A 57671-nucleotide genomic window follows, 5' to 3' on the forward strand; every position below is an offset into this window, starting at 1 on the left:
ATGATTAGCTAATAAGTCTTTATGAATCGTTGACTTTGGTGGCAATAACTCATCTATGTGCATTTGAAAATTCATTTTTTGCGTAGCCTGATTATGGTCGTTTTCTACGCAGCGATCAATGATTTCAGTTATTGAAATATTATTATGACTACAAGCTTCTAGCAAATTCTCAAATTCATCAATAGTTATGTAATAAATTCTATCTTCATGTATTGGTAAATCTCCAAGGTCACTTATTATTTTGTTAAATATATCTTTATTGATAAATGAAGAAATGAACTTACCTGTAGAAACGTAATGATCTTGCTGCAAAATTATGATTAATGAATCACGAGGGTTAGGTTTTCTTTTCTCAATGCCATTAATGATGCTGGCGCAAAACTGACCTTTTTCCAAACCTTCAAGAAGATTGTCCTTAAGTTTGTTTTTTAACTGATTAGCTATAATTGAATCTCTTAAATGTCTGTGGGGCATAACAGCCTTAGAATCGATAAAAACCTTTGCATCATCCTCTTGAATTAAATAATCAACAACTTTACCCGTTCTCTTTTTATCTCGATAAATTTTGTTCAACTCTTTTTCAGTCACTACAGTGCTAAATGTATCAATTAAGAGCTTTTCAAGATATCTCTCTACAATCTTTCCAAATTTCTCACCATACTTTCCTTTCAGATTTTCATTGAATAATTCAGGAACTATCGCACTAAATCCTGCATTCATAACTGTTTTAGATAACACAACAAGACCTTGTTTTTCAAGGATTAAAGGCTTATATAAAAAAGGTGTCCGCTCAAAGTATTCCTCTACGTTCCAGCCTTCTCGTGCGTGCAGGAGTACGAAATCTTTGATTTCATTGCGCCGAATAGAAACTAATTTTAAAAAAGCATGCACTTCATCGACGCCAAAAAGAGGAACAAGAAATATGATAATCCTGTCGATGTTCACTAGGCTCGACTCACTATTTTTATCAAGCTGAAAGTAGAATGTGAGGAAAAAAGCTATTTTATAATAATTATCAAGTTCTAAACCTGTTAGTGACTTAAAGTTGTCTCTAAAAAACGGGGTGTCACTTTTACAGTACCAGCTATATTGACGGGAAAGCGCCAGCGCAAATGTTTGCAATCTTGTCTGATAGAATGTTTGGTTTATTATCATTCTCCTCATTTCCAGTATTACTCCCGCTTCACTTTCAAATTTAACTGCATCTTCTGTAAGTTGATATATTTTATTAATTATTTTCGTGAAGTCTTTTTGAGACATGTCGGAGGCGTAGGTCTTCTGTTCCGCAGAAAACTTCCATTTCAAAGCCAAAAAACAGCACCACGGAAAATTCATGGTTATATTATTATGCTTTCTGTAAGTTTGGAAGTGTGAAAATAAACAGTTGAGAAAAGAATCGTTCGTATATTTTCTCATTTTTTCACTTATAGCTTCAGCCCGTTCAGCGTAACGGCTATTAGTCTTTATTAATGGGTACATTTTTGTCCTGCACTGTGAATTGGAGTTATAAGAGTCACTGAAAATCTGTGATTCTGTAATGTTTTCGGCTTTGTTGAATAAATCGAACTTTTGCTGAGTTGAAGGATCAGATCACGCATCCTCCCGACAACACAGACCATTCCGTGGCAAAGCAAAAGTTCAGAATCACCAACTGGTCCACCTACAACAAAGCTCTCATCAACCGTGGCTCCCTCACTTTCTGGCTGGATGATGAGGCGATTCAGGCCTGGTATGAGTCGGCAACGCCTTCATCACGAGGAAGGCCCCAGCGCTATTCTGATCTCGCCATCACCACCGTTCTGGTGATTAAACGCGTATTCCGGCTGACCCTGCGGGCTGCGCAGGGTTTTATTGATTCCATTTTTGCCCTGATGAACGTTCCGTTGCGCTGCCCGGATTACACCAGTGTCAGTAAGCGGGCAAAGTCGGTTAATGTCAGTTTCAAAACGTCCACCCGGGGTGAAATCGCACACCTGGTGATTGATTCCACCGGGCTGAAGGTCTTTGGTGAAGGCGAATGGAAAGTCAGAAAGCACGGCAAAGAGCGCCGTCGTATCTGGCGAAAGTTGCATCTTGCTGTTGACAGCAACACACATGAAGTTGTCTGTGCAGACCTGTCGCTGAATAACGTCACGGACTCAGAAGCCTTCCCGGGCCTTATCCGGCAGACTCACAGAAAAATCAGGGCAGCCGCGGCAGACGGGGCTTACGATACCCGGCTCTGTCACGATGAACTGCGCCGCAAAAAAATCAGCGCGCTTATTCCTCCCCGAAAAGGAGCAGGTTACTGGCCCGGTGAGTACGCAGACCGCAACCGTGCCGTTGCTAATCAGCGGCTGAGCGGAAGCAATGCACGGTGGAAATGGACAACGGAATATAACCGTCGCTCGATAGCGGAAACGGCAATGTACAGAATGAAGCAGTTGTTGGGAGATTCACTGACGCTGCGTGACTACGATGGTCAGGTAGCGGAAGCTATGGCCATGGTGCGTGCGTTGAACAGGATGACAAAGGCTGGGATGCCAGAAAGCGTGCGTATTGCCTGAAAATCCAGCCAGCTACAGGGTCGTTCGCAAGAAATCTTATTTATTCAACAAAGCCAATGTTTTCATGAAAAAAAGAACAAGAGGATCTCTTAACGCTTAGCCCTTAACAGGAAACGCTGGAATTTCATTTAAAGCGTCAGTTTTATGTGCGTCCCAGCTCCACCAGTTCCCTTGGCCATACTCATCCTGATAGTGTTTCAATTTCTTCGCTTTACGCGCGAGATAGTCTGGCGTGGTCATACCGAATACTTCCAGCGGTACGGCGTCTGAACCAGGTACATCCAGAAGCAAAAAGTCAGGAAACACATCCGCTTCGCCGTCATAGCGCAGAGGTTTAATGAACTGACGCTTTTCCTGCCAGAGTTTCTCCTCAATGATGCTTTCCAGGGATGAATCGAGAGGAATAAATCTGGGGCTGACTGTCATCAGTGCCGCATCAATGACGGTACAGGTGTTATACGGTACAGGTTTGCCGTCTCGCTGCCTGAATTTTTTTACCGGTGGTTCGGTTTCAGCTATCAGCATAACTTTTTGCCCCCGACGCCAGTCACCCAGCTCGCGAGTAAAGCTTCGGTTGAGTCGGCCAATAAGATCTACAGGTACATCAAGAGACGGAAAGCCAGCGGCCTGAGTGAGCGGCAGTGTGCCGCTCAGGCTGCCTCCCTCCCCGTTGGGGCAGGGTTTGAGATAAGTGATCATGATTAGCCGCTTATTCGATGAAGCGGCGGCATCAATCGTTGCCCAGTTATTTTTAATCTCCTGCGTGCCGGGTCGCGCCATTATGAGCAGGACCGATTTCAGAGACGTTTTACCCACGCTGATTTTTTCTGCTATCTGCTTCAGGCGCCATGCGGCCCAAGCGTCGTCGCGGGTACGCTTGTCAAAATTAGGATGCCAGTGATTGATTTCTGCCTGTTCCCACAAGAAATGAAGGAGTCCGAGGAGTCGCATGGCGGGCTGACGCCTGCGTTTTCCTCCGCTTTTAGGGCCTGATGGCTCAACCGCATCGCGCTCCGTAAGCTCTTTTTTTTGTAACCCGGTAGGTAGCTTGATACGGAAATAGCCCGGAGAGAGTGCCTTAACCACGTCAGAGGTGTAAATAGCACCCTGCTTTTCGTCTGCCCATACCGAATAAAAACGGCAGTCAGGTGTGTGCTCTGAACCACTGTAAGACCAGCGGGCCAGCCAATAGTTGTCATGCGTTGATGAATAGCAGGCTTTCAGACGGCGGCGCTTTTCACCTTCATCGTTCTTGATGCACTGACAGGTAATAAGGGTGGTTGCTTTGTTTTGTCGGGCAAACCGGATGTAGTGTTTGAACGTGTCCGCTTGATCCTTTTGAAATACAGCATCACACACCACTGTTTTTACCTGACCAGTAAAGCAGACAGGATATGTTTTAATTTCTGACATCATCGCGTCCTCTCTGAATCATGGCGCGGCTAATAATGTTCCCAGAGTATGGTTGCCTGCCATTTCTGTATTGAATACTGTTTTACATCCCTTCCTCGCATGGGCGCGCTGCTTTAACCCTGAGTATGGTCTGCCGGGTCGTCTCAAACTCACGAGCAATAGCACTGATGCTGGCTCCTTCATCAATCCGTAAGAGCACAGCCTGCTTTTGTTCCTCATCAAGCGCAGGAGGACGGCCAAAACGTTTGCCGGAGGCCTTTGCCCTGGCAATACCGGCATGAGTCCGCTCAATCAGCAAATCACGTTCAAACTCTGCGACAGCTGAGATGACCTGCATCGTCATTTTACCTGCCGGGCTGGTCAGATCCACACCGCCAAGTGCGAGGCAATGTACGCGTATTTCCGATGCTGCAAGTAGCTCGACTGTTTGCCTTATATCCATTGCGTTACGGCCGAGACGATCGAGCTTTGTGACAATCAGGACGTCACCATTTTCCATCCTGTCGAGAAGTCGCATAAACCCGGGACGTTCTGCAGCTGCAACCGAACCGCTGATGTATTCCTCAATCAGCCGCCGTGGCTGAATAGCAAAACCGGCAGCCTCGATTTCGCGGCGCTGGTTTTCTGTATTCTGTTCCAGGGTTGAAACCCTGCAGTAGGCAAAAACTCGTGACATGGCGTTACTACATGTACTAAAAGGGTGTACTAATTATAACGTATGTACTAAACCAAAAACACTTACTTTCGTACAGTCGTCGCAGCATGTGTCCGAAACCGACCGTTTTGGGACATGCTATATGTAATAAGCATTCGTAGAATTATTAGGAGGTAAATAAAATAAAATGTTATAGTTTCATTGGTTATTATTTTTACTCTTAGTATTTTTAAGGTATCACATCAAAATCAGAAGTTGAGCATAAGCCTTGTTAAGATTATGATGATGTCAAATTAAGAAATATCTTAATAAGTGTGTTTAATTTTCAAGGTTATTAAAAGTATGTAATTTACTTCTTAAGGAAAAAGGAAAAAATTATGACTGCACCTGTAATAAGTTTTATTAACATGAAAGGTGGCGTTGGAAAAACTACGCTGTGTGTAGGTATGGGAGAATACCTTGCTAACTTCTTAGATAAAAAAGTTCTAGTTATAGATATTGACCCCCAATTTAACGCGACTCAATCCCTAATGGGACATTACGGCCGCGTCGATGAATATCTTGAAGAAATACGTCCTGCCAATAAAACTATAAGGAAGATTTTTGAACTTCCTAATTCAGTCATGGATGATGAAAAAAAAGTGGCTCCTGAAGATGTCATAGTTACCCTTTCTGATAATTTAGATATTATTCTTGGTGACATAAATATCATATTTGATACTAATCATGAAGGTAAGAGAATAAAGATGCTTAAGAGGTTTATTCATGATAATAACCTTAAGGAATCTTATGATTTTATATTCATAGATAGTCCGCCAACAATATCATTATTTACTGACACTGCACTATTAGCATCAGACTATTACTTAACTCCAGTTAGAATAGACCACTATTCTGTATTAGGGGCCAATAGTCTTCATAGTGTCATTAGGAATATGAAGATTCATCATGAAAAGGATATCAAACATGTAGGTTTTGTTTATACAAACACAGATGCAGTGCCAACAGATAAAACCGCTGTTTTGAAAGAAACGTTTGAATCTACACCTTTCTTTGCATCCTCCTACTTTTTTGAAAGCCGTTCAACTTACGTGCGTGATCTAATGGTTGGGTATCAAGGGAACATCCCTTCATGTTACTCAAAATCAAAAGCCGATATTGAAAAAATTTGCGAGGAATTTATTTCAAGAATGGATTTCTTAGAAGGTGAGGAATTATAATGGACAAGTATTTGAAAAAAATAATTTCCAGAGCTGCTCATGTGGCTTTAACAAAGGATAATATTTTAGGCATGACTATTATGCTAGTTTTATCAAAGGAATTTTTACCTACAAACAAACATGTATCTGAATTCATCAAACAGATTTTTGGTATTACTTTTTTAGATTATGCAGTCCGATCGCGCACTCTTATGGTTGCAAAATTAGCTAGAAAAATCAATGGCATGGATGAGGATGAGTTAAGAGCTGTTGTTCCATTGTTAGTAGGGATGGCAAGAGAATCTTTAATTTCAGAAGAAGAAGAAGAGTTAAATATTAGAAGTAATAAAAAGAAAAATGCAATTAAAAACTTAAATAAATGGATTGGTGCTAAAAAGGAGAGTGAGTAAATATGTTAGAACGCGATCCTTTCGGGGTTAATAGAGATACAGAGTTATTTAAAACTGAAATGACTAAGCATAACCTCTCTATTGATGAAGAAAATAAATTGGTGAGTGTCTTTAGGCAAGTTAGCTTATGTAATTTGCTTATAAACAATATTCCAGAACTGAATCACTCAAACTACATCAAAGGTTTTATTTATGATATTTTGAATAGTATAATATCAGCCCTTGAGCGAAGGGAGCGATACTTACAGCTTAACTTCAGGTCAATGGTCGAGCATGTTGCTAGAATATCTTTAAATAAAACTTACAAAGGTGGAGAGTTTGATCAGACTGTTCGAACAAAGGATTTTGAATTTCTTAAGAAAACGATAGTAGATGAGGGTTGGGCATATTTACATAATGTGTATGTCAATGCATGTCATTATGTTCATTCATCACCTCAGGCTAAATTGAAAGTTTCTTCAAGGTTCAATTCATTAGTTCAGGGGGACTCTAACTCTACAAGGCATAATATGATAAATAATCTCTTCAAGGTTGTCTCTGCCTTAATGAAGGTTATAGTTAAATACTATCATGAAAAACTTGCTGATATATTTTTTAGAAACCCCAAAGACCTGACAAAACTTATGGGGAAAAGTTTATATTCATATTATTCCTCGTTTTTCCCTATTGAGTAAGCGAAGGCTTTAAAATAATGCACAACTTATTATATTGATGATTTTTGACCAATTTGTAATAGGTTAACGTACCGATAAATCTAATGCTATATGATATTGCAGAACGTAGCGGGCTAACAGATTGACCATTATGGACTGGTTATTGCAAGAAATTAGCCGCTGCGAACCGGAAGCTGACAACTGTTCACGTGAAGTCAGAAATGAGATTTTTACAGGATCAAGCAGCGCATGCTTCATCAGGAGCTGAGGCGGCACCGCATGGAGCTGCGGCGCGTACTTGATGAAAAGAAGTGACGGCTTCAATGGTGGTGTCACTGACGTCAGGCAGCTCTTATGTGCAAATGGTTACTGATGGCTTCGATATCTGCATCAGTGTAGCTTTCAGTTAGCTCTATGAATGCTATTCCTGCACTGCTGCATGCTTCACGCTTGACCGCGTCACGCAAAATCGCGTCGTCCTGATAATGGCCGCTGCCGTGATATTCAACTACGGCTATTGGCTGCCCTGACCAGTCTATGATCACGAAATCTGCCCGCTTGCTGTTAATCGCTAAATAAGCCTGTTTGTCATCTGAGCCCAGAATCTCACCGAGTGATACCTGAGAGAATACGCGATAGCCACGGTGTGACGCTGAGAGCAACTTTTCGAGCTTGCAGAATACACGGTACTCACTTTTATTCATCAGAGGTCGCTTGCGAAAATCGCTGCTTCTGACGGCATTCAGTTGTCGTTCAGCTGTAGTTTCTTCCCGCTTATATTCAGGCGCTGGTCTGTGATCCCGCCACTCCGGTTTCTGAGTCGGTGCTGGCCGGTATGGCCCTTTCTTACGTTTCTGCTTACCTCGTACCGCCAGAAAAATCACGACCGCAATGGCAATCATAAACCAGCTAAAAAGATCCATGAGCGATATCGCCTCCTTAAACGTAGTGCCGGGTATCATGACAAGACCGTAAGCGTCCAGCGAGGGCCGTCTGGTCATAATCTGATTCATCCGACAAAGTGGTGTCCACCAAATAAGTAGTGGGAACCAAAGTGTCAGATATGCAGAAAAATGTGACTCCCGGCAGGCGTAAGGGCTGCCCTAATTATTCTCCTGAGTTTAAGCAGCAGCTTGTTGCGGCCTCATGCGAACCCGGTATCTCCATCTCAAAACTGGCGCTTGAAAACGGTATCAACGCCAATCTGTTATTTAAATGGCGCCAGCAGTGGCGTGAGGGAAAGCTGCTATTACCTTCCTCAGAGAGTCCTCAGCTACTCCCTGTGACTCTCGATGCCACCGCCGTACAGCCAGAGCAGTACGCAGAGGATCCTGAGCCCCTCAGTATCAGCTGTGAGGTAACGTTCCGGCACGGAACGCTTCGCCTCAACGGCACTGTCAGCGAAAAGCTCCTGACTCTGCTGGTACAGGAACTTAAGCGATGATCCCGCTACCTTCCGGCACTAAAATCTGGCTGGTTGCCGGCATCACCGACATGCGCAACGGCTTCAACGGGCTGGCTGCAAAAGTGCAGACGGCGCTGAAAGACGATCCGATGTCCGGCCACGTCTTCATCTTCCGGGGCCGCAGCGGCAGTCAGGTGAAACTCCTCTGGTCTACCGGCGACGGGCTGTGTCTGCTGACCAAACGGCTGGAGCGCGGCCGCTTCGCCTGGCCGTCAGCCCGCGATGGCAAAGTGTTCCTGACGCCCGCGCAGCTGGCGATGCTGATGGAAGGTATCGACTGGAGGCAGCCTAAACGGTTGCTGACCTCCCTGACCATGCTGTAGGCCTGTTTATCCTGGTTGTCGCAGAATAAGCCTGGTAAAATGCGGGCTTATGAACGACACCTCTTCTGACGACATCCCTCTGCTGAAACAGCGCCTGGCTGAACAGGAAGCGTTGATCCACGCCCTGCAGGAAAAGCTGAGCAACCGGGAGCGCGAAATAGACTATCTGCAGGCGCAACTGGATAAGCTTCGCCGGATGAACTTCGGCAGTCGTTCCGAAAAGGTCTCCCGCCGTATCACACAGATGGAAGCCGACCTGAACCGGCTGCAGAAGGAAAGTGATACGCTGGCCGGTCGGGTGGATGACCCGGCAGTGCAGCGCTCTCTGCGGCAGACCCGCACCCGTAAACCGTTCCCCGAATCACTCCCCCGCGATGAAAAACGGTTGCTGCCGGCAGAGGCATGCTGCCCGGACTGCGGCGGTGCGCTGAGCTATCTGGGCGAAGATACCGCCGAACAGCTGGAGCTGATGCGCAGCGCCTTCCGGGTTATCCGGACCGTACGGGAAAAACATGCCTGCACAAAATGCGACGCCATCGTGCAGGCCCCCGCCCCTTCACGCCCCATCGAGCGGGGTATCGCCGGGCCGGGGCTGCTGGCCCGTGTGCTGACCTCAAAGTATGCAGAGCATACCCCGCTGTACCGCCAGTCAGAAATATACAGCCGCCAGGGTGTGGAACTGAGCCGTTCACTGCTGTCGGGCTGGGTGGATGCATGCTGCCGGCTGCTGTCACCGCTGGAAGAGGCGCTTCAGGACTATGTGTTGACCGACGGCAAACTCCATGCCGATGATACCCCAGTGCAGGTGCTGTTGCCGGGTAATAAGAAGACGAAGACCGGGCGGTTGTGGACATACGTTCGTGATGACCGCAACGCCGGATCAGCGCTGGCACCGGCCGTGTGGTTCGCTTACAGCCCGGACAGAAAAGGGCTCCACCCGCAGACCCATCTCGCGGGCTTCAGCGGAGTGCTTCAGGCGGATGCATACGCCGGGTTCAACGAGCTGTACCGCGATGGCCGGATAACGGAAGCCGCGTGCTGGGCTCACGCCCGCCGTAAAATCCACGATGTGCACGTCCGCACCCCGTCAGCCCTGACAGAGGAAGCCCTGAAACGTATCAGCGAGTTGTATGCCATCGAGGCGGATATAAGGGGAATACCGGCAGAGCAGCGCCTTGCTGAACGTCAGCTGAAAACGAAGCCGCTACTGAAAACACTGGAAAGCTGGCTGCGTGAAAAGATGAAAACGCTGTCGCGACACTCGGAGCTGGCGAAGGCGTTCGCATACACCCTGAACCAGTGGCCGGCACTCATGTACTATGCGGAGGACGGCTGGGCGGAAGCCGATAACAACATCGCTGAAAATGCCCTGCGGATGGTCAGTCTGGGTCGTAAAAACTGGTTGTTCTTCGGCTCAGACCACGGTGGTGAGCGTGGCGCGTTGCTGTACAGTCTGATCGGGACGTGCAGACTGAACGGCGTGGATCCAGAAACCTACCTTCGCCATGTGCTTGACGTCATAGCTGACTGGCCGGTCAATCGGGTGCGTGAACTGCTCCCCTGGCACGTAGCACTGCCAACTGAATAACACATCCCCGTCAATACGGTTCTCGCTGGACGCTTACACAAGACCTGCTATTTTTACAAACTAAACTTGCCTGTCCCCTGCCCTTCTCTTCTAAAGCCACTAAATCTATGCCCCACTGCTAAGCAGTTAAGAGTAACTAATACATTAAGTTAACAATACATGTGTATATACATAAGTATATGCTTTATTGATTTTTTGGGAGGTAACGTGTCGTACCGGGCAATGACTTATAAGTATTTATGTATATGCTTATGTATATACATTGACATGGCGCAGGATACATGTAGTATGCATATACCTTTGTATATACATGGCGGTGTGAAATGAAGAAGCCTTACATTATTTCTTTTGCGAACAGCAAAGGCGGTGTTGCCAAAACGACAAGCTGTATTGCGGTTGGATGCGCGCTGGCTTCAGCTGGCTATAAGACCCTACTAGTTGATCTGGACCATCAGGGAAACCTGAGCGACGACGTGGGACGTGGTGACGAAGATTATACAATCACCGACCTTTTTGAAGACCCTAAGTTCGATACCAATAAACTCGTTTATACCGCCCTCGATGGAGAAACCGTCATTCCTAACCTGGATGTTATCCCCGCCGATATAACCCTCGCAGTTGAGGCGCGCAGCGCCGAACGTTTCCGTCACCGGCTCAATATTCTGGATGAAGGTCTGGCAAGGCTCAAAACCGTTTACGACTTTATCCTGATTGACCTGCGGCCAGCCATCGATCTCAGCATCGAAAACGCGCTGCTGATAACAGATAAAATTGTTGTGCCGGTAGACATGGATCGTAGGGCGGTAAAGGGCATTGATGACCTTTTCCAAGTTGTCCGTGAAGTAAGGCGAAATGACGATTTTGTATATACACTTGTAAAGACAAAAGTTAACGAATCTCACTCTAAAATGAAGAAAGCCATTGATGGGTACATCAGTGAGGCAGGCTACAAAGTTGCGAATACTGAAATACGCCAGAGTGAGCTTTTCAAACAGGCTACTGAAGTGCATCGTCCCGTTATGATGTTCGCTAGAAATGAACGCCCTTACCGGGATTACAAAGCCTTCACGCAGGAGTTGCTGCAGCAGATTGAGGAGGCCGCAAGTGGCAAGAAGTGATCGTATAGCAAAAGGGGTTACCCGCGTTACCGAGCGCAGAAATATCACAACCGGGAAGCAGATGAACCTTCGCCTTACTGGTCTGGATGACGATGCGCTATCCATTCTTGTAGAAAAAATACAGGAAAGGCTGCCTAACAAAAACATAACGCGGTCGCGTGTAGTCCGGGCCGCCTGCTATATAGAAGATGATAAGTTAATCGATAAGCTGGCTCAGCTTCTCGTTGAGAACACCTGATTTGTATATACATAATACAACCTTAATGCATATACGTATGAATATGCTTTTGTATATACATAATTAGAGCGTAATGCCTATACATTTGTATAGGCATTATTGTATTGATGAGTTATGAAGATGCTGATTGCTTTCAGGCTTTGTATATATATTTGTATATACAATGTCGCTTTGTAAGCAGCCCTGCAGCTTGATGTCAGATTAATTTTGCGACCGGTAATTCTTTCCAGTTCGTCGTCCATGCTTTACTCAGCATTTCCCGTTTCATCTTCCAGTCAGGGTCGATACCTTTACCCGCAAAGCCTATGCTGTAGCGCCCGGAGCGGTTCATCGAATCCATCAGGTTCATCAAAGCTTCACTGCCGGCGCGCGGCGCTTCATCGTCAAACAGGTTGAGCTGCGCCACGCCGTTTGGCCGCAGCTCACTCAGCATGATGCCGGCTTTCGCATAGCGAAAACCCGGGCGCCAGATCGTGTCTAAGGATTTCACCGCCGCCTCGATGATGTTGCGCGTGTCCTGCGTACCTACGCGCAGTTTCACAAACGCTGTGTTGCCGTAGCCGGGCTGTCCAGTGTCGAAAGGGGAGGTGCGGATAAAAACGGAGATGTGGTGGCAGAATTGCCGATCCTCACGAAGCTTTTCCGCCACGCGTTCGGCATACGCGCAGACGGATTGTCGCATCGCGTCATATTCCGTGATGCGCTCGCCGAAGCTGCGGCTCACGACTATCTGCTGTTTGGGCGGGGGCGCATCCTCCATCGGGATGCAGGATTCGCCGTTAAGCTCGCGTACCGTGCGCTCAAGAACCACACCGAAATTCTTACGGATGAAAGAAGGGGAGGTGCGTGCCAGATCGAGCGCCGTTGTCACGCCGAGCAGCTGCAGGCGTTTTTCAAGCCGGGACCCCACGCCCCAGAGTTCACCCACAGGCTGACGCGACAGCAGCGTTTCGGTCCGCCTCGGATTCCCCGGCGTGAGCGCCAGCACCCCGCGAAACTGCGGCCACTCCTTTCCGGCCCACTGTGCTGACTTCGCCAGCGTCTTCGTCGGCGCCAGGCCGACGCCGACAGTCAGGCCGGTGCAGGTTTTGACATGGTTGCGGATCATGCGGCCAAAATCCTCATAGGGCATGGCCATTTCCATGCCGCGGCAGTCGCAGAACCCCTCATCGACTGAATATACCTCCAGACGCGGCACAACTTCCTCGATGCAGGACATTACGGTGCGTTCCAGTACCACGGAAAAGTTATCGCGAATGAACTTTGGACGCGCGCGTGACAGCTGCAGGGCGGTTTCGATGCCCATCAGGCTGAGTCGCTTACCGATACGCCGTCCCACACCCCATATTTCCTCAACGGGCTGGTTAGCTAGCAGAGTTTCGGTACGTTTCAGATTACCCGGCGTCAGCGCCAGCACGCCGCGAAACTGCTTCCACTCCTTACTCGCCCACTGGGCCGATTTTGCCAGCGTTTTAGTGGGCCCCATGCCGACACCGACGGTAAGACCCGTTGTGGTAAATACATGCGCGCGCAGGCGACGACCAAAAGCTTCGAAGTCCTCACAGCCGTTAATACCGGTAATATCCAGGAACATTTCATCAATGCTGTACTGCTCGACGCGTGGCGTTATCTCCTCAAGCGCGGTCATTACTCTCTGGCTCAGGCTGTGATACAGCGCATAGTTTGAGCTGAACACGTGTATCTTTTCCGGATAGTCCTGCGTTTTTATCTGGAACCACGGTGCACCCATTTTTATACCCAGAGCTTTTGCGCCAGCAGAGCGCGCAATAACGCAGCCATCGTTGTTACTGAGCACGACTACCGGCCTGCCACGCAGGTCCGGGCGGAAAAGCGTCTCACAGCTGGCATAGAAAGAGTTGACGTCAGCCAGTCCGAACATGGGCATAATTATCTCCGACGGGCCCGGGTACTGTTAAAGAACCAGGTGACAACGCCGAGCAGCTGCAGCTCTTCCGGATAGATGGCGGCGTAAGCAGGGTTCATGGGCAGCAGTGCCACCCTCGGGAGCAGCTGCAGGCGCTTAACTGTGAACTCACCGCCAACCTCGGCAATGACGATGTCGCCGTGCGTGGGTGGCTCCGCGCGATCGACCACCATAACATCACCGTCATAAAGCCCCAGCTCCTGCATGCTGTTGCCACTGGCCCGTACGAAGAATGTGGACGCCCGTCTGCGAATACAAAGCTCATTCAGGTCCAGCTCTTTCTCTACATAATCCTGAGCAGGGGAGGGAAAGCCAGCTGAGCAGGGATCTGCGTACAGCGGCACCTTTACCGTTGGGGTAAAAATCGGCGGCCATAACAGCGTCAGGCCCTGAGCGTAACTGACCGCTTTCATAACGCGGCGTCCCGGACGTGCTGCTGTGTACGGATTAGGGAAAAAAATGTAAAGCGCATAAAAATCCTCCTTTAAATTATACTGGTTATATGAACAGTATTATTGAGCCTGGAATTTCTGGCAAGAGGAAGCGAAACGGTTATGGCTAAAGCTGTTGTCAGAGTGCTGGAATTTTACCGAAATGCTGAGCCATGGCCTTTTTATATGCTCTGCCACTGCAGCCGGATCAACAGGGTATAAAAGGCTTTCTTTTTGAGCGCAGCACTTTTATGGCGGGAAGAGGCTTGACCATTCCGTCCGCTTTAAATTATATTTCCATTATTCTGGAAATGTAGATTTGGTGATGATGTGGACATACAAAATGCTGCGGCTGCTCTCAGGGAACTGGGACACGTGACGCGACTGGGAATTTACCGTGAACTGGTGAAAGTCGGGCCTGAAGGACTGCCTGTGGGTGACATCCAGAAAAGACTGGCTATTCCGGCCTCCACGCTAAGTCATCACCTTTCTGCGCTGATGTCAGCTGGCCTCATAAGCCAGGAACGGCAGAGCCGTACCCTGTTCTGCAGGCCCTGCTATGCGCAGCTTGAGCAGCTGATGGCCTTTCTGACGGAAGAGTGCTGCGCCGCTGGCTGCTGCTGCAGCCTGTCGGCTACGATTACTCATAAAGAGACTCTATTGTGAATAACTTCAATGATGCCCTGAACAATATCGATCCGACGCACCTGGATGCACCGCTGACGGAAGAAAAATTAAAAGTCGAAGAGGTGGCGCATCCGCCCCGCATACTGATGCTCTACGGCTCGCTGCGGGAGCGCTCTTACAGCCGACTCACCACGGAAGAGGCCGCCCGGCTGCTGACGGCCATGGGCGCGGAGGTGAAGATATTCAATCCGTCTGGCCTGCCGCTGCCGGATGATGCACCTGAGACGCATCCGAAGGTCGCAGAGCTGCGCGAGCTGGTACTCTGGTCAGAAGGGATGGTCTGGTGCTCCCCTGAGCGTCACGGTGCCATGACCGGCATCATGAAGACGCAGATTGACTGGATTCCGCTGACGTCCGGGGCGGTCCGGCCCTCGCAGGGGAAAACCCTTGCGGTAATGCAGGTCAGCGGCGGCTCACAGTCGTTCAACGCCGTAAATCAGATGCGTATTCTCGGGCGCTGGATGCGGATGATCACTATCCCGAACCAGTCATCCGTGGCAAAAGCTTGGGCCGAGTTTGATGAGGCCGGCCGCATGAAGCCTTCTCCGTATTATGACCGCATAGTGGACGTCATGGAGGAACTGATGAAGTTCACTCTGCTGACGCGCGGTCGCAGTGGTTATCTCACCGACCGCTACAGCGAAAGGAAAGAGAGTGCCGCGCAGCTCTCTGAGCGTGTAAACCAGCGCAGCATATAAAAAAGCCGGCATCTGCCGGCTTTTTCACATTTGCTATGCCCGCAGCCTGGTGAAACATCAGTGGCTGACGCGGTTTCCGTGCTCATCAATGACGGCTTCGCCGTCCTCTTTGGTAAACGCTCCCTTCTGCGGGTCCGGCAGTATGTCCAGAACCATTTCTGAGGGGCGACACAGCTTCGTTCCGAGCGGCGTAACCACAACCGGTCGATTAATGAGGATCGGATGAGCCAGCATGGCATCGAGCAGTTCGTTATCGCTGAACCGGTCCTCTGCCAGGCCGAGCTGCTCGTAAGGTTCGGTATTTTTACGCAGCAGGGCGCGCACGCTGATCTCCATATCCGCAATAAGCTTTTTCAGCTCATCACGCGCCGGCGGAGTTTCCAGATACAGAATCACCGTGGGCTCGGTGCCGCTGTTGCGGATAAGTGCCAGGGTATTGCGGGACGTCCCGCAGGCCGGATTGTGGTAAATGGTAATGTCAGTCATAAGCGGTACTCCGTAAAGGCGCTGCACAGGCGCAGCGCCGGGGTTTAGGTTAAACAGACAGGCGCAGGGCCAGTGCGGCCAGCGTCACAAACAGCACCGGCAGGGTCATCACGATGCCCACACGGAAGTAGTAGCCCCAGCTGACGGTAATGTTTTTCTGTGCCAAGACGTGCAGCCACAGCAGGGTAGCAAGGCTGCCGATGGGGGTGATTTTCGGACCGAGGTCGCAGCCGATGATGTTGGCGTAAATCATCGCCTCCTTCACCACGCCCTGCGCGGTGCTGCCGTCAATGGAGAGCGCGCCAACCAGCACGGTAGGCATGTTGTTCATGACAGAAGAGAGCGCCGCCGTCAGAAAGCCGGTGCCGAGCGTTGCGCCCCAGACGCCATGCTCTGCAAACCGGTTCAGGGCGGCAGAAAGGTAATCAGTCAGCCCGGCATTGCGTAGTCCGTATACCACCAGGTACATGCCCAGCGAGAAGATAACGATCTGCCAGGGCGCACCTTTCAGTACCTTTCCGGTATCAATCACATTGCCTTTCCGGGCTACCAGCCAGAGAATAAACGCCGCCACCGCGGCCACAAGGCTGACCGGCACGCCGAGTGGTTCGAGGGCAAAGAAGCCGATCAGCAGCAGGATGAGAACAATCCAGCCGGTTTTAAAGGTACGCGCATCGCGAATGGCCTCACGCGGCGCCTTCAGCTTCGCCAGGTCGTAAGTGGCCGGGATGTCCCTGCGGAAAAACAGGTGCAGCATCACCAGCGTGGCGGCCACGGACGCGATATTCACCGGCACCATCACCGAGGCATACTCGCTGAAACCCAGTTTAAAGAAGTCTGCCGTGACAATGTTCACCAGGTTCGACACGATGAGCGGCAGGCTGGAGGTATCAGCGATGAAGCCTGCCGCCATCACAAACGCCAGCGTGGCGCCCGGGCTGAAGCCCAGCGCCAGCAGCATGGCGATAACGATCGGCGTCAGAATAAGCGCTGCCCCGTCATTGGCGAACAGGGCGGCTACCGCCGCACCCAGCAGAACGATATACGTGAACAGCAACCGGCCCCTGCCGCCGCCCCAGCGTGAAACGTGCAGCGCGGCCCACTCAAAAAAGCCGGACTCATCAAGCAGCAGGCTGATAATGATGACCGCAATAAACGTGGCCGTGGCGTTCCAGACAATCTGCCAGACTACAGGAATGTCCCCGATGTGTACCACGCCGGTCAGCAGCGCCAGTGCGGCGCCGATAACGGCACTCCAGCCAATGCTGAGCCCTTTCGGCTGCCAGATCACCAGTATCAGGGTCAGGATAAAAATCGCACCCGCCAGAAACATACTCTCTCCTTCTTAATTATACCTGCCCGTTAAAGCGGGCTGCTAAGTGTACCCTGTAAATATATTCGTTTAATCGAATGTGTTTAGATAAAATTTTTACATGCAGACAGCTTTGCCGTTGGTGGTTGCGTTATCACGCTCAGCCTGCTGACTGAGATGAAGAATTTCATCCCGCTGACACAGATATGCCTGCTCAATGACCGCTGCTGCCCACGCAGGCATGTGTGGCGATAACCGGTAATGGATCCACTTGCCGTCGCGCCTGTCGATAAGCAGTCCACTCTCTCTGAGCAGGGCCAGGTGCCGCGATATTTTTGGCTGTGTTTCTTTCAGGATAGATACAAGCTCGCAGACGCAGAGCTCCCCTTTTTCGCGCAACAACAGCACCAGGCTGAGCCGGGTTTCGTCAGAAAGATTCTTAAAAAGTTGCAGGGGCAGAAGTGACGGCATAATTTCTCCTTCGTGGCGGACAGCAACAAGTCTCGTCTTCTGCAGACGAAAGGTCAATTTTAGATTGATAAATTCATATATGTTGTGACGTGCTTACAGGCTTTTCTGTACAGCTTAATGAGGGAATAGCGGTTAAACGATGTCACACAGATTTTAACGGCAGCATACTTTCAGCAACCTGAATGGCCGGGCATGACGAAGTAACATCACAAAAAAAGCCTGTTGCTTTAGTGAACCGTTCTACTTACAGCAGAAAGCAGCATCAGCAAGAGTGGCTTCCGGCCAGATGACCTGCAGTGATAACCGGCACGATATCCTCAGGCTCTTCTGCCTGCTCCAGTTCGCGCAGAATACCGCAGTCCCGTGTTGCCCGGTTGGCATTGCAGTGGCTTTGGAGCTCAAAAAGTTGCTTTTCCAGCATATTCAGTTCACGAATACGGGCCTGAACGTGGTTCAGATGTTCATTTATCAGGGCATTAACCTTACCGCAGTCTGCGTCAGGCTGGCTTCGCGCCTGCAGCAGCACCCGGATTTCTTCATGGGTCATATCCAGCGCCCGACAGCGCCGGATAAACATAAGCCTTTCGAGATGTGCGCTGTCGTAATGGCGGTAGTTATTAGTCTGGTCCCGCAATGCGGCCTGCAAAAGCCCCTCTCGCTCATAATAACGTACCGTCTCTACAGGACATCCCGCCTGGCGGGCCAGTTCACCAATTTTCATATCACACCTCTTCTGAGCTTGACCCTGTAGTTACATCAGGGTCTTTAATGCCAGTATACGTTATGAACGGGATAAAAAAATGAGTGACTGCTGCAGTAATAAAAAATGTGGATCAGCCGCAACCGTAGAGGAGGCGTCTGTTAAAAATACCGCAACTGCCCCGACTGAGGCTTCCGGGAAGATGCCACCAAAAACGACTGAGACCACACCGGCTTGTTGCAGCACCGGGAGCTGCTGCTCAACGGACGGCCTGAGCCAGGTGTCCGAACTGGTTGCAGAGCATCCCCGCAACGATGACGTTCAGACGCGTCTGCGCATCATGCAGATGGACTGTCCGACGGAGGAGGCGCTCCTCCGAAAAAAACTGGCAAAACTACCTGCCGTCAGCAATCTTGAATTCAATCTGATTCAGAGGGTGCTCACCGTGACCCATACGCCGCAGGCGCTGGAACCGGTTCTGCAGGCGGTGCGCTCGCTGGGTTTTGACCCGGAACCGATTGATAAAGCAATGCAGCCTGAAGGCAACTGCTGTTCAGCCCGTGAGGCGGAAAGTACCGGCGGTTCCTGCTGCGCGCCTGCCCCTATCACATTCGGTGAGCTGCAGACCCAGCTGGTGACCGCTGAAGGGGTGCGTACCAGTATCAGGATCATGCAGATGGACTGCCCGGTTGAAGAGGGCATGATTCGCAAAAAGCTGGACGGCATGTCAGTCGTCAAGGAACTGGATTTCAATCTTATGCAGCGCGTACTGACGGTAGTTCACGCACCGAATGCGCTGGAGCCTGTTCTGGCCGCCATTCGTTCGCTGGGCTTTGAACCTGAACTTCCTGACAGCAATGGCCGTCACGCGGTTACTGAGGAAAAGAAAAAACCCTGGTGGCCGCTCGCGTTTGCCGGTGTGGCGGCAATCGCCGCCGAAGCCATGCATTGGGCGGGCATGCCGGAATGGCTGGAAGCGGCTCTTGCTCTTGCTGCCGTTGCGGCCTGTGGCCTGTCCACGTACAAAAAAGGCTGGATTGCTCTTCGCAACGGCAACCTGAACATCAACGCCCTGATGAGTATTGCCGTCACCGGGGCGCTGGCGCTCGGACAGTGGCCTGAAGCCGCCATGGTAATGGTCCTGTTCACGGTTGCGGAACTGATTGAAGCGAAGTCTCTTGATCGCGCCCGCAATGCCATTGGCTCTCTGATGAAGCTGACGCCTGAAACCGCCACGGTTCAGCAACCAGACGGCTCCTGGAAAGAAACTGAGGCCAGGTCTGTATCCCTTAACAGCGTGGTCAGGGTAAAACCGGGCGAGCGTATCGCCCTCGACGGCACGGTGGTTCGGGGAAGGACCGCCATTAATCAGGCACCTATTACCGGCGAAAGCCTGCCGGTGGATAAAGGGGAAGGCGACCCGGTCTTCGCCGGGACGGTCAACGGATCCGGTGGCTTTGAGTACCGGGTAACGGCCGCTGCCGGAAATACCACGCTTGCGCGTATCATTCATGCCGTGGAGGAAGCGCAGGGGGCAAAAGCCCCTACGCAGCGCTTTGTTGATCGCTTTGCGCAAATTTATACCCCTGTGGTGTTTGCTATTGCCGTCGCAGTTGCCGTTCTCCCGCCGCTGATTGCAGGTGAAAGCTGGCAGGCGTGGATATACAAGGCGCTGGTGATGCTGGTTATCGCCTGTCCCTGTGCGCTGGTCATTTCCACGCCAGTGACCCTTGTCAGCGGCCTGACGGCAGCAGCCCGCCGGGGGATATTGATCAAGGGCGGCGTTTATCTTGAAGAGGGTCGAAAGCTGAAGTGGCTGGCGCTCGACAAGACCGGCACCCTGACGCACGGTAAGCCGGTACAGACGGATGCGATTATCTATACCGGGGTGGCAGAAGACGAGGGGCGCAGGCTGGCTGTGAGCCTGGCAGGTTACTCCGATCATCCGGTTTCGCAGGCTGTATCGGCGGCATCAGATAGCATTCAGCGTTATGAAGTGGAAAACTTTGAGGCTCTGCCAGGCCGCGGCGTGCGTGGCGTCATCAACGGTCAAACCTACAGTCTGGGCAATCTGAGGCTGGCTGAAGAAACGGTGCGCTGCCCGGAAGCGGTCAGGGCTGCACTAACGGAACTGGAGACCGGGGGTAAAACGGTCATCATGCTCTGTGACACTCATCAGGTGCTTGGGCTGTTTGCGGTGGCTGATACGGTGAAGGAAAGCAGCCGCGAGGCGATAAGTCAGTTGCATAGTCTGGGTGTCAAAACGCTCATGCTGACCGGAGACAATGCGCACACTGCGCAGGCCATTGCCGGTCAGGTTGGTATCGATGAGGCGCGGGGGGATCAGCTGCCGGAAGATAAACTGCGTGCTGTAGAAACGTTTACGGCGCAGGGCACGACCGGCATGGTAGGCGACGGCATCAATGATGCACCGGCGCTGGCCCGCGCCGATATCGGCTTTGCCATGGGCGCAATGGGCACGGATACCGCCATCGAGACTGCCGATGTGGCCCTCATGGATGACGATTTGCGTAAAATCCCGGCTTTTGTCCGACTCTCCCGCCAGACGTATAACGTTCTGGTTCAGAATATCGTTATGGCTATTGGGATCAAGGCAGTATTCCTGGCCCTGACCATTGCCGGGATGGGGACCATGTGGATGGCCGTATTCGCGGATGTGGGGGCAAGCCTGCTTGTCGTGGCAAACGGTCTGCGCCTGTTGCGTAATTAGCAGGGCTGCTGCCTATCGGATTAGGGCGGGCAGTTACAGGAGATGTAGTTGGCTTATATTGTCTGCGTTATGCTACCAAGGTAGGCTCTGAAAAAGAGAGGGACAGCATCACTGACACCGCTCTTTTCATAATGGCTATAGTGCAGTTTTGATACCTATCCTGATATAAAGGCCCTCTCTGACAGAGGGCCTTTTGATATCATAATATCCTTGCTTTATGCCTACGCAGCCAGATTAATTTGTAGGCAGCAGGAATAATGAACAGTGATAGAAGCGGAGCTGTGATCATCCCCCCAATCATGGGTGCTGCAATCCGACTCATGACTTCTGAGCCTGCTCCCGTTCCCCAGAGAATGGGTAGCAGACCCGCAATGATCACTGCCACGGTCATGGCTTTTGGCCGGACACGCAGAACTGCACCATGGTAGAGGGCTTCATCAAGACTTTCAGATGTGAATGTCTCGCGGTGGGACAATTCCGGGTGTGCTTCAATGGCATGACGCAGATACATCAGCATGACCACTCCAAATTCTGCCGCCACCCCAGCCAGGGCGATAAATCCGGTTCCGGTCGCCACAGACATGTGGAAGTCCTGCCAGTAGAGGAACCATATTCCCCCGACCAGGGCAAACGGAAGACTCATCAGGATCAGCAGGGCTTCATCAGCCCGGCGGAAGGCGAGGTATAACAGAATGAAAATGATCATCACCGTCATCGGTACCATCAGTTTCAGTTTCTTGTTGGCGTGCTCAAGTAACTCAAATTGACCGGAGAATGACACACTGGTACCCGGTCTAAGTTTCACTTTCTTGCTGATGGCCGTCTTAATATCGTTTACCACCGAAACCATATCCCTGCCGCGCGCATCAATATAAATCCAGCTGGCAGGCCGGGCATTTTCTGTTTTCAGCATGGTTGGTCCGGAAACGACCCTAACGTCAGTTACATCCCCCAGCGTGATTTGCTGCTTCATCGGTGTCAGAATCGGCATCTGTTTCAGCGCCTGCGGACTGTTCCGGTAATCCTGCGGGTAACGGATATTAATCGGATACCGGGCCACGCCCTCAACCGTTTCCCCCACCGTCGCGCCGCCGATGGCTGAGGAGACGAACAGCTGGACATCACCCACCGTCATCCCGTAGCGGGAGGCTTTTTCACGGTTAATATCGATGCCAATGTAGCGCCCACCCTCCAGTCGCTCAGCCAGAGCAGATACCACGCCCGGCACGGTTTTGGCTACCGCCTCAATGCTCTGCGCCGTTGCATCGATATCGGACAGAACAGTACCTGACACCTTGATACCTATCGGACTTTTGATCCCGGTTGAGAGCATATCAATACGGTTACGGATGGGGGGCACCCAGAGGTTAGCCAGTCCGGGTAAACGGACCGTTTTATCGAGTTCGTCAATAATCTTGTCAATCGTCATGCCGGGCCGCCACTGATCCTCTGGTTTGAGCTGGATCGTGGTTTCCATCATTTCGAGCGGCGCGGAATCCGTCGCGGTCTCGGCCTTCCCGGTCTTGCCAAAAACAGAAGCTACTTCAGGTACGGTTTTGATGAGCTTATCCGTGGTCTGTAAGATCGCAGCGGCCTCTGCCGGCGATACGCCCGGCAATGTTGAGGGCATATACAACAGGTCGCCCTCGTTTATCTTCGGCAGAAACTCGCCGCCCACCTGACTCAGGGGCCAGATAACCGTGAAGATGGATAAGGTCGCAACCAGCAGGGTTGTTTTTGGCCAGTGAAGTACCCGCAGCAGCAAAGGATGATACGCTTTAATCAGCAGCCGGTTCAGAGGATTGCTGGTCTCGGCAGGAATCTTCCCCCGGATCCAGAATCCCATCAGAATCGGGATGACGATGATGGCCAGCGCGGCCGCGCCCGCCATGGAGTAGGTTTTCGTAAAGGCCAGTGGACCAAAGAGACGACCTTCCTGTCCTTCCAGGGTAAAAATAGGAATAAAGGACAGGGTAATGATCAGCAGACTGATAAACAGCGCAGGCCCCACTTCAACGGAGGCATCGGTGATAACCTTCCAGCGGGTTGCGTTGTCAATCTGCTCATCCGGATGCTGATGATCCCACTCTTCCAGCCGTTTATGCGCATTTTCAATCATCACGATGGCGGCATCCACCATCGCCCCTACCGCAATGGCGATCCCTCCCAGCGACATTATATTGGCGTTCAGCCCCTGGAAATGCATGACAATAAAGGCGATACACAGACCAAGGGGCAGAGAAATAATCGCCACCAGGGCAGAACGAACATGCCACAGAAACAGGGCGCAGACGATGGCTACCACGATAAACTCTTCCAGGAGTTTGTAGCTGAGGTTGTCAATGGCCCGGTCAATTAACTGGCTGCGATCGTAGGTAGTCACAATATCAACGCCCTCAGGCAAACTTGCCTTCAGGGTCTCCAGTTTATCTTTCACTGCAGTGATAACGTCGCGCGCATTTTTACCCGACCGCAGGATCACGACGCCGCCGGCGACTTCTCCCTGACCGTTAAGCTCTGCTATACCACGCCGCATTTCAGGCCCGGTCTGCACGCGGGCCACGTCCCGCAGATAAATCGGTACACCGTTTTCTCCGGTTTTCAGGACGATGTTATTGAAATCGTCTATGGACTGGAGGTAACCGCTGGCCCGGACCATGTACTCCGCTTCGGCGATTTCAACGGATGAGCCACCGGCTTCCTGATTAGATGACTCAAGGGCCTGTTTTACTTCTGGCAGGCTGATGCCGTACTGGGCCAGTTTCTCCGGGTTAACCTGGATTTGGTACTGCTTGACCACGCCGCCTACTGATGCAACTTCCGCGACGTTAGGGATAGTTTTCAGTTCAAATTTCAGGAACCAGTCCTGCAGAGAGCGCAGTTCGGAAAGGTCGTGTTTTCCGCTGTGATCAACCAGAGCATATTCAAATATCCAGCCCACACCTGTGGCATCAGGCCCGATTTCCGAGCTTACACCGGAAGGCAGTTTTCCCTGAACCTGATTAAGGTATTCGAGCACACGCGAGCGGGCCCAGTACAGATCGGTCCCGTCCTCAAAAATGACATACACGTAGGAATCGCCGAACTGGGAAAAACCGCGCACGGTCTTGGCACCGGGTACCGACAGCATGGTGGTCGTGAGCGGATATGTAACCTGGTTTTCAACAATCTGCGGAGCCTGACCAGGATAGCTGGTCTTGATAATTACCTGTACATCGGACAGATCGGGTAGCGCATCCACAGGGGTGTTGATGATAGTCCAGGTGCCCCAGACACTAAGAAACAGAGCGGCCATCATAACGAGGAAACGGTTGGCAACCGATCGCCGTATAATCCATTCAATCATCATCGTCTCCTCAATGACCGGAATGTGTATTTGCAGACGGAGCGGACATTGGCGACATTGTGCCGTCCGTTGTTTCCGGATGACGCATACGTTCCAGTGCGCCCGTAATGTTGGCTTCGGAGTCAATCAGGAACATGCCGCTGACTACCACCATATCGCCTTCATTGAGGCCGGTGCCGATACCGGACTGTTGCTGAGATTCGTGGAGAACGTGGACCCTTTTTGGCACAAACCGACCTTCTGCATCGACAGTGATCACGCGCTGTTCTTTACCGGTGTCAATAACGGCCTGCGACGGGATCAGCAACATTTCCTGGCTCCGGGTATTCAGTTTCAGATAGGCATTCATGCCCGGTTTAAGACGTTCGTCCTTGTTTGATACCTGCAGACGTACCTGCAGGGTCCGGGTGGTTTGATCGACGCTGGGAAGAATGTTCCATTTTTCTACATGGAACAATTTATCCGGATAGGCCGGTACTGAAATTTCAAATTGAGAGGTGTCTTTCAGGAGATAGGCGATGGATTCGGGTACTGCCGCACTGATCCAGACCGGATCCATCCCCTGAATCTGTGCCACCACTTTATCTTTTGAGATATTCATACCAGTGCGCAGGTCAAACGCCGTAATGACACCATCTATCGGTGCCTTAATGGTAAACCGGGTCTGAATACTCCGGGTTGACCGCAGTTTCTGGATATCCTTTTCCGGCATTCCGGCCAGACGAAGTCGTTCAAGCACACCTTTAATTTGCGTTGGTGTCCCTCCGGTGCCAGATAACAGTAGAAACTCACTTTGTGCTTCCACCCATTCCGGAATGGTAATATCGATAAGCGGTGTACCTTCCTTCACATGATCGCCAATCGTCAGGGGATACACTTTTTCGACGAAACCGTCAGAGCGCGCCTGCACAATGACAAACTGATACTCGTTGTAACTAACATTGGCCGGTATTGTCTGAGAATAATTCAGCATTCCGCGTGTGACTTTTTGCGTTTTTAATCCCAGGTTCTGAACCAGCGTTGGATCAATACGGATCCCATCGCTGATTTTCTCGCCGCTTTCATCTGCATATTTTGGCACCAGGTCCATGTCCATAAAGGGTGATTTTCCGGGTTTATCAAATTTCGTATCCGGTTTCATCGGGTCATACCAGAAAAGTATCTTTCGCTCCGGTGTCTTTAGTTCCGTTTGTACTGTTTTTTGTTCCGGGTTTACATACTGCAAGGCAGTAACCGATATCAGCCCCCCTGCTATCAGGCTGCTGATAATTATTGCAGCATATTTTATCTTTAAAGAAGCCATACAATTTCTCGCTGAAAAATCAAAACACCTGGCATATGCGCCTGATCATTAATTCACAGAAATATCTTTATAAGTGTTCAGGCCCACTGGATATATTCGCTCCGGGCTGTCAGTCAGGATTGGGTAACGTTAATGCTTTTGAGTAAGGCGATATTGCCCTGCTGAATAAACGAGAAATCAACGTGGTTACCGGTTTTCAGGGCATTAATGGTGTCGTCTGCATTCACAAAGGTGAAGCGCATGGTCATTGCAGGCCAGCCCACCGCAGGGATAGCTCCGTGCGAAATGGTAATTTTTTTACTTTTTATATCAATGTCTTTAACGACACCGTTGCCATAAATAATTTGCTGTGTCGAAGCATCACTGGCAGCATTCATATCACCATGGTGATGTGTTTCAGCATGAAGACCGGCAGAAATCATGACAGAGAAGGTGCCCAATAAAACGGCTTTAAGTGAATTACGCATTTTTTATTTCCTGATTAATGAATTAAATTTACTCTACCCAACCGCCACCCAGTGCGGTGAACAGATTGATTTCGTTAACCTGATGGGAATATGTAAGATCGAGAATGGTTTGCTGTGTCGTGAACAGGGAGCGTTCTGCATCCAGCACTTCAATGTAGCTGACAGCACCACTTGAATATAATCCTCTGGCACGCTGGAGGGTTATCTGCAGTGAATTGAGATAACGCTGCTGTGCCTCAAGTTGCTGGCTAAGGCTGTCCCGCAGCGCAAGCGTATCGGATACATCCTTAAAGGCGGACTGAATTTTTTGTTCGTAGTTAACCACCGACTGTTGCTGGCGAATTTCAGCCAGTTTCAGATTGGCTTTGTTCCTGCCGGCATTAAAAACAGGAATTTCAATTTTGGGAATAAAATTCCACATTCCGCTTCCTGACGTAAAGAGGCTGGACAGCTCTGTACTGCTTGCGGAAAGACTACTGGTCAGGCTAATGGATGGGAAAAAGGCCGCTCGCGCTGCGCCAATATTGGCATCAGCCGCTTTGAGCTGGTATTCCGCTTCCATGATATCCGGGCGCTGCAGCAAAATTTGTGACGACAGGTTTGGTGGCAGTTTTACTGGTGCGATCTCACCACCTTTCATCGTTTTTTCTGACGGAAGTGCGTGGTAGGCTCCCAGCAGCAGTTGCAGGGCATTGTTTGCCTGCGCCAGATCGCCTTCTCGTTTGGCTATCTCAGCGCGGGTACTTTCGATTTGTCCCCTGGCCTGTTCAAGCGCCAGAACGTTCGCACTCCCGGTCACCAGCTGTTGTTCAACGAAAGCATAAGACTGTTGATAATTTTTCAGCGTTTCCCGCGCAATACGGAGTTGTTCGGACGCCAGTTGCTGGCTGAAATAGCTCTGTGAAACGTTCGATACCAGCAGGATGTGTACGGCACGACGGGCTTCTTCGCTGGCAAAATAGTTCTGGCGGTCAGCTTCACTCATGTTCTTAAGCTTGCCGAAAAAATCGAGCTCATAGCTGAGCTCCAGACCCGCGTCGTACTCCTGTGCGGTCGGCTTGTCACCTTTCAGACTACCGCGGTAGGTGATCCCGGATGAGGCATTCAACTGGGGATTACGATCTGCATCCGTGACGTTGAACTGGGCCCGGGCCTCTTCAACCTTCAGGGCGGCCATTCTCAAATCACGGTTGTTTGTCAGGGCTTCACCGATCAGCAGGGTAACATGGGGATCGACAAAAAAATTACGCCAGCCCGTATCCTGATAGCCATTTACCGCTGGCGTCAGGCTGTTGCGTGACAGAGAAAACTGCTGTGGTACTGGCGCTGCCGGCCGCTGATACTCAGGTGCCAGTGAAACGCAGCCTGTCAGTATAAAAATCATGCTGATGCTTAATAGTTTTAATTTGAACATAACGCTTCTCTTCCAGGCAGGCCTGGTAAATGGTTCAAATGAAGTCCAGAGTATTGATAGGGGGATTTTACAGAATGCTCTCTGTTTGCCAGGTGACTGAATAATGACAATGCTGTCATTTTTAACGTAAGTCGTTGATTACATGCTTAGGCTAAATAGAATGAATGGCATGAGTAGTCAGCCAGGGGAGCAAGATGAAAATACTGATCGTTGAAGATGAAGTAAAAACTGGAGAGTACCTCAGTAAAGGGCTTACTGAGGCGGGATTTGTAGTTGATCTCGCTGATAATGGTCTGACCGGATATCATCTCGCCATAACAGCCGAATATGATTTACTGATTCTGGATATCATGCTCCCGGATGTAAACGGCTGGGATATTATTCGTATGCTTCGTGCCGCAGGTAAAGGTATGCCTGTTTTGCTGCTTACGGCTCTCGGCACCATTGAGCACCGGGTTAAAGGACTTGAGCTGGGCGCGGACGATTACCTGATCAAACCATTTGCGTTTGCTGAGCTTCTTGCCCGGGTCAGGACACTTTTACGACGGGGTAACACAGTCATCACGGAAAGCCAGTTTAAGGTGGCTGATCTGATGGTAGACCTCGTTTCAAGGAAGGTTAGCCGCGCAGGGAAACGTATTTTGCTGACGAGTAAGGAGTTCTCCCTGCTGGAATTCTTCATTCGTCATCAGGGAGAGGTGCTGCCCCGTTCGCTGATTGCATCGCAGGTCTGGGATATGAACTTTGACAGCGATACTAATGCTATAGATGTGGCAGTAAAACGCCTCAGGGCAAAGGTAGACAACGATTATGAGCCTAAGCTGATCCAGACGGTCCGCGGCGTGGGATATATCCTGGAGGTTCCGGATGCGTTTTAATTTCTCAGGGCGCCCTTACTCTCTCGCACTGAGACTGACCTTCTTTATCAGCCTGTCCACCATAATTGCGTTTTTTGCTTTTACCTGGTTTATGCTGCATTCCGTTGAAAAACACTTTGCAGAGCAGGATGTCCGGGATCTGAAACAAATCAGTCTCACGATGAACAGAATACTGCAGACACCTGTAGCTCCGGACCAAAAAAAAATAAGTAAAATCAAAGAATCCATCTCAGATTACCGCAACGTCGCTGTTCTTATTTTGACTGATGGGGGCGACGTGTTGTTCAGCTCACCACAAGGGGCGACGTTACGCTCTGCGGTCAATGCATCAAACTTTACCGCGCATAGTCGGGCCAGGGAAATATTCCTCTGGACAGTGAAAGAGCCAGCTTTACTTATGCGCAACGGCTCTGACATGAAAATGCAGACTTACAGAATCGTTGCATCTTCAGGCAAAGCAACGCTTAACGGAAAACCACAGACGTATCAGATGATAATTGGGCTCTCGATTGATTTTCATCTTCATTACCTGGAAGCACTAAAAAAGAATTTAATTGCCATTGCCTTTGTAATCAGCCTGTTGATTATTTGCATTATCCGCATAGCGGTTCGCCAGGGACATCTTCCTCTCCGCAACGTCAGCAAGGCCATTAAAAATATTACCTCGGAGAACCTGGATGTGAGACTGGAACCGTCCAAAGTTCCCATCGAGCTGGAGCAACTGGTGATATCGTTTAACCATATGATTGAAAAGATTGAGGATGTATTTACGCGACAGGCAAATTTCTCTGCTGATATCGCCCATGAAATCAGAACGCCCATAACCAATCTGGTTACACAGACTGAAATCGCGCTAAGTCAGCACAGAACGCAGAAAGAGCTGGAGGATGTGTTGTATTCCAGCCTTGAAGAGTATAACAGAATGACAAAAATGGTCAGCGATATGCTTTTTCTGGCACAGGCTGATAATAATCAATTGATCCCCGAACGGATAATGTTTGATCTCCGCACAGAAGTGGTCAAGGTGTTTGATTTTTTCGAAGCCTGGGCAGAAGAACTCAATGTTTCTCTGCAGTTAAACGGGTCGTGCTGCCTTATTAAAGGAGACCCACTTATGTACCGAAGGGCATTAAATAATCTTCTGTCTAACGCTCTGCGTTATACGCAGTCAGGGAAGACAGTGACTGTAACCATTGCGGGGAATGAGAATAGTGTTCAGCTTATAGTTGAAAATCCAGGGAAACCGATACCTGCAGAACACCTGCCACGTTTGTTTGATCGGTTTTATCGCGTCGATCCATCGCGGCAAAGAAAGGGAGAAGGCAGTGGGATTGGTCTGGCGATTGTAAAGTCAATCGTAAACGCTCATCACGGGAAACTGTGGGTCGAATCAGATACAGTTTCGACACGATTCATATTGCTATTACCCAGAATGGCTGCATAGTGTCCCGAATGTCTCCAGTTTTTTCGATGAATAATAAATATATTACAGAGATGTCATTAAGCTGTCATGCCTTCAACAGAATTAAGCAGGTAGAATCGTCCTCACTAAGCAGGCGGAACAGTCTTTATGGATCAATATCAACGGAATACAGGCACTGAGTTACGTATATTATCTTTTTTAAGATGAAACCAGTCTGGCTTGTGAGCTCTTTAGTTGATGACATCGTTGACAGTCCGTTATTTATTTCATTATCAATGGGGACCTTATTATGAAAAGTTTAATTTTCGCTTCCTTTGTCGGACTTAGCTTAATTCCTTCAGCTTGGGCGGATGGAAAAATTAACATTCATGAGCATGTTAATAATGCCCAGGCGGCAGCGCACCAACAACCGTCTTCATCCGTTCCTGAATCTGTCAGGGGAGAAGTATCACAAATGAAGAGTATGGATCAGCATGAACAGGCCCTTATCGTTCATAATTCCATGAAAAATAGTGCTTCTGATGCCCATCAGAAAATGGCGAAGAACCATCAGAAGATGTCTGATGAGATGGCCGGCATGAAATCAAGTACCGCGCCATCTTTTGCAGAAATGGATGAACATGAAAGGGCCGCCGTTGTCCACGAAAATATGAGTAACGGCCAGTCAGAAGCACACCAGTCAATGGCTGCAATACATCGCGGCATGAAGTAAAACTGACGGAAGCGGGTTGCTATATCAGTCCTTAATGTTTTATTCAGACGCAGAAATTCTTACCTTACAGATACGAACCATTTATTCAAATCAGCCCCTGCTTGGGGCTTTTTTGCAACGCTTATAAACACCCAGCATTTTTATGATATTTATTTTTTTGTTTCCTGCTGCAACTGGAGGCTTTATCGCTTTGAACTAATGCTGAGGAATTCTGTTGAAGCTATTTCAACCAGCTTACTATTTTTATATGACGCAATGTGCTATTTCTCAATAAATTACTTGCTTAATGCTGCTTATTTTTTTGAGTGCTACAAAAGCACATTAATCAATTTCTCTGTTAATAATTTTAAATATTTACGGGCGAAGCAAGAGCACGCTTTCCTTGACGGTTAGAATTTTTCATTATGCATAAGAGCGGCGTATACGACATGAAACGTAAAAAACTGACCTTCAAAGTTTATTGGTTCTGATGGCATTCTGTAAGCGGCTGTATATTCATTTCGATGCTTTTATCGTTTCAGTATGAGGCATTTCAGGCATAACCGGAAGATAAATCGCAGATTGCAGTGCAGGTTCAGGGCGGTCAGCTGGCAGATAAGACCTGAACCGGGTAAAAAAGGTAAATACAGTTACACCTTACTGCACGTTGAGTAAACCGGGGTCTGCGGTAAACAGAATGTTTAAAATATAAAAAAGTAGCCCGCCACAGTCAGCGGGCCGGCTGAAATCAGCCTGAAAGAAGATTTACCGGAAATACATTAATGATGAGGGTAATGCACAATACATCCCGGATGCAGTGGCAAAGGAGAACAGAAAACTCCGGGCGAATTTTCTGTCCACATACTATCCGTTATTTCTCTTCCAGCATCATTTTACGGTGCGTATCGATAATGCTCTGATGCGCAGCTGAGTTTGCATTATCCATGCTCTCATGCGCAAGAATGGCTCGTTCATGCTCATTCATCGAAGAGACAGAAACACGGTTATCAGTGTTATCTGATGCTGTTTCAGGATGCAGCTGTGCCCATGCGGACGAAGCGGAAATCAGGATCACAAGAGGGATAAGCATTACTTTTTTCATGGTGGCAGTCCTTAACGTTGAATGTAAAATAAGAATAAACAATTACCGGCCGGGTTTACCTGTGGCCTTAGTGATGTTCATCGTACAGAAGAAAAAACGTTACGGCGAAAAATGACAGAAATGTAATTTATAAACAGTGCGTTCCAACATTACATAATTGTAATCACACAAAGTCTGTAGCTGTGGTAGCTTTCCGGTAACAAAAAATTTTACATCCTGAACGGTAAGCACGGCTTGTGCTTCCGGTGCGGAGAGAGCCATTCTCCCGGGATAACAGGAAATTGCCGGAGTTCAGTCATGCAGCTTAAAAGTTCACGACGTAATTTCATTAAAGGGATCACTGCCACTGGCATTGTGGGCGGACTGGGCCTGCGAACATTCGATGCATTCTCGGCGGTAAGCCTGATGCAGTCCCGCACACTTACCGGCACAGACTTTGATCTGTTTATTGGCGAGACGCCGCTTAATATCACCGGTAAAACCCGGTATGCAAAAACCATTAATGCCGGCCTGCCAGGCCCTCTGTTGCGCTGGAAAGAAGGCGATACCGTTACATTAAGAGTTAAAAATCGCCTTTCTGAACCGACATCAATTCACTGGCATGGCATTCTTCTGCCGGCGAATATGGATGGCGTACCGGGACTGAGTTTTCATGGTATTGAGCCGGACGATACCTATGTTTACTCCTTTAAGCTAAAGCAGAACGGTACATACTGGTATCACAGCCATTCCGGCCTGCAGGAGCAGGAAGGTGTTTATGGCCCGATTATTATTGATGCTGCTGAACCAGAACCGTTTGTCTGGGATAGCGAACACATAGTCATGCTTACCGACTGGTCTGATGAAAAAGCATCAGACATTCTCGCCAAACTGAAAAAGCAGTCCGATTATTACAACTTTGCGAAACCTACCGTTTCTGACTTTTTCCGTGACGCCAGGGAAAAAGGTCTCGGCAGTACCTTGTCCGATCGGAAAATGTGGGCAGAAATGAAGATGAATCCGACGGATTTGGCAGACGTCAGTGGTGCCACATATACCTATCTCATGAACGGGCAGGGGCCTGGAAAAAACTGGACAGGGCTGTTCCGTAAAGGCGAGAAGGTACGCCTGCGTTTCATTAACGGTTCCGCCATGACCTACTTTGATGTGCGCATTCCAGGTCTGAAAATGACGGTCGTGGCGGCTGATGGCCAGTATGTCTCGCCTGTTGCTGTTGACGAGTTTCGCATCGCTGTGGCCGAAACTTACGATGTAATCGTGGAGCCGGCTGAAGATGCCTACACTATTTTCGCGCAGTCTATGGACAGAAGCGGCTACGCTCGCGGCACGCTGGCTGTCCGTGAAGGGCTTTATGCTCCGGTACCGGCTCCCGATCCACGCCCCTGGCTGACTATGGACGATATGGGGATGGGCGGGATGGATCACGGCAGCATGGGAGGTATGGATCACAGCCAGATGCAGAGCATGAATAACGACACCATGACAGGTATGGATGGTAATGCTATGCAGGCTATGGATGGCTCAGCTGTATCCGGAGCAGCAGAAAGTATGCCGGAAATGGACCATAGCGCCATGGCAGGGATGGATCACGGCAGCATGAGTGGCATGGGGGACATGCAGAAACATCCTGCATCTGAAACAGACAATCCACTGGTTGATATGCAGGCCATGATGCCGGCGCCTAAATTAAGTGACCCGGGCATTGGTTTGCGTAATAACGGCAGAAAAGTCCTTACGTATGCCGATTTGAAAAGCACATTCGAAGATCCGGACGGGCGTGAGCCGTCGCGTACCATCGAGCTACATCTCACCGGACATATGGAAAAATTCGCCTGGTCATTCAACGGTATTAAATTCTCCGATTCAGAACCGGTTACGCTGCGATATGGCGAACGCGTGCGTGTGGTGCTGGTTAACGACACGATGATGACGCACCCCATTCACCTGCATGGTATGTGGAGCGATCTGGAGGATGAGGACGGTAATTTCCTGGTACGCAAACACACTATCGATATGCCTCCGGGCACCCGCCGAAGCTATCGGGTGACTGCCGATGCACTCGGGCGGTGGGCTTATCACTGTCATCTTCTTTTCCATATGGAAACCGGCATGTTTCGTGAAGTCCGGGTTACAGAGTGAGGTAGCGATAATGTCAGTTTCAGGATGGAATGGTATGACAAAGTATTTTTCACGTTCCGCTGCAGGATTGCTGGCCTGCACTGCGTTTGCCGGAACGATAGTGATGCCCGCGTATGCAGCACCTACGGGATCATCTGACAATACACAACAGCATGATATGTCAGGCATGGACCATTCTGCTATGCAGGGAATGGATCATGCGTCAATGGAAGGAATGACGCCTGGGGCATCCGGTATGGAGGGTATGGAATCCATGCAGCCCGCGGCGCCAGCAGAAAGCCGTACACCCATTCCGCCGGTTACGGAGGCGGACCGTAAGGCAGCATTCCCGGACGTACATGGGCATAAGGTTCATGACAACAGCATAAATTACTTTGTGCTTGCCGATCAGCTGGAATGGCAAAAAAACAGTGATCCGGGTGGCTTCAGCTGGGATGTGAGCGGCTGGGCTGGCGGGGATATCAATCGACTCTGGTTACGTAGCGAAGGTGAAACCACCCGAGGTAAAGCCGAATCCGCAGAAGTTCAGGCTTTATGGGGACATGCTCTGACACCCTGGTGGGACGTGGTTGCCGGTGCCCGGCAGGATTTCAGGCCCGGAAAACCGCAAACCTGGCTGGCTGCTGGTTTTCAGGGCATGGCGTTGTACAACTTTGAAAGCGAGCTGACTGCGTTTGCCGGCGAGCAGGGACGGACAGCGCTCAGGCTGGAAGCCGAATACGATGTGCTGCTGACCAATCGCCTGATCCTGCAGCCTTCCTTTGAGGCAAATATTTACGGGAAAGATGATGAAGCACGGGAAACCGGTAAAGGCCTTTCCAGTACCGAACTTTCTCTTCGCCTTCGCTATGAAGTGAAAAGAGAATTTGCACCTTACGTGGGGATTTCGTGGAGCCAGCTCTATGGCAATACTGCTGATATGGCTGCCCGTGAAGATAAAAAAGATAATGAAGTGCGCTTCCTCCTCGGGGCTCGCATGTGGTTCTGATGCAGTTAATTCAAACAAAACAGGTATTATTATGAAACATTCATCTGCCAAATATTTCTTTGCTTTAGTTACTTCTGTCGCAACTTTCGCTGCACAGGCGCATCCGGAACTGGCGTCTGCTGTCCCTGCTGATAAGTCTCAGATAACGGCACCGTCTAAACTGGAACTGCATTTCACCGAAAATCTGGTAACGAAATTTTCCGGCGCACGTCTTGTAATGACCGCCATGCCGGGCATGTCTTCTCATGCGCCAATGCCCGTTGCGGCTAAAGTCTCAGCGGGCAGCGATCCGAAAACAATGATTATCACACCGGCAAAAACTCTGCCTGCAGGAACCTATAAAGTGGAATGGCGGGCGGTATCTTCTGATACTCACCCACGCACCGGCAACTACAGTTTTAGCGTGAAGTAATACCATGAACGATCAGACTTTTATTATCATCCGTTTTTTTCTTTACCTGGATCTTATGCTTCTTTTTGGCCTGCCTTTATTCGAAATTTATGGGGTAAAGGGTGTATTGAAAAAATCGGTATCGTTGTTCAGCGTCTGGTCGTTCTTTTTTACGCTCATCTCTGCTGGCATGGTTTTGTCCCTTGTAAATATGCTGCTTGTCGCTCAGGCCATGAGTGGCGTCAGTGATCCCGGCGAACTGACGCTGCATATTATGGAGATGGTTGTCGGGGAAACTGCAGTGGGCATGAGCTGGGTTATCCGCTTCGCTGCGCTGGTCATGGCGTTTATCGGGCTTGGTCTGCGGCTCAGGCATGTCGGGCTGTCACGTTATGTGCTTACCCTGTCCGGCGGTATAGCACTTGCTACACTGGCATGGGGCGGGCATGCGGCAATGAATGACGGGATCAGCTACTATCTTCATCTTCTGAGCGATATCATTCATCTGACAGCGGCCGGGGCCTGGATCGGTGCACTGGCGGCTTTTACTCTGCTCTTATGCATTAAAAAGGCTGAAAAGGCTGTCTATGCCAGCCAGCTGGCCGCAGCGCTGTCGGGTTTTGCCCGTGCCGGCACGATCATTGTGCTAAGCATTGTCATCACCGCCGTGGTTAACTTCGTATTTATCGTTGAAAAGCCTCTGAGTACCCTGCCAGGCAGCGACTATGGTCTGCTGCTGCTGATAAAAACTGTTCTGTTTTTTCTGATGCTGCTGCTGGCCGCCGCCAATCGCTTCCGGCTTACACCGCGACTGGAAACGGCCCTGCGTCAGGGCCAATATAAGATGGGTATTTACCTGATGCGTAAAAGCATTATCACGGAATTTACTGTTTCGGTACTGATACTGGCAACCGTCGCCTGGCTGGGCACGCTGTCGCCGGGTACCGGTATGGAATAACGACTAACCGTAGCCTGCAGGAAAGCTGCCCATGACCACTATGCTGATCGTTGAGGATGAACTGAAAACCGGTACCTACCTGAGACAGGGGCTTCTGGAAGCGGGATATGATGTAACCCTTGTAAACGACGGGCGTCAGGGACTGGAGCATATCCTGCGACAGCATTATGATCTCATTATTCTGGATGTAATGCTGCCCTCAATGGACGGCTGGGATATTCTTCAGCAGATGCGTATGGCCCGGCACGAAGAGCCCGTGCTGTTTCTGACTGCCCGGGATAACGTCAGTGAAAAGATTAAAGGTCTCGATCTTGGCGCGGATGACTATCTGCTCAAACCCTTTGATTTTGCCGAGCTACTGGCGCGTATCCGCACCCTGCTCAGACGCAACCGTACGCAAACGTCCGGTACGCACCGCATTGCTGATTTGGTTATGGATGTCACCCGCCGGAGTGTGAGCCGTTCCGGCAAAAAGATACATTTGTCTGCTAAAGAATTTGTGCTGCTTGAGCTGCTGTTACAGCGGACCGGAGAGGTGCTGCCAAGGAGCCTGCTTTCATCTCTGGTCTGGAATATCAATTTTGAAAGCGATACCAATGTGATTGATGTGGCCGTCAGACGACTTCGCAGTAAGGTGGATGATGACTTTACACCAAAGCTTATTCACACGGTACGGGGTATCGGATATGTGCTGGAGATACGGGAAGAGTGAAGCGTAACTGGTCTCTGACATCACGACTGAGCATAATTTTTGCCGGCGTGATGATGTCCGTCTGGCTTCTTTCGAGTGTGCTGCTTGTAGCCGCCCTCAGCAGTTATTTTCGTCATCAGGATGCCACATTGCTGACCGGAAAGCTTGAGCTTGCCACAGAGCTTCTTGAGGGTGAGGTGCACGCCGGAAAGCTCGACAGCGCATCGCTTGCACGAAAGCTTTCGGATGCCATGGTTGGTCACAGCGGACTTTATCTTTCCGTTAAAACAACTGATAACCAGATGCTGGCCGACTATTCATCTCCCGGTTTTTTGGTGCCTTATGAGCGGTTTAGCGGCGAAGCTACCCGTCCGGGTATTATGCAGACGGTGGAGGAAGACAGCAGGCGTTATAACGTTATGGCCAGAAAAATTAATGCGAAGAGCGCAGGTAAACTAAACGATGTACTGATTACGGCAGCCTATGATACCAGCCTTCATGATGAGTTTATCGGTCAGCTTAAAAGATGGCTGGTCTGGTTTAATGTCGCTCTGATATTTATCTCCGTTTTTCTGGGATGGCTCGTCACCCGGATGGGACTCAGGCCTCTGAATGAAATAAACCGGCTTGCCTCGGCGATTACGATTAACAGCCTGAGCAAACGTCTCCCTGGCCATAATCTGCCAGCCGAACTGAAGGTAACAGTAGCTGAATTTAACAGCATGCTTGAACGGCTGGAAGATTCATTTAGTCGTCTGTCTGAGTTCTCTTCGGATATCGCGCATGAACTGCGTACCCCTGTCAGTAATCTAATGATGCAGACTCAGGTTGCGCTGTCACGTGAACGTGATGCCGAAAGTTACCGTGAGGTGCTTTTTTCAAATCTGGAAGAGCTGAGCCGGCTCGCCAGAATGAGCAGTGATATGCTTTTCCTGGCTAAATCTGAAAACGGGCTGATGCCTCTGGAGAAACAGGACGTTTCGTTAAACGCAGAGCTGGAAGAGCTCCTCGATTTTTTTGAACCGCTTGCCGGTGACAGCGGCAAAACGCTTTCTCTGCAGGGGGAGGCAGTTGTCAGAGGCGATCGCCTGATGCTGCGTCGTGCAATGAGTAATCTGATAACTAACGCCATAAAATATTCATTACCCGGATCAGCCATTAATGTGCTGGCTGAACACCACGCCGGCAGGGTTTTTATACATGTCTCTAACCCCACAGAAAATATCAACCGGGATAGTCTGAACCGGCTTTTTGACCGCTTTTACCGGGGCGACGCTTCCCGTCAGCATAATACGGACGGTGCCGGGCTGGGGTTGTCCATCACCCGTTCTGTTTTACTGGCTCATGAGGGCGATCTGCAGGTTTCCATGAACAATAATGTAATTACGTTCACGGCCATGATACCGGCTCCCCGGGAGGTGTCTTAACGTTTTACCAGCAGGTCGGCAATTTTCATTGTCTTGTACTGCCTTAGTATCAGTAATAGGTTTCCCGGCACATTAAAGGATATCGGGAAAATCTGAAGTCTGAATCCAATACATGAAGGAGTGACGTTATGAAAAAAACGCATTTTGTTTTTGCTTCACTGATTTTTGCCCTGCCGGCTGCCGTTATAGCTCAGCAGCCGGACTCAAAGATGTCCCAGGATATGAATATGTCTCCGGCTTCAAAAGAGTACATGTCTGGTATGCAAAAGATGCACAGCGGCATGATGAATGCCATGAAGGAGCAGGACGCTGACAGAGCGTTTGCCTCGGGCATGATTGAGCACCACAAAGGGGCTATTGCCATGGCCGAAACGGAACTGAAATACGGGAAAGATCCGGAAATGAAGAAGATGGCAGAGGACATTATCAAAGCGCAAAAAGGTGAAATTGAGCATATGGAAACGTGGCTGAAAAAATAATCCTCTTCCGCTTTGGGATCTGTTAACGTAAAGCAGGTTTCTGGCGGAGGACCTCTGGGAATCTTTCATGAGAAAGTAATATAACCTGTCTGAACCTTCGCCCCGGGTCCAGCATTCATTTTTCAGGCGAAATGGTTCTCCGGGGCGAAACAGGGTGCTTTACTGTTTTTTCAATGCATAATCCAGTTTTTCCATATCGTTAACGACAATTTCTTGCTCGTCAGCTGTCAGCGGAACTTCCTCCAGATAACGCTTCACTGAAGCCTTACTTTCCAGCAACAGGCCTCTGGCGCTTTCTTTAGGAAGGTTAAAATCGCACCCGATACAGGCCATACGGTGAGGGCAACTGCTCCAGAATGGGTTCGTACAGAAAGAATCCCCTAAATCGTAATAGGTTGCCGGTCCGGTCAGGCTGACAGCTTCCGGATCATGATCGATTAGCACGCTCATCATATGCGCCACCCGGTCCGCCTTCACAAAAGACACAGCCAGCTGGGTAGGACGTATACGAATATAATGCATGGTGGACTGAGGCGTAGAATGACCTGACCACTGCATCAGCTCATACAAAGACATGCCCTGCGGAACACTGGCCAGGGCTGTAACTGCTGAAGCGCCCCCGATGGCTGGTAATTGGGCCCCGGCTGTCTTCCACAGGCACACCCGCTCTGGCACAGAGAACCGGGATGACAGTCCGGTTTATGACATCCCTGCCGACAGGTTTGCCCCGAAACTGAAACAGGAAGCGGACTTTTTCACCGGTACGCTCATCCGTAAGAGCTGCCTGTTCCTGTGGACGTTCGCTGAGCCAGATATCAACGTACTTTTTCACGACGGCAGAGATAGGTTTTACAAAGGCTTTAGACGTTTTTCCTGCCGGTACGCTGAGGTAGCAAAGCGTTCCTGCCAAAATGATGTTACCATCCTCCCGCCTGATATCATCCGCCTGCAGAGTGATGCAGCCAGCAGTAAGACGCATTAACTCGTTCTGGCGCAGCCCGGCATGTGTCCAGATAACGGCCATCGCCTGCAGCATGGACAGAGGATAGTGAATGTCACTCAGGAGATCTTCATGGCGCAGATTGAGGCTTGCCCAGATCAGCTTCAGCCAGACCGGATCATCAATGACGCGGGGATTTACACTCTGACGGAACAGTGGAGTGCCAGGCGTAGAGAGATGTCGTGCCGGACTGAATTTCAGTCGCCCCCAGCCCCAGTTTTCATAATCGATCATGAAACGGCGAACCGCATACACAAATCCGCTACGGGAATTCGGCAGCAAGGGCTCACCTATCCGGGCAGATTGCCGGGCACCTCCTCCGGTGCCCAGTGACAGCTCGCCCACCTTCATTCGTCCAACTGCCGCAATAAAGCTGGCACAGGTTTCCATTGTCCAGTCGGCCGGTTCGTGAATATCCGGATATTGCCGGGCAAGCCACAGCCCACAGCGGAGAATAAAACTGTACTGGTTCTCCCGTGATCGGGGGCGAAGCACTGACGTATCCCTCCATTTCCGGCACCACCTGACCCAGTCTGCCGCGATACCTTGCGTGGATTTTTCATGCCATTCTTTATAATTCCGCATACGCACAGAATTTTTTATGATGCCCATTGCGGCAAGTGCGTGTGAAACCCTGCCAGCTGTTTTTGCTATTCCCCGGTCGTGATAATTCTGCGCCCGCCACAGCAGATCGATCGTAAAGCTTTCAAGTTGAGGATTGTTATTCATCAGCATCAGTACGCCGAGTATGGCTGACAGAGCATTTTTCTGGTTCTGACTTTTATACCCAAGAGAAACCCGCGAGCCGTAACTGCCGGAAATGATTTGCCAGCACCTGTGTTACGGCGGGACTGTAGCAGACTATCCTTTCCCGCCTGTTTTTCGTCGTTTCGGCGCGGACACGAATCAGACGATGAGCAGGGTCGATATCCTCAAGCGCCAGGGCTGTCACCTCTGCACGGCGGAGTGCACCAAAATAGGCAAGCGCGAGCATCAGCCGATCACGCAGGGAGGCAGTTGAAACATGTTTAAGAAATCTCAGCCATTGCTCATCATCAGGAATAACGGGCAGACGTGTGATACGGGGAACCAGACCACGTCCCGTATAAGCACTCCCCGGCAAACCCGCACGGGGTAATGGATTGAGACTGCATATATCCTGATAAACCAGAAAGTCATACCAGAGACGGATCGCAGAAAGGCGCAGCTGGAGCGTGGCGCTGGCCGCGGGAAAAGGCATGCCGGGTAACTGAGGGCGGATGTAGACGGCCAGGTCTTCAAACCGGGCCTTTTCAGGTTCAATGCTGTTATGGCTGCAGAACGCAAAATAATGGCTGAGGGCACTGCGGTAGGCGGAGAGTGTGGCCTGAGCCCGGCCCAGGTCGGACAGCAGTTTCAGCCAGCGCTCCGCCAGTACCAGAACGTCCTCATTTGGTGGAATCATCATGGTGTTTACCTCTGATAGCAGCATTGCTGCTCAAAGATTAGCCAGTCGATGTTGCATTCCAATTAACTTACTAGAGCGCGTAATTACTTGAAAAACAATGAACCTTACTTGAAAATCCTCTTTCACGCAGTTTGAACCAGGGCTCTCCCATTTTTATACCCAGCGCCTTAGCCTCTTTGTTTCTGGCGATAACACAACCATCGTTATTTGAAGCAACTACCACAGGCTGCCCTTTAAGATCCGGGCGGAAAACCTGTTCGCAGGAGGCATAGAAGCTGTTCACGTCAGCCAGGGCAAACATCATTTTCCCCGGGTGCTATGAATGAAATGGGTGACTACGCCAAAGACATCAAGCTCGTCCGGGTTAACATAAATGGCCTGATGGGGAGGATTGAGCGATCGCAGCGCAAGGCGGGGCCGCAGTTGCAGCTGCCGGACAATAAACTCACCATCAGCTGTGGCCACAATGATGTCACCATGGTCAGGCGTGACTGCACGATCGATTACCAGCAGGTCGCCATCCTTCATGCCGGCGCTGGCCATACTGCTTCCGGAGGCCCGGAGAAAAAATGTTGCTGCAGGATGTCTTACGCAGTACTGGTGCAGGTTGAGTTCTGATTCAACATAGTCCTGAGCAGGGGAAGGGAAACCAGCCGGGACCCGCTCAAGAAAGAGTGGTAGTGACATTTCCTGCGGCTCATCAGCCGCTAACTGTATTGTGAAAGAAGCGCTCATAGGTATGCCTGAAAATTATAACTGTTTTTATATACAGTAATCTGGCTGCGGCAATTTTACCAGTCGCCCGCTGTAAAGATGCGGGCGGGAGAACCTGCAGCATCAAATAAGCCTGCCCGGAGTGGCCATCAGGGGCTAAATGCCGGGAGTGGAGTGAACGCAGATCATGTTGGCTACCGATGCCATTACGCTTCCTCGTCACGGCTGTTCGTTCCTCGCTACGCTGCGGTACGCCTCAGCCGCGTCTGCGGCGAGCGTTACGGTTGCACGTTCAGGGCAGAAGGATGTGTGGCGTGGCCTGTTTCACTCCGGGCAGTGCCGCAACTGGTCATGAGCATGACGGTCGTGCGACAGTTTTGTGCTCCTGACGGTAACAAAAGAGGAATAAAAAGGAGCTTAAAGTGTGACTTAGTGTCACTCTGTGATAAAGTATGTGTAACTAAGTGACACTTCGGAGGATCTATGGCTTCAACAAGACTTCGTCAGCAGGGCGGGGCAGTCGTGCTGACTATCCCGAGCGAGATTGCAGTAAGGGCTGGCTGGACGGTCGGCATCGAACTGGACGTGACTGCAGAGGGCGAAACCGTAAACATAGCCCCTGTCGCGCGCGTGCCTCGCGGCCGCCGGACCGTTTCGCAGTTGCTGGCCGGTATCGTGCAGGAGGAAATCCAGAGTTACAACGAAGAAACAGCTGACGGCCTGAGAGATGCGCCGCAGGGCAGGGAGCTTATCTGATGGTTTCAAGAAGGGTGCCGCAGAAGGGCGAAATCTGGCATGTTAATGGTGATCCGGTGGAAGGTCGCGAGTTTAAGGGACCGCATTACTACCTCGTTATTTCGCAGCGGGAGCTGGTCGCGGCACTCGGAACGGCTGTCTGCGTGCCGGTGACAAGTGGCGGCGGCGCATCACGCTCGCAGGGTGTAACCGTCTACCTGGACGGCAACAGCACGGACACCGGCAAGGTTACCGGGGTGGCATTGTGCTATCAGCTGCGCTCACTTGACCTGGCGGCGCGCAGGGCGAGCTATGCCGCCACGGTTGAGCCACACATTATGGACGAGATACTGTCCATGGTGGTTGACCTTATCGACCCGCGTTAATTTGTTTCCCGGGCGGGCTCCAGGACCTTCCCGGGCTGGGTACTGAAAGCACTCAACTGTATTCCGAAGACAAAAAAGGAAATTTATGAATCAGGCTGCAACTATGTTTGAAAATATCCGCATAGCAGTCCCGATAATAATCGCTGTGATTTTCTGGATTTATTTACTTTTTATTAAAAGCGATATAAGGCATACGAAAGAACAGTTGCGGGACAGACTGTGGATTGATCATCCATCTCTATCGCCAAAAGTGGATATGGAAACCAGTCTGAAAGCCAGCATCACTGCTAAAGAACAACAGGCACGTATGGCTATTAAAATAGCACTTATGTTTTCAGGATTAGCCATATTCTTTGCGGTACTGGCTTAAGGCATATTTATAAGTTCATTAAATGCCGCGCTGCGTCGTACAAATCGCAAAAAGCCGCTTGCAAGGGCGGTTTTACGTTGTGACGTACCTGAAAAGTGACGGCTCGCCAATGACCGTCAGGTTTATAGATGAGATGTTTGAAACCGAATTTCCCGGACAGGCATTCTTTATGCCACCGGCTCCCCACATGAAAACCGGCTAGCCCTCATTCATGCCAGAAGCTGACAAACCCCAAGAGGAACGCGGCACACATTGTCTTTAGTCTGTTCTTCACGACAAACCCCAGGAAGAATGCCGGATGGCTTTTCGGTCACACTTCCGCCTGGCAACCCGCACGAAGAAACAGGTGCCGCCTGCGGATAGGCCGATCTGCGAAAACTGTCTGGGTATGCGAGGCGTCGTGACGCAACAATTTTGGTGCACATCCAATATGAGGCTTTGGCAATGAAAAATTTATACCGGATTTACCAGACAACTCTGTGCGGCCCGCGCCAGTTCCTGGGAGATGTACTCATGCTGATGGAACTGTGGGAAAAGGTACAGCACCTCTTTTCCAGCGGTATTTTGCACTGATTCGGTAAAGCCCTAATACTGCCGAACCGTGCAACAGTGCGCGCTGCCGGGGTATAATTGCTGTCGCGATTTACTCACCAAAAGGAAGATATGATGAAAACGGGACTGCTTTCACTGAGCCTGCTGGCCGCCGTACTGCTTACCGGCTGCGATGCGGGCGCAAAAAGCCTTGAGTGGTATAAAGCGCATGATAAGGAACGCAGCGCCAAAGTTGAGGAATGCAGGAAAGCTTCTGATCCGCGCGGCACAGAAGACTGTCGCAACGCGATCGATGCGTCCGTTCGCGCCGATGGTAACATCACGTCCAGCAAGCCTCAGTCCTGGTCATTCGGTGACAAGCAAGACAGCACTAAGGATGGAAATACCCACTGATCCGCAGCCGGGCTATATTTGCTGTCGCTATTCATTCACCAAAAGGAAGATATGATGAAAACGGGACTGGTTCCACTGAGCCTGCTGACCGCCGTACTGCTTACCGGCTGCGATGCGGGCGCAAAAAGCCTGGAGTGGTATAAAGCGCATGATAAAGAGCGCACCGCTAAATATGAAGAATGCAGAAAAGCTTCCGATCCGCGCGGCACAGAAGACTGTCGCAACGCGATTGATGCCACTGTGCTTGGCGGCTCTTTTACAAAGAGTACTCCTAAGAGCTGGTAATCCACACAAGCCGCCGCAAGGCGGTTTTTTTACGCCCTTCTCCGGGCATTCGGTAAAATCATTGTCGGCCAAATCGGCCCTCTTAGATGAGGCCGGACGTCGTTATGCACACTCAATAAGGTTTTCGCTGCGCTCAGCTTTTACCGTGTCCGCTCTCCGGGCGTACACGATTGAAATCTCCGCCGTGTCCTCACTGTTGCCGGGCTGCGCGCCGGTCAAGGGTAACGCTACGCCTGCATGCTTGTATGTTGGGCAAGCCCCATTAAACTGGTAATTCGATGCTGCTGCACGACTGGCCTGCTGGGTTTAAAGCCCGAGGGTGAGCTGAACAGCGCAGCATTTTTCAGCACCAGCCCGAACAACTGCCTGGGCGGTTAACTCCAGCCCGAATTTTGCAAGATTGGGAGAACTGAAATGAACATGAAAGTCGTTATGGGTGTAGATATAGCCAAGAACAGCTTTGACGTGTGTGTGAGTGGATGTTCTGGCACATATCATTTTGAAAATTCTGCAAAAGGTTTTAAGGCGTTGCTGGAGTTGGTCAGCAGACACGCAATTAGCTTATTTGTTGTTGAAGCAACAGGTAACTACCACAGAGCGCTTGTAGAGTCATTAGAAGTGCATGGTTTCCAAGTTGCTGTCGTTAATCCCCGCCTGATAAAGAACTTCAGTCGTGCGTTGGGACTTCGGTCAAAAACTGACGTGCAGGATGCCAGACTAATCTGTGAATATGGCATGCGTATGGAGCCGCCGGTAAGAGAGATGCCTGATAAGGAGCTACTGAAGCTTAAAGCAATGGTAAGTCGCCGGCGTCAGCTTGTGGCTAATCGCACAATGGAAAAAAATCGTCTCGAAGCACAAACAGAACAAGAAATTAAGTCTGATATACGCCGCCACATCCAGTGGTTAACCTCTGAAATAAAGCGCATTGACGAAGTTCTCGCTGAAAGGCTTAGGAAAATCCCTGTACTGAAAGAGAAAGTGGAGCTGCTCAGGGAAGTTAAAGGGGTAGGGCCGGTTGTAATGGCAGCATTACTTACTCAGGTGCCTGAACTGGGTATGCTCGATCGCCGTAAGATAAGTGCGCTTATTGGACTATGTCCTTACTCCAGGGATAGTGGGAATTTTCGCGGGCGCAGGATGATATGGGGCGGCCGATCTGATATCCGTTCAATGTTGTATATGGCCGTACTTTCGGCTGTACGCTACAACCCGGAAATCAAAGCTTTTTATGAAAACCTGACATCCAGAGGCAAAGTTTTCAAGGTTGCCATGACGGCCTGTATGCGGAAACTGATAACCATCATCAATGCGATAATCCGGGATGGTGAGAAAAAGCAGTCTTTAGGGCTCCCGATTGGGCATAAGAATCTTTGTCTGTTTACAGAATGACGTTTTTAAGGGACGGCTACTGACCGGAGTTGATGTCCGCTAAGCGCCAACTCTAGTCATTCAAACTTTACAATCTGCTACATCCTTATGAAGCCCGAGGTACTTAATTTTCACAAAAATTAGAGATGGCATGATGATATGTTCATAAAAAATGTAGATTTCTTGACAAGATGGTATGCCCATAAATATGGTGAGTAAATCTTGAACATTTTATGGTGCCTACATGGATATTAACAATGTAACTGAAATGCTGTCTAAAAACGTAGCGATCCTGGAACCAACTAATGGTCTACATGCAAAATTGACCACAGCATTGAAAGAAGATCGCCGCCTCGTGATCAAATTGGGATTTGACCCAACCGCACCTGACCTCCATCTGGGGCATGCAGTGGTGCTACGTAAACTCAAGCAGTTCCAGGATGCAGGGCATCGCATTGTTATCATCATAGGTGATTTTACTGCGTCTATCGGTGACCCAACCGGACGAAATAAACTGCGCCCTCCTCTAGGAGAGGACGATATCCTCAGGAACAGTCAAACCTATATTGATCAGTTAGGCAAAATCTTGGACATAACGCGGATCGAAGTTCGTAGAAATTCTGAATGGTTTAATGCGATGCAATTTGCGGACATTATTAAACTCGTTTCACGCGTTACTTTAGCTCAGATGATGCAACGGGACGATTTTAAACAACGCTTCCATTCATCATCACCTGTGCATCTGCATGAGCTCCTCTATCCGGTTTTGCAAGGATATGATTCTGTTATGATCCACTCTGATATCGAACTTGGGGGAACCGACCAGCTGTTCAATAATCTGGTCGGCCGGTCCCTACAGGAAACTTTCGGCATACCGGGTCAGGCTGTCATTACATTACCCCTTCTGCCGGGTCTTGATGGGCACGAAAAAATGAGCAAATCAAAAAATAACTATATTGCGCTCATGGACAGCCCAGAAGACATGTTTGGAAAAGTAATGTCACTGCCCGACATTCTGGTACCAGATTATTTTCATCTTGCGACCAACCTCCCAGATGAGACGGTCAGTCGTATGCTTGCGGAGCGTGACAGCGGTCTTCACCCCATGGAGCTCAAAATAACTCTGGCACATACATTGGTCAGTGAATATCACGACGATGAGGCGGCAGAACGAGCTAAAGCCCATTTCCAGCGCGTCTACCAGCAGCATCGTCCCGCAGAGGAGGACCATGAGTCCTTAGATATCAGCAATACGGCAGCCATCAGCTTGCTCGAACTCTGCAGTCTGGCCATCCACGATGTCAGTCGTTCTGAGCTCAGGCGGCTCATTCGTTCTGGTGCTGTTCGGATTAACCAAGAAAAGCAAATGGATGAACACCTCACATTTATGCCGGCTAAAGGCACGCTATTGTGGGTGGGAAAACGTCATCGATACATAATCCGCTAGGTCGGGTCAGCGTTCGAAGGGCGGCTTGGTGATTTTAACCAGCTTCCCTTTTCGTATTCCCTCAAGGAAAGGGCACGTATACCCCAGTTCCGTTTCCCAGAAGTATTTGTCCTCAAGCAGCTCAAGTATTAAAGGCAGGTGTCCATCCTGTGAGTAAATACTGCCTCCTGGTGCTAACCTGGGATAAATAGCAGCCAGACATTGTCGCGTTGAGAGAAGAAGGTCTACATCAATATATGCAGCAGCAACCGGTGAGGGGCAGTTTTTCATCGTCTCTTCAAACCATCCCGGAATAAAGGTGCAGGCGTCGATATTTCCGTAGGTAGCCACGTTCTGCCTATCCTGGTTATCATTCAGCAGTTGCTGAAGGTTCCTATCATTGACATGAGACAGGGCTTTGTCGAAATCCGTCACGCCTCTGAGAGCAAGTAAGCTGACATCTGAAGCATGATAAGTAGCAATTGCTGCTGGTCCGGTCATGGACTGGGTTTTAGCATAGGCAAGGCTTTGTTGAATAAATAAGATTTCTTGCGAACGACCCTGTAGCTGGCTGGATTTTCAGGCAATACGCACGCTTTCTGGCATCCCAGCCTTTGTCATCCTGTTCAACGCACGCACCATGGCCATAGCTTCCGCTACCTGACCATCGTAGTCACGCAGCGTCAGTGAATCTCCCAACAACTGCTTCATTCTGTACATTGCCGTTTCCGCTATCGAGCGACGGTTATATTCCGTTGTCCATTTCCACCGTGCATTGCTTCCGCTCAGCCGCTGATTAGCAACGGCACGGTTGCGGTCTGCGTACTCACCGGGCCAGTAACCTGCTCCTTTTCGGGGAGGAATAAGCGCGCTGATTTTTTTGCGGCGCAGTTCATCGTGACAGAGCCGGGTATCGTAAGCCCCGTCTGCCGCGGCTGCCCTGATTTTTCTGTGAGTCTGCCGGATAAGGCCCGGGAAGGCTTCTGAGTCCGTGACGTTATTCAGCGACAGGTCTGCACAGACAACTTCATGTGTGTTGCTGTCAACAGCAAGATGCAACTTTCGCCAGATACGACGGCGCTCTTTGCCGTGCTTTCTGACTTTCCATTCGCCTTCACCAAAGACCTTCAGCCCGGTGGAATCAATCACCAGGTGTGCGATTTCACCCCGGGTGGACGTTTTGAAACTGACATTAACCGACTTTGCCCGCTTACTGACACTGGTGTAATCCGGGCAGCGCAACGGAACGTTCATCAGGGCAAAAATGGAATCAATAAAACCCTGCGCAGCCCGCAGGGTCAGCCGGAATACGCGTTTAATCACCAGAACGGTGGTGATGGCGAGATCAGAATAGCGCTGGGGCCTTCCTCGTGATGAAGGCGTTGCCGACTCATACCAGGCCTGAATCGCCTCATCATCCAGCCAGAAAGTGAGGGAGCCACGGTTGATGAGAGCTTTGTTGTAGGTGGACCAGTTGGTGATTCTGAACTTTTGCTTTGCCACGGAATGGTCTGTGTTGTCGGGAGGATGCGTGATCTGATCCTTCAACTCAGCAAAAGTTCGATTTATTCAACAAAGCCCCGCCTGACCTCTTCGTTTTCGGGCAGCTGCTGCTCCGTTAAATAGTTAAGCGAATCCAGCAGGCGCTCCTGTATTTCCATGTTCATACTCCGGCGGTTAAATCTCGCGCTGATTTCCATATCCCGCCGCAGGTTTTCGGGAAAGCTGCTGCTGAACGCACGGTTCTTTCCGGGAACGAACGGTTTCTTTTCTGCCTGCATCGTTTCATCCGGCTGATATTCCTCCCGGATAACATCCAGCCGGGACTGAATAAATTCATCAAACATCCTTGCCAGCGCAACCAGCCGCTGACCATCATCCGTTTTAATAATATGCCTGCGGGGCGAGAAGTGCATCGACGCAATAAGCCGGCTGATAATCTCATCGTTCGTGGTATATCGCCTGACGCGTGCCGCCACGCGCAGTTCCATCAGAAGATTTTCCGGCAGCCACAGTTTCCGGTACTGCATTTCTCCTCTGGCATATTTCCGCGGACGGCCACGGCCGTCACCCATTTTCTCTTTTACTTTCATGTTTCAGTACCGCCCTACGAGGCTTACCCTGGTCAGGCTGCAAGCGTACGCCACGCTCTTTCAGGATTAATCCTAAAAAAATGCAAAGTAACCCTTAAAAGTGTGACATGCGTCACAGATTTTTTTTTGAGAAAATGTACACTTACGGCGCGTTACGTCCGTTTACGCACACTGACATTTCTTTAACTCAAACCGAGGGTTTTACTCATGAAAGTTGTCACGTCACACCCTGTACTCGTGCAGGGGTCTGCGGAAGCCTGCCCGCTGCACAGCGAAGCGGCGCAAGGGGGACTTATCGGCATCTTACGGCACGCCTTTAGTCTCCTTTACCGTCATCGCGCTAACGTGCTGCTGGTCTGCCTTGCCGTCGCTGTTTTTGCTTTGCCGCATCTGGCAGGCGCAGAGGACCTGCTGGCCAGCCAGAAGGCTGACGCCAAGGATACGTTTGGCCACGGCAGCACCGTGGAGTGGGGGCTGTACATCGCTGAAATCATTCTTTCAGTGGGCGCTTACATCAAGGTGCGTAACTGGGCCTTGAGGGGCCGGTTGACCTGGATACCTTCACGGCCATTCTGCACGGCAATCTGCCTAACGGCGTGACGCTGGGTAAGGAGGTGCAGGGTGAACACGTGCACCGCCCGGGTCACGACTTTACCTTTTCGGCACCCAAAAGCGTCTCAATGCTTATTCTTGCCGGCGGCGACAAACGCCTGCTGGAGGCGCACCACGATGCGGTAAAAGAGACGCTGGCTATCATGGAGCAGACGGTAAGTGCCCGTGACACGAAGGAGGGCGTCACGCGCATCGTAACCAGCGGTAAAATGGTCGCCGCGCTGTTCACGCACGACACCTCGCGCAACCTCGATCCGCAGATCCACACCCACGCGGTGGTGGCTAACGTTACGGAGCTGGACGGCAAGTGGAAGGCGCTGGCCACTGACACCATTCACGGTGCCGGCTTCATCGAGACGGCGTACCGCAACCAGATAACGTACGGCAAAATCTACCGCAACGTGCTGAAGGGCAAGGCTGAGGCGATGGGTTATGAAACCCTCCCCACCGGCGGCCGTCACGATTTGTGGGAGATAAAGGGCTTTACGGAAGCGGTGCTGGATGAGTTCTCCTCGCGCCATCGGGAAATTCACGCGCGCGCCGGCGAAGACGCCTCGCTGAAAAGCCGCGACGTGGCCGCGCTCGATACCCGCCAGCGCAAGCAGGATATCAGCCGCTATGGCGAAGACGAAACCGCACCGGTACGCACCCGGCCTGAACCCTCCGCCGTATCCGTGCCGGAGCACGTGGTGGCTGCAACGGAAAAAGCGGCTGCAACAGCGGATAAAGAGCCAACAACACCGTCAGCACAGGATAAAAATGTGGCGATTGCCCGGCCCGGACCATCCCATGTGCACGAGCAGACTGAGCCCGCGCCGGAGCGTGCGGCGGCTGACACCGAAAAAGCCCCTGCAAACGCGGATAAGGCACTCTCAACGCCATCAGCACAGGTTAAAGATGAGCCGATCGCCAAGCCCGAAACTGCCGATGGCAGGGCCCGGCTACAGGCGCGCTGGCAGCGACAGATGGATGACGCCGGCTTTGATATTCAGGGCGTCATGAATGAAGCCCGCGAACGCGAAAAGTCCCGGCCTGAAGCCGGTAAAGCGCAGGATATACCCGGGCTGGCTGTGCAGGCGGTCCGCATCGCCATTTCCGTTCTGAGCGATAACAAGACGCGGTTTACTTACGGGGATCTGCTGCTGACCGCACATAACGCCAGTGAACTGCAGAACAGTATTCCGGATCTGCGCAGGGCGCTGGACCAGGCAATTCATGACAACCTGCTCGTTCCTCTCGACGGTGATAAAGGCGTGTTTACTTCGCACATTCACCTGCTTGACGAGCTGTCGGTGCAGTCGCTGGCAGCGGATATTCTGAAAGAGAACAGGGTGGTAAATTTCAGCCTCACCGGCAGCCCGGTCCCCGGACACCTTGAGCACGTTGTCCGGGAACCTGCCGTTATCATCAACGCACCCGCATCAGTCGGGCGTCTGCGTGAAGTCACAGAGGAGCTGGTGACAATGTCACGTGAACAGGGGCGTGAGGTCAGCGTGCTGACCAGTTCCGCCGAGCGCGCACTCAGCTTTGCCAAATCACCTGAGCTTAAAGACCGGCTTCTCCACCGCAGCCGGATGCTTGATGGCACCTTCAGCCTCACGCCACAGAGTACGGTCATCGTGGAAGGTGCTGAAAAGCTCAGCCTTAAAGAGATGCTGGTGCTCACCGGTGAGGCCCAGGTGCAGAATGCGCAGCTGCTGTTTCTGGACAGCGCCGGGCGGCAGTCAAACACCAGTGCCCTTTCCGTGCTGACCGCAGCGGGCGTAAAACGACAGAGCCTGAACGCACCGCCTGACGGAATTGAGGTCCGCGTGACCAGTATTCAGGACAAGCGCGACCGCTATCAGGCGCTGGCAGAGCGTTTTGCCGGAATGGACCCCGCGGACGGCCCCGTCACGGCTGTTGTGGCCGGTCCGCGCGAGCAGGCCCAGCTGACCGGTGTCATCCGGAATGCACTGCAGGATGCCGGCAGGCTGGGGCAGGAGTCGGTCAGCATCGTGGCGCGTACGCCGGTCTTTACGACAGCCAAAGAGCGCCGTCTCCCTCAGACCTACCGCGCCGGTATGGTGCTGGAAGATCGGTCGGAGAAAAATGAAACACGTCACTACGTCATCGACCGCGTGCATGACGAGACCCGCATGCTCTCCCTGATTGACGGGGACGGTGTGCTGTCACGGGTGAAGCTCAGCGCACTCTCAGGCGACTGGCGGCTGTTTACACAGAATGCGATGAATGTTGCCGCCGGAGAGCGACTGTTTGCGCTCGCTGGCGATAAACATACGGGGCTGAAGGCGCGCGATCGCCTCACGGTCAATGCCATTGAAAACGGGTCACTTGTCGTGCAGCGCGAAGGACAAAAAAAACCGCTGCGACTGGATGCGTCAGGCCCGCTTTACGTCACTTACGGATACGTCAGCACGCCTGGCAGCCGTGACAACGAGCGGGGTACGGTGCTGGCAAGTCTTGGCGCACAGGATCTGTCGGCGAACATGATTAATGCGCTGGCGCAGTCCGGCCATGAGGCGGAGATTTTTACCGGCGAAGCCCTGAGCCGGGCGGAAGAAAAGCTTGGCCGGCTGCGCTCAACGCGCTCGCCGTTATCGCTTGTCCGGCAGGCCAGCGGAAAAGAAGATGCCAGTGAGGCCGTGGACGCGCTCAATAAGCAGCTGCTCTCTGACGCGCAGAAAGCCGTTACGCGCAGCGTGGCGCAGATGCGTGATGTCGCTTTCCCGTGGACGAAACTGCTTGAGGAGGCCCTGACGTTCAACGCTGACCTGAAGCTTATTGAAAACGAAATTGCCCGGCAGGTTAAAGAAGGTGATCTCATTCGGGTGCAGGCCGGATCAGAAACCCGCTTCGTTGCGCGGTCTACGTGGGAGATGGAAAAGGCCATCCTCGGTGAAATCGAACGGGGCAAAAACACGCAGGTGCCGCTGATGGCACAGGTGGACCCCGCTCTCCTGTCAGGCCTGACTCAGGGGCAGAAAGAGGCCACCTCCCGGAACTGGCACGATTTGGCCTTATCGAAATGCCTGACCTTGAATGGGACCCGATCGAACAGTACTGGATGCCCCGCCATATCATTCTCACCGAGCGTTTCTGGCAGCTGTGCGGCGTCAACATGGATAAGCTGCTGCTGCAGCGAAACCTGCGCATTGAGGCCGAGGAGGAAGGGATAGTTGAACCCGGCACGCGTGACTCCGTCCGGGCCGCCCGCCGGCGCTGGTATGAAAAAGCCCGTATGGCGACGCTTCTGAGCCGGCGTGAAAAGGCCGTACGTGAGAAGCGCCGTAATAAACTGGGCAGGCTTCCGCTCGATGAGCGGCGCAGCACGATGGCCAGCTGGCTCATCCGCACGCGGCCAAACCACGAACTGATCAACCTTGACGCTGACGGCTTCGACCGCCTGGTGTGGCAGCATCTTAACCAGCTGGAGCTGGGCCTCGGCTACGAACCCGTACCTCCCGACGTCGTTCACTGACGTTTTCCCGCCCGACGTTAACCGCCTTGACTGGCGGTAAAGTCGTTTGTCCCGCGTACAGAATGCCCGGTTTTCCGTTCTGCCGGCATGCCATTCAGGCTACGATCGCCGCAATAATACACCCGTTTCCGGTGCTGCTTTTTTTAATCCACATTTACCCGCAATCGGAAAGTTAACCTTACCTGCAAATGAGTCTGAGGTTACCCGCAAGACATTCCTGACCTTCGGTCAGTAAAGAAATAATCAAAAAGAAAATAAGGTTTTCAGTCCGGCCGCTCAGAGGATAAATAATAAGGCCTTCGCTTGCAGCGGCCGCAGGCGTCCGCGCCGCTCAGGATCTCTTAAATACCTCCCGCTGCCGCGGGCCTCGGATTGTAAAGTTAGTTACAACAACCATATATTCACTGTAGTAAGCAACCGAGCAGGTCTGAAACACAGTGCCCCTCTCAGGCCAGACCTGAGCCGGACCTGAAACCCGGTTGCCCCCACTGACCAGCCCCGGCCGCCCGGCCCGAAGGGCCGGAACTGCAGTGGCTGATTAATGGGTGTTGTAACTAAAAATTCGAGTAGCTGTCAATGGGTGCCGCGGTTTCTTTCTTTCGTCTTCGACCATCCAACTTCAGTACGCCTGACAGGCCGCTGCTTCAACGGCGTCTGGCAGGGCATGGTTGGATTTGCGCGATATATGCGTCAGGAAGCGGCTGCGCCGCGCTACCGGCGCCGTTCAGCTGCGGGATAATATGTGGCTACAGTTGGCGCCTCCATCCCGCTATGCGGCATTAGGGGCCTACCAGCCAAAATAGTGGGCAGTTTGGATATCGAAAATTTTTGTACGTTTAGGCTGCCTTTTGACTAGTCGGGCGCAGAGCCTAGCTTGTAATTGGGTCAGTGATGGCGACCTGAAGGGGGAGATCTGAAGCAACGCCATACTCAGCATCAGAACGCCCAGGTTAAATGCGACATTTTACACCGGGGTGAAGAGTCCTTGTTTCAGATCAAAAATGCTGCGATTTAAGATCTGCAATCACCACATATAGTCAATAGAATCTCATTAACACACTGCATGTTGATTACTTAACGGCTTTTGAATAAATGGGAATAGCGGATTTCGGGCGTAAAAAAACCCGACTGGTGAGGCCGGGTTTTTTTACTTTTCCGGTGCGGAGGTGGTGCTCTGACCGGAGGAGAACGCTCTACATCTAACGTGTTTAATTATATCCCTGGCGCAGTAGATTGCAACTTGTGCCAGTTGCACAGTGCACTACAACGCACTTGAAGGCACTGGACATACTCAGCGGTTTTAGTGGATTGATAGAGGAGGCGCGGTATAATCAGCAGGTTAGCTCTGTATTTCGCTCCTCCTGATTTAAGCCCTGCAACGGGTATGAAGGTTTTGTAAGTCCTGGCTGAAAAACAGGTGGTGCTGTTTCAGTGCTCTGGCAGGAGGAGAACGCTCTACATCTAACAATGAGAGAGCCGCGACCACAGGCAGTGTAAGAGTACGTCGCGGTGTTACTCCTCCGGGAAACTGGAGAAACGCATGATTGATAAAGCAATCATGGTTCTGAAAGCACTTATCGTGCTTCTGGAACTGATCCGTATCTTCTTCTGAAGATAGTGGAAACGTAGATAAGGCCGTGGGTTACCGCCCCACGGCCTTTAACAATTTAGATCCCTGATTTTAGTTTCGATACGGCAGGAAAGCCCTGCTAGCATGCACAGGGGATGAGTAAGATATGTTTTGGTAAATACTGTAGCTGGCTTTAAATCAGCTATTCAAGACGCACGAAAGCTATTGCTTAATAGGCATTTACGAGTGTTTCAATCAGCTTAGTTTGATTAGCTATCTCTTCCTTAACTCCAGCCATACGCTCGTAAGCATTTCTTGCCTTTTCGTCCCTGGCTTTTTCTATCGTTTGATCATTTCCCATATAGTGTGCTGAATGTTCATTCGCTTTATCGAATTCACGTTCTACCTTGTCTAAATCTTCAATCAACTTCGACAGTTTTTCTTTGGCAGCATCAAGCTCAATCTTTTTACTATTCATTTGAATTCCTGCATGAAATGAAGTTATGCCTGCTAATGTAAATAAGCTCTTTTAGCATAATTTTAGAGATTGGATTTATCATAGTCTCATTGAGATTTTATGGTAAAGACAAAAGCTGCGTACAGCTTAAAAGAAGCTAAGAGCATAGGCTTAGATGATGTTATCAGACAGCAATTTGTTTATCTCTTTAGCCTTCCCTACCCGAAAATCGAATGCGTGTGTACAGCCTTTAGCAGACAGAACGCGATACAGTTCGTAGATAAGATCCCGGTTAGGCCCTTCGCCAGTCTCAGCCTTTTCTAACGCCAGTGGTGAGGCGCTGACGAACACTACATGGTGCGGGCAATTAAGCTGCAGCACAGCATCAATCATGCCCTGAATCTGGCTGCGCTTATAAGTCGTGTCTTCGTAGTTAAAGATGAACGGCGTTTTCCGGGAGCCCTGTTCGATCAGTACGCGCGCGAAGCCAAGTCGAGTATGCGGGTCACCACTACCTGTTACGTATATTTGAGCTGTTACCATTCCGACTAAACACTCCATACAAGTTATGTTGATTCATACCCTGAGCTGGGGAGGATCGTAAACGTCATTTTCATGCAGTCAGTTTGATAAAGGCGGTTACTTTCATAAGTAATCTCACTTTCATCCTAGTACAGCGGTTACTTTCATAAGGCAGACCTCAAAGGCGGTCACTTTCATAAATTTTCGCTCTCCAAAACACCATTTGGGCGGTTTTTGTGGAGCACACTGTGTCCCGTAGAGCCTTTCTTATGAAAGCACCCTACCTTACCGGCACTGATTTATGAAAGTACCCTACTCTGCGAGGAGGCCTTATGAAAGTACCCTACCCTGCGCAGCAGCCGTTATGAAAGTGACCGCTATTTTTTGGCTGCTCGTCCAATCGCCTGAAGTTTTGGCGAACGGCTATTGATAACAAACATGATTTCCCTGCCTTTTTTGTACTCAGTGACATCGAGATAACCAATCCTGACTAAGTCAGCCAGGGCGCGCCTGATAATGGCATTCTGATCCTTTATCTGCGATTCAAGAGCAAGGCGCTCACGAAAGCGTTTCATTGAGATATACAAAGGGCCTGCGGGCATACTTTCCAGGTACACATAGAGCGATTGCGCTGCTTCCTTCCTCGCCAGTTCTGAAAGCGCTTTTAAGCCGAGCAAAACCTTATGATCGTAACGATAAAGTTCCCATAGACTACTATCTCCGACAATTTCAACCTGGTCAGTTTCATAGTCAAGAACTGCTCGTTGAACGAGATGGGTCACAAGGGATTTTTTTGAATTTTTACCACGAAATGAGAGAGTTACACTGGAAAGATTAAAGAGAGAGTCATGCAAGCGTGCGCGGGCTCGTCCGTTGATATCCGTGGGTTTTAGACCGCACATTCGGGCGAACTCAGAGAAAGGTAACGTGATTTTTTCGCTGCTATAGCCATACTTTGAAAAGGCAGAAATTACGCCTATCCATGTTTTAAAATCAGTGGACATGCTTAGCTTTGCCCCCTGGATTTTAATATCGGTGTAACCTTCCTGTCTTGCTACTTCCAGACTTGATAGTTCTTCGGAAGCATCGATCAGGAAGTCGCGTTTACCCTTTTCTTTGGGTGCGACAGGTGTGAATACGCTGAGACGAAGTAGCGCAACAGGCTGAACAGATTTGTTGCTGTTTGGCGTCAGTTCATAACTTGTGTTGGACTCTTTTTTAATGATGCAAAAAGGGCTTTCTATCTCACTGTTTTCCTGAATTTTTTCCATTTATCCACACCGAATGAGTAAATAACACCCAGATTTATGAAAGTAACCGCTTTTGGATTATGAAAGTAACCGCCTAATTTATGAAAGTAAACGCTTTTCTTATGAAAGTAAACGCTAAAATTATGAAAGTGACCGCCTTAAGTGATATTTTTTATTTAACTATCAATTGGTTATAGAGATGGTGATCTCTATTGATCTCTACTTGATCTCTATATGATCT

At 50.5% G+C, this 57671-nt stretch carries 56 protein-coding genes and 4 pseudogenes; 33 read left to right on the forward strand and 27 right to left on the reverse strand.

All coding sequences use genetic code 11. From position 1 onward, the window contains the following. A partial coding sequence (gene gapS1 / locus ACLIBF_RS23280) for a GapS1 family protein (RefSeq protein WP_448310788.1) occupies positions 1–1479 on the reverse strand: 1479 nt, incomplete at its 3' end. Positions 1480–1622: 143 nt separating this feature from the next. Between gapS1 and ACLIBF_RS23285 the strand changes: the two genes are divergently transcribed. Further along, positions 1623–2546: an IS5 family transposase gene (locus tag ACLIBF_RS23285; RefSeq protein WP_001118645.1), complete on the forward strand. Its 924-nt coding sequence runs from the start codon at positions 1623–1625 to the stop codon at positions 2544–2546. A gap of 96 nt (positions 2547–2642) precedes the next feature. Here the strand turns inward: ACLIBF_RS23285 and ACLIBF_RS23290 are convergent, their stop codons facing one another. Beyond that, positions 2643–3962 (reverse strand): DUF1173 family protein, encoded by a 1320-nt coding sequence (locus tag ACLIBF_RS23290; RefSeq protein WP_448310789.1) that lies wholly within the window; start codon positions 3960–3962, stop codon positions 2643–2645. A gap of 79 nt (positions 3963–4041) precedes the next feature. Next, a complete protein-coding gene (locus ACLIBF_RS23295; RefSeq protein ID WP_382631284.1) occupies positions 4042–4635 on the reverse strand; it encodes a recombinase family protein in 594 nt (197 codons plus the stop codon). A 356-nt stretch (positions 4636–4991) separates the two neighbouring features. Between ACLIBF_RS23295 and ACLIBF_RS23300 the strand changes: the two genes are divergently transcribed. From ACLIBF_RS23300 to ACLIBF_RS23310, 3 genes are read left to right on the forward strand one after another with little or no spacing between them, the layout of a single operon-like run. Further along, on the forward strand, positions 4992–5834 hold the full coding sequence (locus ACLIBF_RS23300; protein ID WP_448310790.1) for a ParA family protein: 843 nt from the start codon (positions 4992–4994) through the stop codon (positions 5832–5834). After that, positions 5834–6223: a hypothetical protein gene (locus tag ACLIBF_RS23305; protein WP_448310792.1), complete on the forward strand. Its 390-nt coding sequence runs from the start codon at positions 5834–5836 to the stop codon at positions 6221–6223. Before ACLIBF_RS23300 ends, ACLIBF_RS23305 begins: the two co-directional genes overlap by 1 nt. Positions 6224–6225: 2 nt before the next feature. Next, positions 6226–6897: a hypothetical protein gene (locus tag ACLIBF_RS23310; RefSeq protein ID WP_448310793.1), complete on the forward strand. Its 672-nt coding sequence runs from the start codon at positions 6226–6228 to the stop codon at positions 6895–6897. 320 nt (positions 6898–7217) lie between these two features. On the opposite strand, the gene ACLIBF_RS23315 is transcribed toward ACLIBF_RS23310, so the two are convergent. Further along, a complete protein-coding gene (locus ACLIBF_RS23315; RefSeq protein ID WP_382631204.1) occupies positions 7218–7799 on the reverse strand; it encodes a DUF2726 domain-containing protein in 582 nt (193 codons plus the stop codon). 140 nt (positions 7800–7939) lie between these two features. On the opposite strand from ACLIBF_RS23315, the gene tnpA reads away from it, so the two are divergent. The 5 genes from tnpA to ACLIBF_RS23340 all read left to right on the forward strand — a co-directional run bounded on the left by tnpA (position 7940) and on the right by ACLIBF_RS23340 (position 11608). Next, the gene (gene tnpA, locus ACLIBF_RS23320; protein WP_052908739.1) at positions 7940–8320 is read left to right on the forward strand and encodes an IS66-like element accessory protein TnpA; all 381 of its coding nucleotides are present in this window, start codon (positions 7940–7942) and stop codon (positions 8318–8320) included. After that, complete coding sequence (gene tnpB, locus ACLIBF_RS23325) at positions 8317–8664, forward strand: IS66 family insertion sequence element accessory protein TnpB (RefSeq protein WP_052908738.1); 348 nt, start codon at positions 8317–8319, stop codon at positions 8662–8664. The genes tnpA and tnpB overlap by 4 nt, the downstream gene beginning before the upstream one ends. Before the next feature lie 49 nt (positions 8665–8713). Then, positions 8714–10252 (forward strand): IS66 family transposase, encoded by a 1539-nt coding sequence (gene tnpC / locus ACLIBF_RS23330; protein ID WP_052908737.1) that lies wholly within the window; start codon positions 8714–8716, stop codon positions 10250–10252. 323 nt (positions 10253–10575) lie between these two features. After that, positions 10576–11370: a ParA family protein gene (locus ACLIBF_RS23335; RefSeq protein ID WP_071199880.1), complete on the forward strand. Its 795-nt coding sequence runs from the start codon at positions 10576–10578 to the stop codon at positions 11368–11370. Next, the gene (locus tag ACLIBF_RS23340) at positions 11357–11608 is read left to right on the forward strand and encodes a hypothetical protein (protein WP_123803196.1); all 252 of its coding nucleotides are present in this window, start codon (positions 11357–11359) and stop codon (positions 11606–11608) included. Before ACLIBF_RS23335 ends, ACLIBF_RS23340 begins: the two co-directional genes overlap by 14 nt. A 196-nt stretch (positions 11609–11804) precedes the next feature. Here ACLIBF_RS23340 and umuC read toward each other — a convergent pair. The 3 genes and pseudogenes from umuC to umuD (ACLIBF_RS23355) form a co-directional block, all read right to left on the reverse strand. Further along, positions 11805–12842: pseudogene (umuC, locus tag ACLIBF_RS23345) on the reverse strand (translesion error-prone DNA polymerase V subunit UmuC); the annotation flags it as partial. Between the two features lie 75 nt (positions 12843–12917). After that, a pseudogene (locus ACLIBF_RS23350) lies at positions 12918–13514 on the reverse strand (Y-family DNA polymerase); the annotation flags it as partial. Between the two features lie 2 nt (positions 13515–13516). After that, the gene (umuD, locus tag ACLIBF_RS23355) at positions 13517–13966 is read right to left on the reverse strand and encodes a translesion error-prone DNA polymerase V autoproteolytic subunit (protein ID WP_075050708.1); all 450 of its coding nucleotides are present in this window, start codon (positions 13964–13966) and stop codon (positions 13517–13519) included. 348 nt (positions 13967–14314) lie between these two features. Between umuD (ACLIBF_RS23355) and ACLIBF_RS23360 the strand changes: the two genes are divergently transcribed. Both ACLIBF_RS23360 and arsH read left to right on the forward strand, forming a co-directional pair. Then, complete coding sequence (locus ACLIBF_RS23360; protein WP_075050709.1) at positions 14315–14650, forward strand: ArsR/SmtB family transcription factor; 336 nt, start codon at positions 14315–14317, stop codon at positions 14648–14650. Between the two features lie 26 nt (positions 14651–14676). Then, the gene (gene arsH / locus ACLIBF_RS23365; RefSeq protein ID WP_162287177.1) at positions 14677–15369 is read left to right on the forward strand and encodes an arsenical resistance protein ArsH; all 693 of its coding nucleotides are present in this window, start codon (positions 14677–14679) and stop codon (positions 15367–15369) included. 57 nt (positions 15370–15426) lie between these two features. On the opposite strand, the gene arsC is transcribed toward arsH, so the two are convergent. From arsC to cadR, 4 genes are all read right to left on the reverse strand, one after another. Continuing rightward, entirely contained in the window at positions 15427–15855 is a 429-nt protein-coding gene (gene arsC / locus ACLIBF_RS23370) for a glutaredoxin-dependent arsenate reductase (RefSeq protein WP_065647959.1), read from the reverse strand. A gap of 49 nt (positions 15856–15904) precedes the next feature. Next, positions 15905–17188 carry an arsenic transporter gene (locus ACLIBF_RS23375; RefSeq protein WP_133846922.1) on the reverse strand — a complete coding sequence of 428 codons (1284 nt, stop codon included), beginning with the start codon at positions 17186–17188 and terminating at the stop codon, positions 15905–15907. A 96-nt stretch (positions 17189–17284) separates the two neighbouring features. After that, complete coding sequence (locus tag ACLIBF_RS23380) at positions 17285–17638, reverse strand: metalloregulator ArsR/SmtB family transcription factor (protein WP_006785991.1); 354 nt, start codon at positions 17636–17638, stop codon at positions 17285–17287. Between the two features lie 262 nt (positions 17639–17900). Beyond that, positions 17901–18359, reverse strand: a complete 459-nt coding sequence (gene cadR, locus ACLIBF_RS23385; protein ID WP_182505466.1) for a Cd(II)/Pb(II)-responsive transcriptional regulator — start codon at positions 18357–18359, stop codon at positions 17901–17903. Between the two features lie 319 nt (positions 18360–18678). Here cadR and ACLIBF_RS23390 point away from each other — a divergent pair, with 319 nt between their 5' ends. After that, positions 18679–21069 (forward strand): heavy metal translocating P-type ATPase, encoded by a 2391-nt coding sequence (locus ACLIBF_RS23390; RefSeq protein WP_392391285.1) that lies wholly within the window; start codon positions 18679–18681, stop codon positions 21067–21069. Between the two features lie 199 nt (positions 21070–21268). Here the strand turns inward: ACLIBF_RS23390 and silA are convergent, their stop codons facing one another. From silA to ACLIBF_RS23410, 4 genes are all read right to left on the reverse strand, one after another. After that, positions 21269–24415: a Cu(+)/Ag(+) efflux RND transporter permease subunit SilA gene (silA, locus tag ACLIBF_RS23395; protein WP_182505479.1), complete on the reverse strand. Its 3147-nt coding sequence runs from the start codon at positions 24413–24415 to the stop codon at positions 21269–21271. A 10-nt stretch (positions 24416–24425) separates the two neighbouring features. Continuing rightward, complete coding sequence (locus ACLIBF_RS23400) at positions 24426–25718, reverse strand: efflux RND transporter periplasmic adaptor subunit (protein ID WP_182505468.1); 1293 nt, start codon at positions 25716–25718, stop codon at positions 24426–24428. Between the two features lie 113 nt (positions 25719–25831). Next, positions 25832–26185, reverse strand: a complete 354-nt coding sequence (cusF, locus tag ACLIBF_RS23405) for a cation efflux system protein CusF (protein WP_187495286.1) — start codon at positions 26183–26185, stop codon at positions 25832–25834. A 28-nt stretch (positions 26186–26213) separates the two neighbouring features. Then, entirely contained in the window at positions 26214–27599 is a 1386-nt protein-coding gene (locus tag ACLIBF_RS23410) for an efflux transporter outer membrane subunit (RefSeq protein WP_182505470.1), read from the reverse strand. 194 nt (positions 27600–27793) lie between these two features. Here ACLIBF_RS23410 and ACLIBF_RS23415 point away from each other — a divergent pair, with 194 nt between their 5' ends. The 3 genes from ACLIBF_RS23415 to ACLIBF_RS23425 all read left to right on the forward strand — a co-directional run bounded on the left by ACLIBF_RS23415 (position 27794) and on the right by ACLIBF_RS23425 (position 30612). Further along, positions 27794–28477, forward strand: a complete 684-nt coding sequence (locus ACLIBF_RS23415; protein WP_182505471.1) for a copper/silver response regulator transcription factor — start codon at positions 27794–27796, stop codon at positions 28475–28477. Then, positions 28467–29921, forward strand: a complete 1455-nt coding sequence (locus ACLIBF_RS23420) for a Cu(+)/Ag(+) sensor histidine kinase (protein WP_425048474.1) — start codon at positions 28467–28469, stop codon at positions 29919–29921. Before ACLIBF_RS23415 ends, ACLIBF_RS23420 begins: the two co-directional genes overlap by 11 nt. Positions 29922–30189: 268 nt before the next feature. Then, positions 30190–30612, forward strand: a complete 423-nt coding sequence (locus tag ACLIBF_RS23425) for a copper-binding protein (protein ID WP_182505473.1) — start codon at positions 30190–30192, stop codon at positions 30610–30612. Between the two features lie 850 nt (positions 30613–31462). Here the strand turns inward: ACLIBF_RS23425 and ACLIBF_RS23430 are convergent. Continuing rightward, the gene (locus ACLIBF_RS23430) at positions 31463–31693 is read right to left on the reverse strand and encodes a hypothetical protein (protein ID WP_182505474.1); all 231 of its coding nucleotides are present in this window, start codon (positions 31691–31693) and stop codon (positions 31463–31465) included. 297 nt (positions 31694–31990) lie between these two features. Between ACLIBF_RS23430 and ACLIBF_RS23435 the strand changes: the two genes are divergently transcribed. The 7 genes from ACLIBF_RS23435 to copM all read left to right on the forward strand — a co-directional run bounded on the left by ACLIBF_RS23435 (position 31991) and on the right by copM (position 38766). After that, positions 31991–33832, forward strand: coding sequence for a copper resistance system multicopper oxidase (locus ACLIBF_RS23435; protein ID WP_187495284.1), 1842 nt, complete (start codon positions 31991–31993; stop codon positions 33830–33832). A 103-nt stretch (positions 33833–33935) separates the two neighbouring features. Beyond that, positions 33936–34820: a copper resistance protein B gene (locus ACLIBF_RS23440; RefSeq protein ID WP_182505480.1), complete on the forward strand. Its 885-nt coding sequence runs from the start codon at positions 33936–33938 to the stop codon at positions 34818–34820. 31 nt (positions 34821–34851) lie between these two features. Further along, on the forward strand, positions 34852–35232 hold the full coding sequence (gene copC / locus ACLIBF_RS23445; RefSeq protein WP_133846943.1) for a copper homeostasis periplasmic binding protein CopC: 381 nt from the start codon (positions 34852–34854) through the stop codon (positions 35230–35232). A gap of 4 nt (positions 35233–35236) precedes the next feature. Next, positions 35237–36169, forward strand: coding sequence for a copper homeostasis membrane protein CopD (gene copD, locus ACLIBF_RS23450; RefSeq protein ID WP_182505476.1), 933 nt, complete (start codon positions 35237–35239; stop codon positions 36167–36169). Between the two features lie 31 nt (positions 36170–36200). After that, positions 36201–36881 carry a heavy metal response regulator transcription factor gene (locus ACLIBF_RS23455; RefSeq protein ID WP_065647974.1) on the forward strand — a complete coding sequence of 227 codons (681 nt, stop codon included), beginning with the start codon at positions 36201–36203 and terminating at the stop codon, positions 36879–36881. Beyond that, a complete protein-coding gene (locus ACLIBF_RS23460; protein ID WP_448310794.1) occupies positions 36878–38287 on the forward strand; it encodes a heavy metal sensor histidine kinase in 1410 nt (469 codons plus the stop codon). The genes ACLIBF_RS23455 and ACLIBF_RS23460 overlap by 4 nt, the downstream gene beginning before the upstream one ends. Positions 38288–38415: 128 nt before the next feature. Next, positions 38416–38766 carry a CopM family metallochaperone gene (copM, locus tag ACLIBF_RS23465; RefSeq protein WP_094111241.1) on the forward strand — a complete coding sequence of 117 codons (351 nt, stop codon included), beginning with the start codon at positions 38416–38418 and terminating at the stop codon, positions 38764–38766. A 159-nt stretch (positions 38767–38925) separates the two neighbouring features. On the opposite strand, the gene ACLIBF_RS23470 is transcribed toward copM, so the two are convergent. From ACLIBF_RS23470 to umuD (ACLIBF_RS23490), 5 genes and pseudogenes are all read right to left on the reverse strand, one after another. Beyond that, the gene (locus ACLIBF_RS23470; protein ID WP_244555213.1) at positions 38926–39219 is read right to left on the reverse strand and encodes a site-specific recombinase; all 294 of its coding nucleotides are present in this window, start codon (positions 39217–39219) and stop codon (positions 38926–38928) included. 109 nt (positions 39220–39328) lie between these two features. Further along, the gene (locus tag ACLIBF_RS23475) at positions 39329–40501 is read right to left on the reverse strand and encodes a hypothetical protein (protein ID WP_448310796.1); all 1173 of its coding nucleotides are present in this window, start codon (positions 40499–40501) and stop codon (positions 39329–39331) included. Positions 40502–40547: 46 nt separating this feature from the next. Further along, on the reverse strand, positions 40548–41213 hold the full coding sequence (locus tag ACLIBF_RS23480; protein ID WP_448310797.1) for a tyrosine-type recombinase/integrase: 666 nt from the start codon (positions 41211–41213) through the stop codon (positions 40548–40550). Positions 41214–41286: 73 nt separating this feature from the next. After that, positions 41287–41514 (reverse strand): annotated as a pseudogene (locus ACLIBF_RS23485) (Y-family DNA polymerase); the annotation flags it as partial. Beyond that, positions 41514–41948 (reverse strand): translesion error-prone DNA polymerase V autoproteolytic subunit, encoded by a 435-nt coding sequence (gene umuD / locus ACLIBF_RS23490; protein WP_089562074.1) that lies wholly within the window; start codon positions 41946–41948, stop codon positions 41514–41516. The gene umuD (ACLIBF_RS23490) and the pseudogene ACLIBF_RS23485, both read right to left, overlap by 1 nt. 462 nt (positions 41949–42410) lie before the next feature. Between umuD (ACLIBF_RS23490) and ACLIBF_RS23495 the strand changes: the two genes are divergently transcribed. The 7 genes from ACLIBF_RS23495 to tyrS all read left to right on the forward strand — a co-directional run bounded on the left by ACLIBF_RS23495 (position 42411) and on the right by tyrS (position 47466). Continuing rightward, positions 42411–42683 (forward strand): antitoxin, encoded by a 273-nt coding sequence (locus tag ACLIBF_RS23495; RefSeq protein ID WP_448310799.1) that lies wholly within the window; start codon positions 42411–42413, stop codon positions 42681–42683. Beyond that, on the forward strand, positions 42683–43048 hold the full coding sequence (locus tag ACLIBF_RS23500) for a type II toxin-antitoxin system PemK/MazF family toxin (protein WP_448310800.1): 366 nt from the start codon (positions 42683–42685) through the stop codon (positions 43046–43048). The genes ACLIBF_RS23495 and ACLIBF_RS23500 overlap by 1 nt, the downstream gene beginning before the upstream one ends. Before the next feature lie 85 nt (positions 43049–43133). Beyond that, positions 43134–43418 carry a hypothetical protein gene (locus tag ACLIBF_RS23505; RefSeq protein ID WP_448310801.1) on the forward strand — a complete coding sequence of 95 codons (285 nt, stop codon included), beginning with the start codon at positions 43134–43136 and terminating at the stop codon, positions 43416–43418. Positions 43419–44084: 666 nt separating this feature from the next. After that, the gene (locus ACLIBF_RS23510) at positions 44085–44363 is read left to right on the forward strand and encodes an EexN family lipoprotein (protein ID WP_448310802.1); all 279 of its coding nucleotides are present in this window, start codon (positions 44085–44087) and stop codon (positions 44361–44363) included. A 54-nt stretch (positions 44364–44417) separates the two neighbouring features. Beyond that, entirely contained in the window at positions 44418–44648 is a 231-nt protein-coding gene (locus ACLIBF_RS23515) for an EexN family lipoprotein (protein WP_448310803.1), read from the forward strand. 414 nt (positions 44649–45062) lie between these two features. Next, entirely contained in the window at positions 45063–46040 is a 978-nt protein-coding gene (locus ACLIBF_RS23520) for an IS110 family transposase (RefSeq protein WP_448310804.1), read from the forward strand. A gap of 223 nt (positions 46041–46263) precedes the next feature. Further along, on the forward strand, positions 46264–47466 hold the full coding sequence (gene tyrS, locus ACLIBF_RS23525) for a tyrosine--tRNA ligase (RefSeq protein WP_448310805.1): 1203 nt from the start codon (positions 46264–46266) through the stop codon (positions 47464–47466). A gap of 6 nt (positions 47467–47472) precedes the next feature. Here the strand turns inward: tyrS and ACLIBF_RS23530 are convergent, their stop codons facing one another. From ACLIBF_RS23530 to ACLIBF_RS23540, 3 genes are all read right to left on the reverse strand, one after another. Next, positions 47473–47946 (reverse strand): TylF/MycF/NovP-related O-methyltransferase, encoded by a 474-nt coding sequence (locus ACLIBF_RS23530; RefSeq protein ID WP_448310807.1) that lies wholly within the window; start codon positions 47944–47946, stop codon positions 47473–47475. A gap of 78 nt (positions 47947–48024) precedes the next feature. After that, positions 48025–48948, reverse strand: a complete 924-nt coding sequence (locus ACLIBF_RS23535; protein WP_001118645.1) for an IS5 family transposase — start codon at positions 48946–48948, stop codon at positions 48025–48027. 62 nt (positions 48949–49010) lie between these two features. After that, positions 49011–49424 (reverse strand): Arc family DNA-binding protein, encoded by a 414-nt coding sequence (locus ACLIBF_RS23540; protein WP_448310808.1) that lies wholly within the window; start codon positions 49422–49424, stop codon positions 49011–49013. Between the two features lie 321 nt (positions 49425–49745). Here ACLIBF_RS23540 and ACLIBF_RS23545 point away from each other — a divergent pair, with 321 nt between their 5' ends. The 4 genes and pseudogenes from ACLIBF_RS23545 (at position 49746) to dinQ (ending at position 55243) form a co-directional block, all read left to right on the forward strand. Beyond that, positions 49746–50138 (forward strand): type IV conjugative transfer system pilin TraA, encoded by a 393-nt coding sequence (locus ACLIBF_RS23545; RefSeq protein WP_448310809.1) that lies wholly within the window; start codon positions 49746–49748, stop codon positions 50136–50138. Continuing rightward, positions 50066–53149: pseudogene (gene mobF / locus ACLIBF_RS23550) on the forward strand (MobF family relaxase); the annotation flags it as partial. The gene ACLIBF_RS23545 and the pseudogene mobF, both read left to right, overlap by 73 nt. A 29-nt stretch (positions 53150–53178) precedes the next feature. After that, positions 53179–53631, forward strand: a complete 453-nt coding sequence (repA, locus tag ACLIBF_RS23555) for a plasmid replication initiator RepA (RefSeq protein WP_448310810.1) — start codon at positions 53179–53181, stop codon at positions 53629–53631. A 1540-nt stretch (positions 53632–55171) separates the two neighbouring features. Beyond that, complete coding sequence (dinQ, locus tag ACLIBF_RS23560; protein ID WP_132500306.1) at positions 55172–55243, forward strand: damage-inducible type I toxin DinQ; 72 nt, start codon at positions 55172–55174, stop codon at positions 55241–55243. Between the two features lie 187 nt (positions 55244–55430). Here dinQ and ACLIBF_RS23565 read toward each other — a convergent pair whose 3' ends face one another. The 3 genes from ACLIBF_RS23565 to ACLIBF_RS23575 form a co-directional block, all read right to left on the reverse strand. Next, positions 55431–55679, reverse strand: coding sequence for a hypothetical protein (locus tag ACLIBF_RS23565; RefSeq protein ID WP_132500292.1), 249 nt, complete (start codon positions 55677–55679; stop codon positions 55431–55433). Between the two features lie 150 nt (positions 55680–55829). After that, positions 55830–56201 carry a hypothetical protein gene (locus tag ACLIBF_RS23570; protein ID WP_448310812.1) on the reverse strand — a complete coding sequence of 124 codons (372 nt, stop codon included), beginning with the start codon at positions 56199–56201 and terminating at the stop codon, positions 55830–55832. A gap of 356 nt (positions 56202–56557) precedes the next feature. After that, the gene (locus tag ACLIBF_RS23575; protein ID WP_448310813.1) at positions 56558–57451 is read right to left on the reverse strand and encodes a RepB family plasmid replication initiator protein; all 894 of its coding nucleotides are present in this window, start codon (positions 57449–57451) and stop codon (positions 56558–56560) included. Positions 57452–57671: the final 220 nt, after the last annotated feature.

It is taken from the genome of Pantoea sp. PGP6 (assembly GCF_053474785.1).

Coding starts and splice junctions, on each gene's coding strand:
- ACLIBF_RS23290 (WP_448310789.1), bottom strand. CDS start 3,962: ATGATGTCAGAAATTAAAACATATCCTGTCTGCTTTACTGGTCAGGTA.
- ACLIBF_RS23295 (WP_382631284.1), bottom strand. CDS start 4,635: ATGTCACGAGTTTTTGCCTACTGCAGGGTTTCAACCCTGGAACAGAAT.
- ACLIBF_RS23300 (WP_448310790.1), top strand. CDS start 4,992: ATGACTGCACCTGTAATAAGTTTTATTAACATGAAAGGTGGCGTTGGA.
- ACLIBF_RS23305 (WP_448310792.1), top strand. CDS start 5,834: ATGGACAAGTATTTGAAAAAAATAATTTCCAGAGCTGCTCATGTGGCT.
- ACLIBF_RS23310 (WP_448310793.1), top strand. CDS start 6,226: ATGTTAGAACGCGATCCTTTCGGGGTTAATAGAGATACAGAGTTATTT.
- ACLIBF_RS23315 (WP_382631204.1), bottom strand. CDS start 7,799: ATGGATCTTTTTAGCTGGTTTATGATTGCCATTGCGGTCGTGATTTTT.
- tnpA (WP_052908739.1), top strand. CDS start 7,940: ATGCAGAAAAATGTGACTCCCGGCAGGCGTAAGGGCTGCCCTAATTAT.
- tnpB (WP_052908738.1), top strand. CDS start 8,317: ATGATCCCGCTACCTTCCGGCACTAAAATCTGGCTGGTTGCCGGCATC.
- tnpC (WP_052908737.1), top strand. CDS start 8,714: ATGAACGACACCTCTTCTGACGACATCCCTCTGCTGAAACAGCGCCTG.
- ACLIBF_RS23335 (WP_071199880.1), top strand. CDS start 10,576: ATGAAGAAGCCTTACATTATTTCTTTTGCGAACAGCAAAGGCGGTGTT.
- umuD (WP_075050708.1), bottom strand. CDS start 13,966: ATGAAAGCGGTCAGTTACGCTCAGGGCCTGACGCTGTTATGGCCGCCG.
- arsC (WP_065647959.1), bottom strand. CDS start 15,855: ATGACTGACATTACCATTTACCACAATCCGGCCTGCGGGACGTCCCGC.
- ACLIBF_RS23375 (WP_133846922.1), bottom strand. CDS start 17,188: ATGTTTCTGGCGGGTGCGATTTTTATCCTGACCCTGATACTGGTGATC.
- ACLIBF_RS23380 (WP_006785991.1), bottom strand. CDS start 17,638: ATGCCGTCACTTCTGCCCCTGCAACTTTTTAAGAATCTTTCTGACGAA.
- cadR (WP_182505466.1), bottom strand. CDS start 18,359: ATGAAAATTGGTGAACTGGCCCGCCAGGCGGGATGTCCTGTAGAGACG.
- ACLIBF_RS23390 (WP_392391285.1), top strand. CDS start 18,679: ATGCAGATGGACTGTCCGACGGAGGAGGCGCTCCTCCGAAAAAAACTG.
- silA (WP_182505479.1), bottom strand. CDS start 24,415: ATGATTGAATGGATTATACGGCGATCGGTTGCCAACCGTTTCCTCGTT.
- ACLIBF_RS23400 (WP_182505468.1), bottom strand. CDS start 25,718: ATGGCTTCTTTAAAGATAAAATATGCTGCAATAATTATCAGCAGCCTG.
- cusF (WP_187495286.1), bottom strand. CDS start 26,185: ATGCGTAATTCACTTAAAGCCGTTTTATTGGGCACCTTCTCTGTCATG.
- ACLIBF_RS23410 (WP_182505470.1), bottom strand. CDS start 27,599: ATGTTCAAATTAAAACTATTAAGCATCAGCATGATTTTTATACTGACA.
- ACLIBF_RS23415 (WP_182505471.1), top strand. CDS start 27,794: ATGAAAATACTGATCGTTGAAGATGAAGTAAAAACTGGAGAGTACCTC.
- ACLIBF_RS23420 (WP_425048474.1), top strand. CDS start 28,467: ATGCGTTTTAATTTCTCAGGGCGCCCTTACTCTCTCGCACTGAGACTG.
- ACLIBF_RS23425 (WP_182505473.1), top strand. CDS start 30,190: ATGAAAAGTTTAATTTTCGCTTCCTTTGTCGGACTTAGCTTAATTCCT.
- ACLIBF_RS23430 (WP_182505474.1), bottom strand. CDS start 31,693: ATGAAAAAAGTAATGCTTATCCCTCTTGTGATCCTGATTTCCGCTTCG.
- ACLIBF_RS23435 (WP_187495284.1), top strand. CDS start 31,991: ATGCAGCTTAAAAGTTCACGACGTAATTTCATTAAAGGGATCACTGCC.
- ACLIBF_RS23440 (WP_182505480.1), top strand. CDS start 33,936: ATGCCCGCGTATGCAGCACCTACGGGATCATCTGACAATACACAACAG.
- copC (WP_133846943.1), top strand. CDS start 34,852: ATGAAACATTCATCTGCCAAATATTTCTTTGCTTTAGTTACTTCTGTC.
- copD (WP_182505476.1), top strand. CDS start 35,237: ATGAACGATCAGACTTTTATTATCATCCGTTTTTTTCTTTACCTGGAT.
- ACLIBF_RS23455 (WP_065647974.1), top strand. CDS start 36,201: ATGACCACTATGCTGATCGTTGAGGATGAACTGAAAACCGGTACCTAC.
- copM (WP_094111241.1), top strand. CDS start 38,416: ATGAAAAAAACGCATTTTGTTTTTGCTTCACTGATTTTTGCCCTGCCG.
- ACLIBF_RS23470 (WP_244555213.1), bottom strand. CDS start 39,219: ATGATGAGCGTGCTAATCGATCATGATCCGGAAGCTGTCAGCCTGACC.
- ACLIBF_RS23475 (WP_448310796.1), bottom strand. CDS start 40,501: ATGCTGATGAATAACAATCCTCAACTTGAAAGCTTTACGATCGATCTG.
- ACLIBF_RS23480 (WP_448310797.1), bottom strand. CDS start 41,213: ATGATGATTCCACCAAATGAGGACGTTCTGGTACTGGCGGAGCGCTGG.
- umuD (WP_089562074.1), bottom strand. CDS start 41,948: ATGAGCGCTTCTTTCACAATACAGTTAGCGGCTGATGAGCCGCAGGAA.
- ACLIBF_RS23495 (WP_448310799.1), top strand. CDS start 42,411: ATGGCTTCAACAAGACTTCGTCAGCAGGGCGGGGCAGTCGTGCTGACT.
- ACLIBF_RS23500 (WP_448310800.1), top strand. CDS start 42,683: ATGGTTTCAAGAAGGGTGCCGCAGAAGGGCGAAATCTGGCATGTTAAT.
- ACLIBF_RS23505 (WP_448310801.1), top strand. CDS start 43,134: ATGAATCAGGCTGCAACTATGTTTGAAAATATCCGCATAGCAGTCCCG.
- ACLIBF_RS23510 (WP_448310802.1), top strand. CDS start 44,085: ATGAAAACGGGACTGCTTTCACTGAGCCTGCTGGCCGCCGTACTGCTT.
- ACLIBF_RS23515 (WP_448310803.1), top strand. CDS start 44,418: ATGAAAACGGGACTGGTTCCACTGAGCCTGCTGACCGCCGTACTGCTT.
- ACLIBF_RS23520 (WP_448310804.1), top strand. CDS start 45,063: ATGAACATGAAAGTCGTTATGGGTGTAGATATAGCCAAGAACAGCTTT.
- tyrS (WP_448310805.1), top strand. CDS start 46,264: ATGGATATTAACAATGTAACTGAAATGCTGTCTAAAAACGTAGCGATC.
- ACLIBF_RS23530 (WP_448310807.1), bottom strand. CDS start 47,946: ATGACCGGACCAGCAGCAATTGCTACTTATCATGCTTCAGATGTCAGC.
- ACLIBF_RS23545 (WP_448310809.1), top strand. CDS start 49,746: ATGAAAGTTGTCACGTCACACCCTGTACTCGTGCAGGGGTCTGCGGAA.
- repA (WP_448310810.1), top strand. CDS start 53,179: ATGCCTGACCTTGAATGGGACCCGATCGAACAGTACTGGATGCCCCGC.
- ACLIBF_RS23565 (WP_132500292.1), bottom strand. CDS start 55,679: ATGAATAGTAAAAAGATTGAGCTTGATGCTGCCAAAGAAAAACTGTCG.
- ACLIBF_RS23570 (WP_448310812.1), bottom strand. CDS start 56,201: ATGGTAACAGCTCAAATATACGTAACAGGTAGTGGTGACCCGCATACT.
- ACLIBF_RS23575 (WP_448310813.1), bottom strand. CDS start 57,451: ATGGAAAAAATTCAGGAAAACAGTGAGATAGAAAGCCCTTTTTGCATC.